At 70.2% G+C, this 43573-nt stretch carries 52 protein-coding genes and 1 pseudogene; 34 read left to right on the top strand and 19 right to left on the bottom strand.

Annotated features, from left to right (window positions below):
• Nucleotides 1-92 precede the first annotated feature (92 nt).
• Complete coding sequence (locus tag WCE37_RS00505) at nt 93-785, bottom strand: hypothetical protein (RefSeq protein ID WP_343277654.1); 693 nt, start codon at nt 783-785, stop codon at nt 93-95.
• Between the two features lie 181 nt (nt 786-966).
• Here WCE37_RS00505 and WCE37_RS00500 point away from each other — a divergent pair, with 181 nt between their 5' ends.
• Both WCE37_RS00500 and WCE37_RS00495 read left to right on the top strand, forming a co-directional pair.
• Nucleotides 967-1689 (top strand): arginyltransferase, encoded by a 723-nt coding sequence (locus WCE37_RS00500; protein WP_343277653.1) that lies wholly within the window; start codon nt 967-969, stop codon nt 1687-1689.
• The gene (locus tag WCE37_RS00495; protein WP_343277652.1) at nt 1686-2918 is read left to right on the top strand and encodes an endonuclease/exonuclease/phosphatase family protein; all 1233 of its coding nucleotides are present in this window, start codon (nt 1686-1688) and stop codon (nt 2916-2918) included. The genes WCE37_RS00500 and WCE37_RS00495 overlap by 4 nt, the downstream gene beginning before the upstream one ends.
• 53 nt (nt 2919-2971) lie before the next feature.
• On the opposite strand, the gene WCE37_RS00490 is transcribed toward WCE37_RS00495, so the two are convergent.
• A complete protein-coding gene (locus WCE37_RS00490) occupies nt 2972-3403 on the bottom strand; it encodes a hypothetical protein (RefSeq protein WP_343277651.1) in 432 nt (143 codons plus the stop codon).
• 138 nt (nt 3404-3541) lie between these two features.
• Here WCE37_RS00490 and WCE37_RS00485 point away from each other — a divergent pair, with 138 nt between their 5' ends.
• From WCE37_RS00485 to rnk, 5 genes are all read left to right on the top strand, one after another.
• A complete protein-coding gene (locus WCE37_RS00485) occupies nt 3542-4408 on the top strand; it encodes an SPFH domain-containing protein (protein WP_343277650.1) in 867 nt (288 codons plus the stop codon).
• Between the two features lie 9 nt (nt 4409-4417).
• Complete coding sequence (locus WCE37_RS00480) at nt 4418-4606, top strand: Arc family DNA binding domain-containing protein (RefSeq protein ID WP_343255656.1); 189 nt, start codon at nt 4418-4420, stop codon at nt 4604-4606.
• The gene (locus tag WCE37_RS00475; protein WP_343277649.1) at nt 4603-5208 is read left to right on the top strand and encodes a PH domain-containing protein; all 606 of its coding nucleotides are present in this window, start codon (nt 4603-4605) and stop codon (nt 5206-5208) included. The genes WCE37_RS00480 and WCE37_RS00475 overlap by 4 nt, the downstream gene beginning before the upstream one ends.
• 10 nt (nt 5209-5218) lie before the next feature.
• Nucleotides 5219-6037 (top strand): M15 family metallopeptidase, encoded by an 819-nt coding sequence (locus tag WCE37_RS00470; RefSeq protein WP_343277648.1) that lies wholly within the window; start codon nt 5219-5221, stop codon nt 6035-6037.
• Nucleotides 6038-6168: 131 nt separating this feature from the next.
• On the top strand, nt 6169-6579 hold the full coding sequence (gene rnk / locus WCE37_RS00465) for a nucleoside diphosphate kinase regulator (RefSeq protein ID WP_343255659.1): 411 nt from the start codon (nt 6169-6171) through the stop codon (nt 6577-6579).
• 58 nt (nt 6580-6637) lie between these two features.
• Here rnk and hda read toward each other — a convergent pair whose 3' ends face one another.
• The 3 genes and pseudogenes from hda to WCE37_RS00450 form a co-directional block, all read right to left on the bottom strand.
• The gene (gene hda, locus WCE37_RS00460; protein WP_343277647.1) at nt 6638-7357 is read right to left on the bottom strand and encodes a DnaA regulatory inactivator Hda; all 720 of its coding nucleotides are present in this window, start codon (nt 7355-7357) and stop codon (nt 6638-6640) included.
• Nucleotides 7358-7524: 167 nt separating this feature from the next.
• Nucleotides 7525-8604: pseudogene (locus WCE37_RS00455) on the bottom strand (AI-2E family transporter); the annotation flags it as partial.
• Between the two features lie 11 nt (nt 8605-8615).
• Nucleotides 8616-9683: a DUF2066 domain-containing protein gene (locus WCE37_RS00450; RefSeq protein ID WP_343277646.1), complete on the bottom strand. Its 1068-nt coding sequence runs from the start codon at nt 9681-9683 to the stop codon at nt 8616-8618.
• Between the two features lie 113 nt (nt 9684-9796).
• On the opposite strand from WCE37_RS00450, the gene purM reads away from it, so the two are divergent.
• From purM to WCE37_RS00430, 4 genes are read left to right on the top strand one after another with little or no spacing between them, the layout of a single operon-like run.
• Entirely contained in the window at nt 9797-10843 is a 1047-nt protein-coding gene (purM, locus tag WCE37_RS00445) for a phosphoribosylformylglycinamidine cyclo-ligase (protein ID WP_343277645.1), read from the top strand.
• Nucleotides 10844-10854: 11 nt separating this feature from the next.
• The gene (gene purN / locus WCE37_RS00440; RefSeq protein ID WP_343277644.1) at nt 10855-11517 is read left to right on the top strand and encodes a phosphoribosylglycinamide formyltransferase; all 663 of its coding nucleotides are present in this window, start codon (nt 10855-10857) and stop codon (nt 11515-11517) included.
• Between the two features lie 10 nt (nt 11518-11527).
• Nucleotides 11528-12319, top strand: coding sequence for a DUF3108 domain-containing protein (locus WCE37_RS00435; protein ID WP_343277643.1), 792 nt, complete (start codon nt 11528-11530; stop codon nt 12317-12319).
• The gene (locus WCE37_RS00430) at nt 12320-13036 is read left to right on the top strand and encodes a DUF3108 domain-containing protein (protein ID WP_343277642.1); all 717 of its coding nucleotides are present in this window, start codon (nt 12320-12322) and stop codon (nt 13034-13036) included.
• A gap of 113 nt (nt 13037-13149) precedes the next feature.
• Here WCE37_RS00430 and murA read toward each other — a convergent pair whose 3' ends face one another.
• Complete coding sequence (gene murA, locus WCE37_RS00425; RefSeq protein WP_343277641.1) at nt 13150-14409, bottom strand: UDP-N-acetylglucosamine 1-carboxyvinyltransferase; 1260 nt, start codon at nt 14407-14409, stop codon at nt 13150-13152.
• Nucleotides 14409-14645, bottom strand: a complete 237-nt coding sequence (locus WCE37_RS00420) for a BolA/IbaG family iron-sulfur metabolism protein (RefSeq protein ID WP_343255667.1) — start codon at nt 14643-14645, stop codon at nt 14409-14411. The genes murA and WCE37_RS00420 overlap by 1 nt, the downstream gene beginning before the upstream one ends.
• A 125-nt stretch (nt 14646-14770) precedes the next feature.
• On the opposite strand from WCE37_RS00420, the gene WCE37_RS00415 reads away from it, so the two are divergent.
• The 15 genes from WCE37_RS00415 to mgtE all read left to right on the top strand — a co-directional run bounded on the left by WCE37_RS00415 (nt 14771) and on the right by mgtE (nt 27239).
• On the top strand, nt 14771-15775 hold the full coding sequence (locus tag WCE37_RS00415; RefSeq protein WP_343277640.1) for a KpsF/GutQ family sugar-phosphate isomerase: 1005 nt from the start codon (nt 14771-14773) through the stop codon (nt 15773-15775).
• Between the two features lie 10 nt (nt 15776-15785).
• Nucleotides 15786-16337 (top strand): HAD family hydrolase, encoded by a 552-nt coding sequence (locus WCE37_RS00410; RefSeq protein WP_343277639.1) that lies wholly within the window; start codon nt 15786-15788, stop codon nt 16335-16337.
• Nucleotides 16334-16897, top strand: a complete 564-nt coding sequence (gene lptC, locus WCE37_RS00405) for an LPS export ABC transporter periplasmic protein LptC (protein ID WP_343255670.1) — start codon at nt 16334-16336, stop codon at nt 16895-16897. Before WCE37_RS00410 ends, lptC begins: the two co-directional genes overlap by 4 nt.
• Nucleotides 16878-17405: a lipopolysaccharide transport periplasmic protein LptA gene (lptA, locus tag WCE37_RS00400; RefSeq protein ID WP_343255671.1), complete on the top strand. Its 528-nt coding sequence runs from the start codon at nt 16878-16880 to the stop codon at nt 17403-17405. Before lptC ends, lptA begins: the two co-directional genes overlap by 20 nt.
• Nucleotides 17405-18124 (top strand): LPS export ABC transporter ATP-binding protein, encoded by a 720-nt coding sequence (gene lptB / locus WCE37_RS00395; RefSeq protein ID WP_343255672.1) that lies wholly within the window; start codon nt 17405-17407, stop codon nt 18122-18124. The genes lptA and lptB overlap by 1 nt, the downstream gene beginning before the upstream one ends.
• Before the next feature lie 35 nt (nt 18125-18159).
• The gene (locus WCE37_RS00390) at nt 18160-19590 is read left to right on the top strand and encodes an RNA polymerase factor sigma-54 (protein ID WP_343277638.1); all 1431 of its coding nucleotides are present in this window, start codon (nt 18160-18162) and stop codon (nt 19588-19590) included.
• 107 nt (nt 19591-19697) lie between these two features.
• Nucleotides 19698-20027: a ribosome-associated translation inhibitor RaiA gene (raiA, locus tag WCE37_RS00385; protein WP_343255674.1), complete on the top strand. Its 330-nt coding sequence runs from the start codon at nt 19698-19700 to the stop codon at nt 20025-20027.
• 18 nt (nt 20028-20045) lie between these two features.
• Nucleotides 20046-20519: a PTS sugar transporter subunit IIA gene (locus tag WCE37_RS00380; RefSeq protein ID WP_343277637.1), complete on the top strand. Its 474-nt coding sequence runs from the start codon at nt 20046-20048 to the stop codon at nt 20517-20519.
• A complete protein-coding gene (hprK, locus tag WCE37_RS00375; protein WP_343277636.1) occupies nt 20516-21475 on the top strand; it encodes an HPr(Ser) kinase/phosphatase in 960 nt (319 codons plus the stop codon). Before WCE37_RS00380 ends, hprK begins: the two co-directional genes overlap by 4 nt.
• Entirely contained in the window at nt 21472-22341 is an 870-nt protein-coding gene (rapZ, locus tag WCE37_RS00370; protein WP_343277635.1) for an RNase adapter RapZ, read from the top strand. The genes hprK and rapZ overlap by 4 nt, the downstream gene beginning before the upstream one ends.
• Before the next feature lie 100 nt (nt 22342-22441).
• Nucleotides 22442-22834: a PTS sugar transporter subunit IIA gene (locus WCE37_RS00365; RefSeq protein ID WP_343255678.1), complete on the top strand. Its 393-nt coding sequence runs from the start codon at nt 22442-22444 to the stop codon at nt 22832-22834.
• Nucleotides 22835-22846: 12 nt separating this feature from the next.
• Complete coding sequence (locus WCE37_RS00360; protein ID WP_343255679.1) at nt 22847-23116, top strand: HPr family phosphocarrier protein; 270 nt, start codon at nt 22847-22849, stop codon at nt 23114-23116.
• Nucleotides 23116-24837, top strand: a complete 1722-nt coding sequence (gene ptsP, locus WCE37_RS00355) for a phosphoenolpyruvate--protein phosphotransferase (protein WP_343277634.1) — start codon at nt 23116-23118, stop codon at nt 24835-24837. Before WCE37_RS00360 ends, ptsP begins: the two co-directional genes overlap by 1 nt.
• On the top strand, nt 24834-25766 hold the full coding sequence (locus tag WCE37_RS00350) for a 2OG-Fe(II) oxygenase (protein ID WP_343277633.1): 933 nt from the start codon (nt 24834-24836) through the stop codon (nt 25764-25766). Before ptsP ends, WCE37_RS00350 begins: the two co-directional genes overlap by 4 nt.
• 111 nt (nt 25767-25877) lie before the next feature.
• On the top strand, nt 25878-27239 hold the full coding sequence (gene mgtE / locus WCE37_RS00345; RefSeq protein WP_343277632.1) for a magnesium transporter: 1362 nt from the start codon (nt 25878-25880) through the stop codon (nt 27237-27239).
• Nucleotides 27240-27290: 51 nt separating this feature from the next.
• Here the strand turns inward: mgtE and WCE37_RS00340 are convergent, their stop codons facing one another.
• From WCE37_RS00340 to WCE37_RS00330, 3 genes are read right to left on the bottom strand one after another with little or no spacing between them, the layout of a single operon-like run.
• Nucleotides 27291-28232: an aspartate carbamoyltransferase catalytic subunit gene (locus WCE37_RS00340; RefSeq protein WP_343277631.1), complete on the bottom strand. Its 942-nt coding sequence runs from the start codon at nt 28230-28232 to the stop codon at nt 27291-27293.
• Complete coding sequence (gene ruvX, locus WCE37_RS00335) at nt 28229-28717, bottom strand: Holliday junction resolvase RuvX (protein ID WP_343277630.1); 489 nt, start codon at nt 28715-28717, stop codon at nt 28229-28231. Before ruvX ends, WCE37_RS00340 begins: the two co-directional genes overlap by 4 nt.
• Nucleotides 28717-29283, bottom strand: coding sequence for a YqgE/AlgH family protein (locus WCE37_RS00330; protein ID WP_343277629.1), 567 nt, complete (start codon nt 29281-29283; stop codon nt 28717-28719). The genes ruvX and WCE37_RS00330 overlap by 1 nt, the downstream gene beginning before the upstream one ends.
• Before the next feature lie 48 nt (nt 29284-29331).
• Here WCE37_RS00330 and WCE37_RS00325 point away from each other — a divergent pair, with 48 nt between their 5' ends.
• Nucleotides 29332-31167, top strand: a complete 1836-nt coding sequence (locus WCE37_RS00325) for a DUF4153 domain-containing protein (RefSeq protein ID WP_343277628.1) — start codon at nt 29332-29334, stop codon at nt 31165-31167.
• Nucleotides 31168-31185: 18 nt separating this feature from the next.
• Here WCE37_RS00325 and WCE37_RS00320 read toward each other — a convergent pair whose 3' ends face one another.
• The 5 genes from WCE37_RS00320 to WCE37_RS00300 form a co-directional block, all read right to left on the bottom strand.
• Nucleotides 31186-31647, bottom strand: coding sequence for a peptidylprolyl isomerase (locus tag WCE37_RS00320; RefSeq protein ID WP_343277627.1), 462 nt, complete (start codon nt 31645-31647; stop codon nt 31186-31188).
• A 184-nt stretch (nt 31648-31831) separates the two neighbouring features.
• A complete protein-coding gene (locus WCE37_RS00315) occupies nt 31832-32458 on the bottom strand; it encodes a superoxide dismutase (protein WP_343277626.1) in 627 nt (208 codons plus the stop codon).
• A gap of 114 nt (nt 32459-32572) precedes the next feature.
• A complete protein-coding gene (locus tag WCE37_RS00310; RefSeq protein ID WP_343277625.1) occupies nt 32573-33193 on the bottom strand; it encodes a YajG family lipoprotein in 621 nt (206 codons plus the stop codon).
• 47 nt (nt 33194-33240) lie between these two features.
• Nucleotides 33241-34371 carry a PilT/PilU family type 4a pilus ATPase gene (locus tag WCE37_RS00305; protein WP_343255690.1) on the bottom strand — a complete coding sequence of 377 codons (1131 nt, stop codon included), beginning with the start codon at nt 34369-34371 and terminating at the stop codon, nt 33241-33243.
• A gap of 12 nt (nt 34372-34383) precedes the next feature.
• Nucleotides 34384-35421, bottom strand: coding sequence for a type IV pilus twitching motility protein PilT (locus tag WCE37_RS00300; protein WP_343275144.1), 1038 nt, complete (start codon nt 35419-35421; stop codon nt 34384-34386).
• A 172-nt stretch (nt 35422-35593) separates the two neighbouring features.
• On the opposite strand from WCE37_RS00300, the gene WCE37_RS00295 reads away from it, so the two are divergent.
• Nucleotides 35594-36271, top strand: coding sequence for a YggS family pyridoxal phosphate-dependent enzyme (locus WCE37_RS00295; protein ID WP_343277655.1), 678 nt, complete (start codon nt 35594-35596; stop codon nt 36269-36271).
• 80 nt (nt 36272-36351) lie between these two features.
• Nucleotides 36352-37206 carry a pyrroline-5-carboxylate reductase gene (gene proC, locus WCE37_RS00290; protein WP_343277624.1) on the top strand — a complete coding sequence of 285 codons (855 nt, stop codon included), beginning with the start codon at nt 36352-36354 and terminating at the stop codon, nt 37204-37206.
• 2 nt (nt 37207-37208) lie between these two features.
• Here proC and WCE37_RS00285 read toward each other — a convergent pair whose 3' ends face one another.
• From WCE37_RS00285 to pdxH, 3 genes are all read right to left on the bottom strand, one after another.
• Nucleotides 37209-37604: a DoxX family protein gene (locus WCE37_RS00285; protein WP_343277623.1), complete on the bottom strand. Its 396-nt coding sequence runs from the start codon at nt 37602-37604 to the stop codon at nt 37209-37211.
• A gap of 135 nt (nt 37605-37739) precedes the next feature.
• Nucleotides 37740-38570, bottom strand: a complete 831-nt coding sequence (locus WCE37_RS00280) for a cobalamin-binding protein (RefSeq protein WP_343277622.1) — start codon at nt 38568-38570, stop codon at nt 37740-37742.
• Entirely contained in the window at nt 38567-39163 is a 597-nt protein-coding gene (gene pdxH, locus WCE37_RS00275) for a pyridoxamine 5'-phosphate oxidase (protein WP_343277621.1), read from the bottom strand. The genes WCE37_RS00280 and pdxH overlap by 4 nt, the downstream gene beginning before the upstream one ends.
• Before the next feature lie 86 nt (nt 39164-39249).
• On the opposite strand from pdxH, the gene WCE37_RS00270 reads away from it, so the two are divergent.
• Nucleotides 39250-39936 carry a kinase gene (locus WCE37_RS00270; RefSeq protein WP_343277620.1) on the top strand — a complete coding sequence of 229 codons (687 nt, stop codon included), beginning with the start codon at nt 39250-39252 and terminating at the stop codon, nt 39934-39936.
• On the opposite strand, the gene WCE37_RS00265 is transcribed toward WCE37_RS00270, so the two are convergent.
• Nucleotides 39917-40120, bottom strand: coding sequence for a dodecin family protein (locus tag WCE37_RS00265; protein ID WP_343255698.1), 204 nt, complete (start codon nt 40118-40120; stop codon nt 39917-39919). The genes WCE37_RS00270 and WCE37_RS00265 overlap by 20 nt on opposite strands.
• A gap of 133 nt (nt 40121-40253) precedes the next feature.
• Here WCE37_RS00265 and WCE37_RS00260 point away from each other — a divergent pair, with 133 nt between their 5' ends.
• The 4 genes from WCE37_RS00260 to hemE all read left to right on the top strand — a co-directional run bounded on the left by WCE37_RS00260 (nt 40254) and on the right by hemE (nt 43354).
• Complete coding sequence (locus tag WCE37_RS00260) at nt 40254-40826, top strand: shikimate kinase (RefSeq protein ID WP_343277619.1); 573 nt, start codon at nt 40254-40256, stop codon at nt 40824-40826.
• Complete coding sequence (gene aroB / locus WCE37_RS00255) at nt 40823-41914, top strand: 3-dehydroquinate synthase (RefSeq protein ID WP_343277618.1); 1092 nt, start codon at nt 40823-40825, stop codon at nt 41912-41914. Before WCE37_RS00260 ends, aroB begins: the two co-directional genes overlap by 4 nt.
• A 73-nt stretch (nt 41915-41987) precedes the next feature.
• Entirely contained in the window at nt 41988-42245 is a 258-nt protein-coding gene (locus WCE37_RS00250; protein WP_343275152.1) for a WGR domain-containing protein, read from the top strand.
• A gap of 35 nt (nt 42246-42280) precedes the next feature.
• Complete coding sequence (gene hemE / locus WCE37_RS00245) at nt 42281-43354, top strand: uroporphyrinogen decarboxylase (protein ID WP_343277617.1); 1074 nt, start codon at nt 42281-42283, stop codon at nt 43352-43354.
• Nucleotides 43355-43573 lie beyond the last annotated feature (219 nt).

Here is a 43573-nt window from a genome sequence, read left to right as displayed (position 1 = left end):
TTGGGGAAAAAACAAAAAAAAAAAGTCCCGCGCCGTGAGCTCTGTCCCGGCACCGGTCGAACCGGTGCCACCCCATCAGTGGAACGCCCGGCTCAACGGCGCTTGCCGGCTTCCAGTTCCGCACGGCTCAGGAAGCCGTCGCGGTTGTCGTCCGTCCATGCGAAGCGCTTCGACAGCCGCGGCATCTTCTCGTCGACCTCGACGCGGCTGAGCTTGCCGTCCTTGTTCAGGTCGGCGGCGGCAAATGCTTCGGCGAAGCGTTCCGCGTGCTTCGCGCGCATCTGCTGCTGCATGTGGTCGCGGTGGGCCGCCACCTCGCTGCGGACGATGTAGCCGTCCTTGTTGGTATCCATGGCATCGAAGTCGAAGCCCATGCGCGGGCCGCGTTCCATGCCGTCGCGGGCGGGATGCTCGGCCCGGGCACCGCGCGGGGATTCGCCGGCACCTGCCTTCTCGCGCTGTGCAATGCGGGCGGCGCGCGCCTGTTCGCGAGCAGCCTTGGCGGCGTCGAACTCGGCGCGGCTGATGCGGCCGTCCTCGTCCGTGTCCATGCGCTCGATGCCGCCGCGCATGGAATGGCCGCCGCGGTGGCCGGAATGGCCCTTGCCGTGGCGCATCGGGCGCTCGCCCTTTGCGGCGCGCGGAGCATCGGTGCGGGCGTCATCTGTGGCGGTGGTGGCCTTGGTGGCACTGGTGGCCGGCGCGGACTGCGCGGCTGCCAGGCCTGCGGCACCAAGGGAAGCCACGGCCAGGGCGGTGGCGAAAAACAGGGCATGACGCTTCATGCGTGTCTCCTTTGCTCGCAGCGGCAGTGCTGCATGTGCATCGATCAACGCGTGGCGCCGGACGTGGTTGACGGTCGGCCGTGGGCGTTCAGCTGGCAGCCGGTTCGCAGCCGCTGCGACGCCGCGCAGTATCCTGCCTGCATGCTTCGCGCCGTCCATGCATCTCCGCGCCGGGTTCGCCATGGCTGAGCCAGCGCCGCTGCGCCTGTTCCACACCGCCGAACACCCCTGCGGCTACTGGCCCGAACGCCCGGCCCGCGACCTGGTGCTTGATCCCGGCGATCCGCGCCTGGCCGAGTCCTATGCCCGCGCGCTGGCCTGGGGCTTCCGCCGCTCCGGCGACCTGGTCTATCGCCCGCACTGCCATGGCTGCCGTGCCTGCGTGCCGGTGCGCATCCCCGTGGCCGACTTCGTACCCAACCGCAGCCAGCGCCGCTGCCTGGTGCGCAATGCCGACGTGCAGGCGCGGATCCTGCCCGCGGACGAGAACGCGGAGCGCTTCGAGCTCTACCGCCGCTATCTCCTCGGCCGCCATCCGGGCGGCGGCATGGACGATCATGGCAAGGCGGAGTTCGCGCAGTTCCTGGTCGGCAGCTGGTCGCAGGGGCGCTTCCTCGAACTGCGCGCGGGCGGACGTCTGCTGGCGGTGGCTGTCACCGACCTGGTGGAGGATGCGCTGTCGGCGGTCTATACCTTCTACGACCCGGACGAGGCCGCGCGCGGCCTGGGCACGCTGGCGGTCCTGCAGCAGATCGCCTGGGCCCGGCGCGACGGCTATCGCCACCTTTACCTTGGCTACTGGATTCAGGGACACACAAAAATGGACTACAAGCGCAACTTCCAGACCCTCGAACACTTTGATGGCCGCAGTTGGCAAACCCTCCCGCGCGGGAGCAACGCATGAGCGCGCGCCTGGCCGCGCTGCTGTGCTGCGCGCTGCTTGCCGGCTGCGTGCGCGTCAACGTCCACGGAGACCCCGGACAGTCCATGACCCCGCCCCAGACCCTCCGCGTTGCCAGCTACAACGCATCGCTCTATTCCGATGACGCCGGCGGCCTGCTGCGGCGACTCGAATCCGACGACGCCGATGCGCGCAAGGTCGCCGCGGTGCTGCAGCGGGTCCGCCCCGACGTGGTGCTGGTCAACGAATTCGACTACGACGCCAGCGGCCGCGCGGCGGATGCCTTCCAGCGCGACTATCTGGATGTTCCGCAGCCCGGCGGCGGCGACCCGCTGCGCTACCCCTACCGCTACATCGCACCGGTCAACACCGGCGTGCCCAGCGGCCTGGACCTCGACCGCAGCGGACACGTCGGTGCCGACGCCGCGACCCCCGGCGAAGACGGGGCCGCCGCCCGCGGGCGCGGCAACGACGCCTGGGGCTATGGCCTGCACCCCGGGCAATACGGGATGCTGCTGCTGTCCATGCACCCGATTGATGCCGATGCGGCACGGACCTTCCAGCAGCTGCGCTGGAGCACGATGCCCGGCGCCGCGCGGCCGGTGGATCCAGGGACCGCTGCGCCCTGGTACGACGACGCCACCTGGGAGCAGCTGCGGCTGTCGTCGAAGTCGCACTGGGACGTGCCGGTACGCACGCCGCTGGGAACCGTGCACGTGCTGGCCTCGCACCCCACGCCGCCCGTATTCGACGGCCCCGAGGATCGCAACGGCGCGCGCAACCACGACGAGATCCGGCTGTGGCGCGAGTACATCGGCAGCGACGACGCACCCTGGCTGTGTGACGACGCCGGCCACTGCGGAGGACTCGCCCGGGAAGCGCGCTTCGTGATCCTCGGCGACCTCAACAACGATCCCGTCGACGGCGACGGTCGCCACGAGGCCATCATCGAACTGCTCGAACACCCGCGCGTGCTGCGCATGGCGACCCCGCGCAGCGAGGGCGCGGCGCACGCCGCCGGGGCCGACCGTCCGGATCGCCGCGGCAGCGTGGCCCATGCCACCGGCGACTTCGGCCCGCGCACCGGCCCGCTGCGCCTGGACTATGCGCTGCCTTCCGCCGGCTTCCGGGCGCTGGATTCAGGCGTGTACTGGCCGGCCCCGGGCGAGGACGGCGCCGCCATCGTCGACGGCAGCGACCACCGCCTGGTCTGGATCGACCTCACCAACTGAGCCAGGGCGCTTCGCAGCCGGGACCGCCGCGGGAGCGCCCCAACCACCTGACCTCAGGGCGCGGGCTTGGCGGCCGCATCACCTTCGGCGGGGGCGGTCACCGCGGGCGAGGCGGTGTCGGCGCTTGCCGGCACCGCTTCGGCCGGTGCCTCCGCGGCCGGCGCCGAGGCGCCAATGACCGGCAGCGCCGCCTGGGCGGCGGCCTCGTAGCTGCGCGGCCCGAAGCCGAACATGCCGCCGCTTTGCCGCGACACGATCATCCGCACCATCGACGTCGGCAACATCAGCTCCAGGGCGACGTCATCACCCGTGGGCATGCGGCCTTTCATGGTCAGCTCGATCAATGCGCCGCCGGTGTCGACTTCGTCGCAGGGCACGTGCGGGCCAACCACCGGGCTGTCCTGGATGTAGGGCTTGATGGCGTCCCCCAGGGCTTCGATCGCCTGCGGGAAAAAGAACACGGCATAGCCGTCGCGGCCTTTCATCGGTGGCTGACTCCCTCGGATTCCAAGGTCGCCATCATCGCAGGTCGGCCGCGGATGCCCGCGACCAGCTTGACAGATAGATATCATTTAGATATCAATAATGTCGGCTCGCCCAACCACGGCCCCCCGGAGAACGCCATGAAGGAAAACCCGATCCGCTCCCTGCCCGGCATTCCGATGCTGCTGCTCCTGCTCGTGGTCGCACTCGCCTGCGGCTGGCTCTTCTTCCAGGCGCTGGTCAACGGCGGCGCCGTGCTGCAGCTGGTTGCGGCGATCGCCATCGGCGGCATCGCGCTGTTCTGCCTTGCCGGCCTGTACATGGTCGAGCCCAACCAGTCGGCGGTGCTGAGCCTGTTCGGCAAGTACGTCGGCACCGTCCACGAGAACGGCCTGCGCTGGAACAATCCCTTCCTCACCAAGCGCAAGGTCTCGCTGCGCATCCGCAACTTCGAAAGCGGCAAGCTCAAGGTCAACGAGCTCGAGGGCAGCCCGATCGAGATCGCGGCGGTGATCGTGTGGAAGGTGGTGGATTCGGCCGAAGCGGTGTTCAACGTCGACGACTACGAAAGCTTTGTCCACATCCAATCCGAGGCGGCGCTTCGCGCCATGGCCACCACCCACCCCTACGACCAGCACGAGGACGGCCAGATGTCGCTGCGCAGCCATCCGGTCGAAATCTCCAACGAGCTCAAGCAGCATCTGGACGAACGCCTGGGCTCGGCCGGCGTCGAAGTCCTGGAGGCGCGCATCAGCCACCTCGCCTACGCGCCCGAGATCGCGCAGGCCATGCTGCAGCGGCAGCAGGCCAACGCGGTGGTCGCGGCACGCACGCGCATCGTGGCCGGTGCCTGCGGCATGGTCGAACTGGCGCTGGCCGAGCTGGAGAAGAGCGGCGTGGTGACGCTGGACGAAGAACGCAAGGCCGCGATGGTCAGCAACCTGCTGGTGGTGCTGTGCAGCGACCGTGGCGCGCAGCCGGTGGTCAACTCCGGCTCGCTGTACTGATGGCGCGCCGTGGCTGAGAAAAAGGCCTATCCACTGCGCATCAATGCCGCGATCCTCGCGGCCGTGCAGCAGTGGGCGGACGACGACCTGCGCAGCGCCAATGCACAGATCGAATACCTGCTGCGCGAGGCGCTGCGCAAGGCCGGCCGGCTGCCCGAACGGGCCGCCGCCAGCGCCGCAAAAACGGAGGGAAAATGACAGTGTCCGATGACAGCAGCCGCCACGGCGCGGTTCACGACAACGATCCGGCCACGGCGCTGGTGCCGGCATCACCGCGCGCGCAGGCCTGGCTGTTCGCGCTGGTGGTGATCCTGCCGCTGGTGCTGGTCGGCCTCACCGAGCTGTCCGGCAGCGGCAGCGGCGAAGGCCAGGAAGCGCTCGCGGTCCGCGCCTTCGCGAGCGTCGCCGCGCTCTGCCTGGTGCTTTGGGGCGCGCTGGCCGCGCTGGTGCGCCGCCATCGCCTGCGGCTGGACGCGGGCGGGCTGGAGGTCGCCACGACCTTCTATCGCCGCCGCTTCGATCCCGATGCGCTGGATCTCGCACGCGCACGCGTGGTCGACATCGACGAGCGTCCCGAATTCCGCGCGATGCTCAGGACCAATGGCGTCTCCATTCCCGGCTTCCGCAGCGGCTGGTTCCGCCTGCGCAGCGGGCAACGGGCGCTGGTGGCTGCCAGTGGCGGAAAGCGCCTGCTGTGGATTCCCACCGCCGCCGGGCATGACCTGCTGCTGCAGCCCGAAAATCCGCAGGCGCTGCTCGACAGGCTGCGCGCAATGGCGGGCAGCGGCGGCAGGCGCTAGCCTTCCCGCCATGCGCGGCCACGACGCCATCCTCGCCAACACCCCGGACATCGAACTCTGGCCGGGCGGCGTGCTGCGCGCACGCGGCAACCGCGACGCCCGTGCCCTGGCCCGCGCTTGCACCGTACTGCGGCGCAAGCGCGACGGCACGCTGCTTGCCGCCGACCTGCCGGAAGGCCTGCTGCCGCTGGTGCCGCGCCTGGCGCGCGAACCCGGGATCGATGCCGCCCTCGACGTCCTCGAGCATCCGCCGCTTCGGGGCCTGCGCACCGGGATCGACGTGGTGCCGACCCTGCCGCCGACGCGCCTGGCCACGCGCCTGGAGGCCTTGGGCATCGACGGTGATGCCTATGCCGCGCGCACTGGACTCGCGCTGGAGCCCGAACCCGCGTGGCTGGACCTGGCCGGCCATGACCGCTACCGGCGCGCGCTGTGGCTGCGCGTGGACGCCGCCCGCGGCTGGCGGACCCTGGTGGCGGCGGCGGCCCGCGACGGCATCGCGCTGGAAGCCGTGTCAGGCTACCGCAGCCACGACTACCAGGCCGGCATCATCGAGCGAAAGCTCGCGCGCGGGATCGCCATCGACGAGATCCTCGCCGTCAACGCGGCCCCCGGCTGGTCCGAACACCATTCCGGGCGCGCCATCGACATCAGCACGCCCGGCGAGCCGGCGGCCGAGGAATCCTTCGAGCAGACCGGGGCGTTCGCGTGGCTCCGCTCCCATGCCGCGGCGTTTGGCTTCACCATGAGCTATCCGCGCGACAACCCGCACGGCATCGTCCACGAGCCCTGGCACTGGCGCTACGATGGGGCCGCGCGAATCGATTGAGATCGCGGCCGGCTGCAGCTACATTGACGGCAACGAACACCATAGCCGCCAGCCCACCCGCGCCCCGGCCGACGCGAGACGTCGCCCGGGGCGCGTTGCTGGCGGCAAGCGCATTGTCAGGAGACGCACGCGTGAACACCCGACCCAAGATCACCATCTCGACGCTGGATTCCGAGCGCCTTGAGAGCCTGCTCGAATCCCTTCCCGACGGCGCCTTTCCCGGCCGCGACGCGCTCGAGGCCGAACTGCTTCGCGCCGACGTGGTCGCGCCCAAGGACGTCCCGGCCACCACGGTGACCATGAACTCCACCGTCCGCTTCCGCGTGGGCCCGGACGAGAGCTTCCTGCTCACCCTGGTCTATCCGCGTGACGCCAACGGCAGCGCCGACCGCATCTCGGTGCTGGCGCCGGTGGGCAGCGCCCTGCTCGGGCTCTCCCAGGGCGACGAAATGGAATGGCCCAAGCCCGGCGGCGGCGCCATCAAGGTGCTGATCGAGGAAGTGACCTACCAGCCCGAGCGCGCGGGCGAGTACCACCGCTGAACACCGGTCGGCGCATCGGAGCCATGGTCGCCGCCAGGCATCCTCGCCACCGGAGTGCTCAAGGGGCCTGAAGCGGCCCGGGGCCGACATTCGGCCCGAGCACTTCGCGCAGAAACGGCACCGTCACCCGCCGCTGCGCCGCCAGCGATGCCCGGTCCAGCGCATCAAGCTGGGTCGTCAGACCGGCCAGGTCACGTCCGGCACGCCTGAGCAACCAGCCGATCGCGGCCTCGTCGAACTGCAGGCCGCGCCTTCGCGCCCGCAGTCGCAGCACCTGGGCGCGGCCGGCGTCGTCCAGCGGCTGCAAGGGGATGCGTACGCACTGCGCCAACCGTGAGCGAAGGTCGGGCAGCCCGGGAGGCAGCGCCGCCGGGGCCGCGGACGCGGCGTAGAGCACGCTGCCTCCCGCGGCGCGGGCGCGGTTGTGGAACTCGAACAGTGCGACCTCGTCGCCACCCCGGCCGGCGATCGCCTCGAGCCCGTCCAAAGCGACCAGTCCGGGGCCATCGCCCAGCGATTCCAGCGCTTCATGCAGGCGTCCGGCGGCCAGTGCCAGCGGAAGATAGGTTGCACGGCGTCCCATGGCATCGGCTTCCGCACATGCCGCCAGCGCCAGATGCGTCTTGCCGGTGCCCGCCGCGCCGTCGAGGTACAGCCAGTCGCCGCTGCCGGCGGCCAGCATGCGCAGCTGCCCGATCGCAGCAGCCGGCGCATCCACGAAGGTGTCGAAACGCTGGTCCGGGGGATAGCGCAGCGCGAGCGGCAGCTGCCGGTTCACGCGCCGTCGCGGCCGGGTCCCGGCCCGGCGTTCCTCGCCGGCACATCGGCGGGATCCGCCGGCGCCCCGGCCGTGGCCGTGGCCGGCACCAGCAGCTGCGCCGGCAGCCCACCGGCCACGCCAACGCTGGTGTCCACCACCACCTCCAGGTCGGCCCCGGCGGCGCGGCCGGCATAGAGCCTGCTGGCGGTGTAGCGCTCATGTGCGAAACGCAGCATGACGTTGACCACCGCCGCCCCCGGCAGCGCGATCAGCATGCCCACGAAGCCGAACAGCACGCCACCGGCCATCACCGCGAAGATCACCGCCACCGGATGCAGTCCGATGCGGTCGCCGACCAGCTTCGGCGTCAGCCAGTAGCTTTCGATCAGCTGGCCCAGGCCGAACACCACGGACACGCCCAGCAGGTGCTGCCAGTCGCCGTACTCGATCAGCGCCGCGATGATGCCCAGGACGATGCCGGTGGCCGGGCCGATGTAGGGAATGAAAGTGAACAGTCCGGCGATCAGGCCGATGAGCAGGCCCAGCTCCAGGCCCACGAGCCACAGGCCGAGGCCGTACATCACGCCCAGGATCACCATCACCAGGAACTGCCCGCGCAGGAAGCCGCCCAGCACGTCGCTGGACTCGCGCGCCAGCCGGCTGGCCGTGTCCACATGGTCACGGGGGATCACCGAGGCCACGCGCTCCACCATGAGGTCCCAGTCGCGCAGGAAAAAGAAGGTGATGACCGGGATCAGCACGATGTTGACCGCCCAGGTCACCATCGCCATGCCCGAACGCGAGACCACGCCCAGGGCGGTCGCGGCGATGCCGCCGGCGCGCTCGGAGTGTTCGCGGAAGAAGTCCAGGATCCGCGCCGGATCCATCCAGGCGTCGATGTCGACTCCCGTGCGCGCCTCCAGCCACGGCAGCGCGGTCTGCAACAGCCAGTCGCGATAGTCCGGCAGGGCTTCGCCCAGGATACTGATCTGGCGCGCGATCATCGGCACCAGGATCACCAGCGCAAGCACCAGGAACAGCACCATCACGGTGAACACCATGACCACCGCGACGTTGCGCGAGCGCCCCGACTCCTCGAGCCGGTCGACCAGCGGATCGCCCATCCACGCCAGCAGAGCCGCGAACACGAACGGCGTCAGCACCGGGCCCAGCCGCCATACCAGCCAGCCGATGACGCAGAGCAGCAGTGCCCACTGCAGGCGGATGAGGAAGCGCGAAACCACCACGTTGGCGTGCTCGTCCATGATCCGGGGCCTCAGCGCAGGTAGAACTCGGGCGGCACGCCTTCGATATTGCCGCCCGACTCGACCAGCACCGTTTCATCCAGCACCCGACGGAAGCCCGCGAGGCCGGTCAGCAGGTCGAGTTCGAGTTCGAGGCTGTTGGGGGTCGCGCGCAGCGGCCGGATGCCGCGCACCACCGAGGTGGACTGCAGCCAGGAGGACAGGCGCACGAAGTCGTTGGCGCTGTTGATGCCGGTCACCACCACGCGTTCGACACCGGGCTCGCCCACGGGGCTGGCCTTGGCATAGCGGCGCACCAGCGCATTGGCCGCACCATCCGCGCCCGAGGCGATGGCGCGGCGCGCCTGCCCGTCTTCTTCGGACCAGGTCGCGAGCACGCGGCCGTCGTCGATGAACGTCCAATCGGCCTTCCAGCCGCCACCGGCGCGATAGAGCTTGCCGACCAGCTGCATCGGCGGGCTGTAGCGCGCGGAAATGCGCGAGATCGCCGCGGTGTCGCCACGCCAGATCGCGCCCACTGCGGCCTTCTCGGCGGCCGTGCCGTTGGGCAGGCCGAGGCGGTAGCCACGCTCGATCGCCCGGTCCAGCACCGGCCGCGCCACGTTGTTCTGACCCAGCGCAACCAGGCGCGGGCCGCTGCCATCGTCGATCGCCAGCCACAGCACGGGCTTCGGCCGCGGCTCCGGCCACAGCGGCAGGCCGAGCGCGCCGGCAATGGCGTTGACCTCGTCCTCGCGGAAACGCACCACCAGCACCGTGCTGTAGGTCGGCGAACCGGCGGCCGAGCGGCCTTCGTCCTGGCGGTAGTCGTAGCCTTCGACGAAATCACCCGCGCGACGCAGTTCGCGCGAAACCCCCGGACGCCTGGCGACGCCGGCATCGCCCGAAAGCTTGCCCAGGACCTGGGCCAGCGCGCGCGAGAAACCGGACTGCCGCGCCGCCTCCGTCTGGCTGCCAACCGTGACTTCGGCCTGGTAGAGGCCGCTGGCCCCGGCGCGATCGCCCTCCACGCGCTGGGCATGGGCCCAGCCCGGGAGCAGAAGTGCGAGGAGCAGCGCGAGCAGCAACGCCTTGGGCATCGTCGTTCCCTGGACCAGTGTCAGGCAGGGATGGTGCCGCAGCCGCGCCGCCGCGTCCATGAAGTTGGCCCGGAGGCTGCTAAAATTCCCGTTTTCCCGCGCGGCGAGCCATCGTGACCAGCCCCACTCCGCTGACCTACCGTGACGCCGGCGTCGACATCGACGCAGGCAATGAAGTCGTCGAACGCATCAAGCCGCTGGTGAAGCGGACCTTCCGTCCCGAGGTGATGGGTGGGCTGGGCGGCTTCGGCGCGCTGTTCGACCTGTCGGGCAAGTACCGCGAGCCGGTGCTCGTTTCGGGCACCGACGGCGTCGGCACCAAGCTCAAGCTGGCGCAGCAGCTCGGCCGCCACGACACCATCGGCATCGACCTGGTCGGCATGTGCGTCAACGACGTGCTGGTGCAGGGCGCCGAGCCGCTGTTCTTCCTCGACTACTTCGCCACCGGCAAGCTCGACATCGACGCCACGGTGGCGGTGGTCGGCGGCATCGCGAAGGGCTGCGAGCTGGCCGGCTGCGCGCTGATCGGCGGCGAGACCGCGGAAATGCCCGACATGTACGCCCCGGGCGAGTACGACCTGGCCGGTTTCACCGTGGGTGCGGTCGAGAAGTCCGAGCTGCGCGACGGTAGCCGCGTGGCCACCGGCGACGTGCTCATCGGCATCGCCTCAAGCGGCCCGCATTCCAACGGCTATTCGCTGATCCGCCGCATCTACGACCGCGCCGGCCGCCCCGGCGACACCGACCTTGGCGGCGTGCGCCTGGAAGACGCGCTGATGGCGCCCACCGCGCTGTACGTGAAGCCGGTGCTGGAGCTGCTGCGCGGCGCCGAGGGCGCGTCCATCCACGCCATGGCACACATCACCGGCGGCGGCCTGACCGAGAACATCGTGCGCGTGGTGCCGGAGGGGCTGGGCGTCGACATCGATGCCGGCGCCTGGGCGATGCCCGCGGTGTTCGAATGGCTGCAGCGCGAGGGCGCCGTGGCTCCCGAGGAGATGTGGCGCACGTTCAACTGCGGCATCGGCTTCGTGCTGGTGGTGGACCCGGCGCGTGCGTCTGCGGTTTCGGCCGCGCTCGACGCGCTGTCGCTCGCGCACTGGACGATCGGGGCGGTGCTGCCGGCGGATGCCGGCGCCCCCCGCCTGCGCATCGGCTGAGCGCGCTGTCCGTGGCCGCAATCCCGCGCCTGGCGGTGCTGGCCTCGGGCCGCGGCAGCAACCTGCAGGCGATTCTCGATGCGGTCGCCGAAGGTCGCCTGCATGCGCGGGTGGCCGGGGTCTTCGGTGACCGCCACAAGGCGTTTGCGCTGGAGCGCGCGCGCGACGCGGGCATCCCGGCGCAGGCATTGCGGCCCCGCGACTTCGCCAGCCGCAGCGAGTTCGACGCTGCACTGTTCGCGGCGGTTGCAGCCGTGGAGCCGGACTTCATCGTCTGTGCCGGATACATGCGCCTGCTCGGGGCCGAGGCGATCGCGCCCTGGGAGGGACGGATCGTCAACATCCACCCATCGCTGCTGCCGGCGTTCAAGGGCCTGGACACGCATGCACGGGCGCTGGAGGCGGGAATGGCGGAACACGGCGCCAGCCTGCACTTCGTCAGCGCCGACCTCGACGGCGGCCCGGTGATTGCGCAGGCGCGGGTGCCGGTGCTGCCCGGAGACGATGCGGATGCCCTCGCGCAACGCGTTCTCGCGGTCGAGCATCCGCTCATGATCTCGGCGCTGGAGCTGTTGTGCACCGGCCGCATCCGCCTTCGGGGCGCCGCGGTCGAGTTCGACGGCCAGGTCCTGCAGGCACCGCTTCAGCTGGCAGCCAACCGCCTGCGGGCATGATCCGCCGGTCATGAACACCTTCTTCCATATCGGGCTGGCGGCCCTGTTTGCCGTCTGCACGCCAGCGCCCGCGGCGGCCAGCCAGGTCGCCGTCCCCGGCGCGTCGGCGCCTTCAACGGACGCGGACGCCCCCGATGACGATGGCCCACCCGCGCTGCAGCCCTTTATCGCGACCTACGACGCCTGGAACCAGGGCAAGCCCGCCGGCACCGCCAGCATGCGGCTCGCGCGCCTGGATGGCGGGCACTGGCAGGTCGACCTCGACGTGACCGGAAACCGCGGCCTTGCCCGCTGGGTGCGGCTGGATATCGACCAGGACACCGTGTTCGACGTGGTCGATGATCGCTATCGCCCACTCCGACAGAGCACCCGGCGCAAGGCGCTGTTCATGGGCCGCGAGGTCGAGGGCGTGTACGACTGGGATGCGGGCTTCGCCAGGTGGAGCGGTGACATCAAGCAGACACGGCGGGAGCCGGTGGCGCTGCAGCAAGGCGACATGAGTGGCCTGCTGATCAACCTCGCGATCGTCCGCGATGCCGAGCCCGGGCGAAGCCTTGGCTACCGGTTCGTGGACGGTGGCCGCGTGCGTGACCACCGGTACTCGGTGGCCGAGGTCGCCGAACACGTCGAAGTCGACGGCCTGTCTTACCGGGCCATGCGGGTTTCACGCACCAACGGCGGCAATGATGAAACGATCTTCTGGGTGGCGCGCGGCGTTCCCACGCCGATCCGCATCCTGCAGAGGGAAAACGGCGAAGACGCCATCGACCTGCGGCTGGTCGAATACCAAGGAGTCCAATAGATGCAGTACATCAAGTCCCTGCGCGGCCGTGCCGCGATGATCGGTGCCGGCCTGTCGCTCGCACTGGCATTCACGCCCGCGCTCGCGATCGAAGCATTCAGCGCCGATTACCAGGCCAATTACATAGGCATGGAAGCGACCGCGAAGATGACCCTCGCCAGCGTTGGCAAGGATCGTTGGGAATACCGCATCGACATCGGCGGCATGGGCGCCGAGCTGGAACAGAGCACCACGTTCGAAGTCGACGGCAAGCAATGGCGCCCGATCAAGAGTGTCGACAGCCAGCGCGGCACCAGCGGCCTCGCGGCGATGCTGGTCAAGCGCAAGACAGTGACCGCCGATTACGACTGGGACCGCGGCGAAGCGCGCTGGACCGGCGACATCAAGGACGATCGCGCGGGGCCGGTGAAACTGCGCGCCGGCGATCTCGACGGCATGCTGATGAACCTGGTCCTGGTGCGCGACGTGGCCGCGGGCAAGCCACTCGACTACCGCCTGGTCGAGGACGGCCGGGTCAAGCACCAGACCTTCCAGGTCGCCGGCGAAGAAGCCATCCAGGTCGGCGGCAAATCGCACCAGGCCACGCGCGTGGTGCGCAGGGACGGCAAGCGCGAAATCATCGCCTGGGTCGTGGATGGCCTGCCGGTGCCGGCGCGGGTGCTGCAGCGCCGGGATGGCAAGGACCACATCGACCTGAAGCTGACCGCCGTCAACTGAGCCGCACCCCGGACCGAAACCCGCGGCACGCATATGACCAGGGCCCTGCATCGCGGGGCCCTTTTTGTATGGTTCTCTCCGATTCCCGATTGCCTGGGGCTTGGGTGTCCGCCTCAGTCGATGCGGCGGATCCGCGCGCCCAGGCCCGACAGCTTGCGTTCGATGTGCTCGTAGCCGCGGTCCAGGTGGTAGACGCGATCAATCACCGTCTCGCCCTCGGCCACCAGCCCGGCCAGCACCAGCGACGCCGAGGCACGCAGGTCGGTGGCCATCACCGGCGCGCCGCTCAGGCGCTCGACGCCGGTAACCGTGGCCCGGTTGCCGTCGACGTGAATCTCCGCGCCCAGGCGCATGAGCTCGTTCACGTGCATGAAGCGGTTCTCGAAGATCGTCTCGTCAATCGTCGCCACACCTTCGGCGATGCAGTCCATGGCCATGAACTGCGCCTGCATGTCGGTCGGGAACCCCGGGTGCGGCGCGGTTGTGATGTCGACCGCGCGCGGACGGCGGCCGCGCATGTCGGCGGTGATGCGGTCACCGTCGATGCTGATGTCGGCGCCGGCGGCGGCCAGCCGTTCCAACACCGCATCCATGGTGTCCGGACGCGCATGGGTGACCGTGACCCGGCCGCCGGTGATGGCCGCCGCCACGAGGAACGTGCCCGCTTCGATGCGATCGGCGACCACGTCATGGCGCGCGCCGTGCAGGCGGTCGACGCCGCGAACGATGATGCGCGAATCGCCCGCGCCTTCGATATCGGCGCCCATCGCCAGCAGGCAGTTTGCGAGGTCGACGATTTCCGGCTCGCGCGCTGCGTTGTCGATCACCGTCGTGCCCTGCGCGAGCGTCGCCGCCATCAGCAGGTTTTCGGTCGCGCCCACGCTCACCGTGTCGAACACCACGTGCCCGCCCTGCAGGCGGCCGGCACGCGCGTTGATGAAGCCGTGTTCGACCGTGATCCGCGCGCCCAGCGCTTCCAGCGCGCGGATGTGCAGGTCGACCGGACGCGAGCCGATGGCGCAACCGCCGGGGAGTGCGACCTCGGCGGCGCCGTGGCGGGCGACCAGTGGCCCCAGCACCAGCACCGACGCGCGCATGGTGCGCACCAGTTCGTAGGGGGCGATGTGGCTGTCGACGCTGCGCGGGTCGACCACCATGTGGCTGCCGTCGGCATCGTGGGTGACGCCGGCACCCAGTCCGTCAAGCACGCGCGCGGTCGTGACCACGTCGTGCAGGTGAGGCACGTTGCCGATCTCCACCGGCTCGTCGGCAAGCAGCGTCGCGCACAGGATGGGCAGCACGGCGTTCTTAGCGCCGGACACGCGGACCTCGCCCTCCAGGGCCACGCCGCCTTCAACAACGATCTTCTGCATCAGGCCGGCCGCGGCTCGTCCGGCGTCACCGTGCGCAGCGCCAGGGCGTGGATCTCGTTGCCCATCAGTGCGCCCAGGGTGGCGTAGACCATGCGGTGGCGCGCCAGCGGCAGGCGACCGGCGAAGTCCGGGTGCACCACCAGCGCTTCGAAATGCACGCCGTCATCGCCGCGCACCTCGACCTCCGCGCCGGGCAGGCCCTGTTCGATGAGATTGCGGATGGTGTCTGCGTTCAAGGCGTGGTCCCGGTCATGAAGGGCGTGTAAGCGGCCTGTCCGCGCCGGCACTGCAGGCCGCAGGCCGAGGGACAAATCCGCGTAAGATGAACGGGTTAGCATAACCAATAAGGGCCCGGCCCGTAATGTCCGGCACCAGCAAACAGTCCGAGAACGCCGCGCCCGCGCATGATTTCGCGGCAAGTGGCCGCCGCGTGTTCGACATCGAGGCCCGCGGCCTCGCGGCCGTGGCCGCGCGCATCGATGGCGATTTCACGCGCGCCTGCAGCCTGCTCCTGGCCTGTCGCGGCCGCGTGGTCTGCACGGGAATGGGCAAGTCCGGCCACGTGGCACGCAAGATCGCCGCCACCCTGGCCTCCACCGGCACGCCCGCATTCTATGTCCACCCCGGCGAAGCCGGCCACGGCGACCTCGGCATGGTCACCGATGCCGACATCGTGCTGGCGCTCTCGTACTCGGGCGAATCCGACGAACTGCTGCAGCTGCTGCCGGTGCTCAAGCGCCAGGGCAACGCATTGGTGGCGATGACCGGGCGCACCGGCTCCACGCTCGCCCGGGCGGCGGCCGTCCACCTCGACGTCAGCGTGCCCGAGGAGGCCTGCCCGCTGCACCTGGCGCCGACCTCCAGCACCACCGCCTCGCTGGCGATGGGCGATGCGCTCGCGGTGGCGCTGCTGGAGGCGCGCGGCTTCACCGCTGACGACTTCGCCCGCTCGCACCCCGCCGGCGCGCTCGGGCGCCGCCTGTTGCTGCACATTGCCGACGTCATGCACACCGGCGACGCCGTGCCCCGCGTCCTCGCCGACGCCACCGTGAGCGAAGCGCTGGCCGAGATCAGCCGCAAGATGCTGGGCATGACCGCCGTGGTGGATGGCGACGGCCGCCTGCTCGGCCTGTACACCGACGGCGACCTGCGCCGCAGCCTGGACGCCGGCATCGACGTGCGCAGCACCGCGATCGCGGACGTGATGACCCGCGACCCGCGGACCATCGGCGCCGATGCGCTTGCCGTCGAGGCCGCACAGCTGATGGAAGCGCACAAGATCGGTGCCCTGGTGGTGGTGGACGGCGCTGGTCGCGCGGTCGGCGCGCTGAACATTCACGACCTGTTGCGCGCGCGCGTGGTGTGATCGCGCGTCCATGTCGACCTCGCCTCCCGCCTCCCCCTCCCCCGGGCTGCTCGCGCGCGCCGCGCGCATCCGGCTTGTCTGTTTCGACGTCGACGGCACCCTGACCGACGGCCGCCTGTACATCGCCAGCGATGGCACCGAGACCAAGGCCTTCCATGTCCATGACGGCCTGGGCATCTCGCTGCTGCGCCGCGCCGGCATCGCGGTCGCCTTCGTCACCGCGCGCACCAGCCCGGCGGCGGAAGTCCGCGCCCGCGACCTCGGCGTCGAGGCCTACACCGGCATCAAGGACAAGCAGGCCTGCGTGGACGGACTGTGCCGGCGCCTGGGGCTGGCCGCCGACGAGGTGGCGTTCATGGGCGACGACCTGACCGACCTCGCCGTGCTCTCCAGCGCCGGCCTGGCGGCGGCGCCGGCCGACGCCCATCCCGCGATCCTGGGCAGCGTGCACTGGCAGGCGTCGGCGGGCGGTGGCCGCGGTGCGGCGCGCGAATTCTGCGACCTGCTGCTGGCCGCGCGCGACGATGATGCCGGCGATGACGCCGGGACGGCGCGCCAATGAACTGGCGCGCCGCGATGATCCTCGTGTTGCTGGTTGCCGCGATCGCCAGCGGCTGGTCGGCATGGCGGCAGCGCGCCGACATCGCCGACGCGACCGCGACCAGCAACCGCTCCGACTACGTGCTCGAGGACTTCCAGCTGGTGTCGCTCGACAGCGATGGCCGGGAAGCCTTCACCCTCCGCGCCCCGCACCTGCATCGCAACCCCGCGGACGAGACCATGTCGCTGCGCGAGCCGGTCTTCCTGCTGCCCGAAGAAGACAGCGGGTTGTACTGGGACCTGCGCGCAGCCACCGGCTGGATCAGCGCCGACAGCGAGGAGATGCGCCTGCGCGGCGAGGTGGTGGTGGTATCCGACCCCGCCGGCAGCCGCGAAATGCGCATGGACACCGAGGCCCTGGACGTGTTCCCGGGCCAGCGCCGGGCCCGCAGCGACGCCTCCGTGACCATCACCCAGCCCGGCACTACAATGCGCGGCATTGGCATGGAAGCCGACCTGGCCGACAAACGCTTCAAGCTCAACTCCAAGGTCCAGACCCGCTATGTCCCCACGCGCCGCTAGCCTCGCCACGCTCATCGCCATCGCCGCGGCCCTGGCTGCCGCTCCCGCGTGGGCGAAATCCAGCGACCGCACCCGGCCGATGGACCTGACCTCCAACAGCCAGGACTGTTCGCTGGCCGACGACGGCAGCCCCTGCGTCTTCATCGGCAACGTGCGCATCGTGCAGGGCACGCTCGACGTGCGCGCAGCCAAGGCCGACGTCCGTCGCGGCGGCGGCGACATCCAGAAGGTGATCCTGACGGGATCGCCCGTGCGCCTGCAGCAGGAGCTCGACGACGGCGGCGCGATCGATGCCACCGCCGGCAACGTCGACTACAACCTGCAGACCGAAACCGTGGTCTTCACCGGCAACGTCGAGATCAACCAGCCCGGTCGCGGCACCATGGCCGGCGGTCGCATCGTCTACAACATGGCCACCGGCCGCGTGCAGGGTGGCGGCCAGGACGGCCAGCAGATCCGCACCCGGATCCTGCCCAAGGGAGCGAAGGCGACCGGGGACGGCGGCTGATGCTGGTCGCCGAGGGCCTGCGCAAGCGTTATGGCCAGCGCGAAGTCGTGCGCGAATTCGGACTGACCCTGGAAGCGGGCGAAGTCGTCGGCCTGCTCGGCCCCAACGGCGCCGGCAAGACCACCTGTTTCTACATGATCGTCGGCCTGGTGCCGGCGGACGCGGGACGCATCGTGCTCGACGGCCGCGACATCACCGGTGAACCGATGCACCGGCGCGCGCGCCTCGGCGTCGGCTACCTGCCGCAGGAACCTTCGGTGTTCCGCAAGCTCAGCGTGGCCGACAACATCATGCTGGTGCTCGAGCTGCGCGAGGACCTCGACCGCAAGGGCCGCGAGGCCGAGCTGGCTTCGCTGATGGACGAACTGCAGGTCGGCCACGTGGCCGGCCAGCATGGCGCAAGCCTTTCCGGCGGCGAGCGGCGGCGCGTCGAGATCGCCCGGGCGCTGGCAGCCCGCCCACGCCTGATCCTGCTCGACGAACCCTTCGCCGGCGTCGACCCGATCTCGGTCGGCGAGATCCAGCGCATCGTCCGTCATCTGAAGAATCGCGGCATCGGCGTGCTCATTACCGACCACAACGTGCGCGAGACCTTGGGCATTTGCGACCGCGCGTATATCCTCAGCGATGGTGGCGTGCTCGCACAGGGGGCTCCGGACGCGCTGCTGGCCGACCCGGACGTGCGCCGGGTCTACCTCGGGGAGTCCTTCCGGCTGTAAAGCGGGAGGTGCGTCCTCGCCTGATCGGGAACGCCGTGAAGCCTCGCCTGCAGACATCGCTGGGACAGCACCTGGTACTGACGCCGCAGCTGCGTCAGGCGCTGCATCTGTTGCAACTCCCGATCCCCGAACTCGAAGCCGAGATCACCGCGGCCGTCGAGAGCAATCCGCTGCTGGAGTGGGACGAATCCTCGCCGCTGTCCGCGTCGGCCGAAGACGGTCCCGGCAGCGACGAACAGCGCGCCGACAGCGACGCCGAACGCACGGCGGACGACCACGACTGGGACGACCAGCGCGACGTCGCGTGGGCCGAGAGCGGGGGCGGCGGCGGCCGCGACGGCGACCCGGACGGCGACGCGTCCGAGCGCATCGCCCAGTCGGAAACCCTGCGCGGCCACCTGTCCTGGCAGCTCAACCTCAGCCACCTGTCGCCGCGCGAGCTGGCGATCGGCGAGGCCCTGGTCGACGCCATCGACGACGATGGCTACCTGCGCGAGCCACTTTCCGCCATCGCCGAAGCGATGGCCCCCGAGCTGCGGTGCGACGAAGCCGAGATCAACGCCGTGCTGCAGCGGGTGCAGCGACTGGACCCGACCGGCGTCGGCGCGCGCGACCTCGGCGAGTGCCTGCTGCTGCAGCTGGAGGTCTTGCCGACCGACACGCCCGGCCATGCGGTGGCGAAACACGCGGTGGCCACCCTGATCGAACGCATCGCCAAGCTCGGCGCCCCGGGCCTGGCCGACGCCCTGCACTGCAGCGAGGACGAAGCCAACGCGGCGCTGCAGCTGATCCGCAGCCTCGACCCGCGCCCCGGCTCCAGCATCGGAGGCATGCCGCACGACACCTATGTGGTGCCGGACTGCAGCATCTCGCGCCACAACGGCATCTGGAAAGTGTCGCTGGCCGGCGGCCGCCACGCCAGCCTGACCATCCATCGCGGCTACGAACAGATGCTGCAGCACACCGTCGGCGCCGACGCCGGCTACCTGCGCGGGCGCCTGCAGGAAGCGCGCTGGCTGCTAAAGAACCTCGCCGCCCGCGGCGAAACGCTGCTCAAGGTCGTGCACTGCCTGGTGCGCGAACAGTCGGGCTTCCTCGAGTTCGGCGCCCAGGCGCTGCGGCCGCTGACCCTGCGCGAAGTCGCGGCGCAGATCGGCATGCACGAGTCCACCGTGTCGCGCGCGGTCGCCCGCAAGCACGTGCACACGCCGCGCGGCACCATCCCGCTGCGCGCATTCTTCGCATCGGGAATCGACACCGGCGGCGGCGGCGAAGCCTCCAGCATCGCGATCCAGGACATGATCCGGCGCCTGGTGGACGCCGAGGATCCACGCAAGCCGCTCTCCGACGCACGCCTGGCCGAACGCCTGAAGGACAGCGGCGTACCGGTGGCCAGGCGCACCGTGGCCAAGTACCGCGAGGCGCTGAACATCCCGTCCTCGCACGAGCGCGTGCGCATCGCCTGAACGCCACGTCGCCGCTTCCCGCCCTCCGGGGGCTGGGTTAACCTGTCCATGACACCCACTGCGCCGCGATGCGCGATGCTGTGGCTCCCACCGAGAAGGAGGTTGCGATGCTCATCGAGACCCACGGCCAGCAGATGGACGTCACCCCGGCGCTGCGCGATTACGTCGAGACCAAGCTTGGCCGCCTGTCGCGGCTGTACGACCCGCCGCTGCAGGTCCGCACCCAGCTCAGCATCGACAAGCCCGACCACCGCGCCGAAGCCACCGTCAGCGTGGCCGGCAAGACGCTCCACGCCGACGCCCGCGCCGCCGACATGTACGCGGCCATCGACCTGCTCGCCGACAAGCTCGACCGGATGCTGGTGAAGGAGAAGAAGAAAATGATCGACCACCATCGCCGCGGCGGCAATCCCGTGCGCGACGGCGAGTTCGGCTGAGGCACAGAAGGCCCGGGGATGCCATACACCGACCTGCTCTCCGCCAGCCGCATCGTGCAGGTGGTGTCGCCCGGCAGCCGTGACCAGGTCCTGGATGTCGCCGCCCGCCTGCTGGGCGGCAACTCTCCGGAATGGACCGGGCTGATCGCCAATGGCCTTCGCGACCGCGAAGCCGTCGGCAGCACCGCGATTGGCCACGGCGTCGCCATTCCCCACTGCCGCAGCGACTCCTGCAGCGAGCCGCTTGCCGCCTTCCTGCGGCTGGCGAACCCGATAGATTTCAACGCGCGCGACGGCGAACCGGTAGACCTCGTCTTTGCCATGGCGGTCCCCGGCGATCGCACCCAGCAACACCTCGATACCCTTTCCGAGCTGGCAGGGCGTTTCGCCGATGCCGACTTCCGACAGACCGTGCGACACGCACCGGACATCAACGCGCTGCGTGCGCTGCTCCTGCGCTCGGGCGGCTCGCCCGCGGCGCGATCGGCATGAAGGCGGTGATCACCGCGCAGGCGCTGTTCGACCAGCTCCGCGAACGACTTGAGCTGAAGTGGCTCGCCGGCCGGGCCGGCGCCACGCGCCAGCTCGAGTCGGTCGACACCGTGTCGCGCCGGCCGTCGCTGGCCGGTTACCTCAACATCATCTATCCCAACAAGGTGCAGATCCTCGGCAGCGAGGAACTGGCCTGGCTCGACGGCCTGGAGCCCAGGCAGCGCTGGGAAACACTGGAGAAGATCCTGCAGTTCGGGCCGCTGGCGCTGGTGGTCAACAAGGGCCAGCCCTGCCCGGAGGACCTGGTGGAGATGGCCGAAGAGTCGGGCATCGCGCTGTGGTCGTCGCAGCGCCGCGGCCACGAGCTCTACAACGTGCTGCAGTACCACCTGGCCGGTGCGCTGGCGCCCAGGGTCACGCTGCACGGGGTGTTCATGGAGATCTATTCCATCGGCGTGCTGATCACCGGCGAGTCCGGGACCGGCAAAAGCGAGCTCGCGCTGGAGCTGGTGACGCGCGGCCATCGCCTGGTCGCCGACGACGCCCCGGAATTCGCGCAGATCGCCCCCGACGTCCTCGACGGCACCTGTCCCGAACTGCTGCAGGACCTGCTCGAGCTGCGCGGGCTTGGCGTGCTCAACATCCGCGAGATGTTTGGCGATACCGCGGTGAAGCGGAACAAGTACCTGCGCCTGATCGTCCATCTCGCACGGCCCGAGGACGGCCGCGAGGCGCGCGACCCCAGCGGCATGGTGCGCCTGACCGGCGACCTCGGCGCCCGCCGCGTGCTGGACCTGGACGTGCCGATGATCACCCTGCCGGTGATGCCCGGCCGCAACCTCGCGGTGCTCACCGAAGCCGCCACCCGCGTGCACGTGCTGCGCGCAAAGGGCGTGGACCCGGCGTCCGCCTTCCTCGCGCGCCACTCCCATTTCCTCGAGCGGGGCATGTCATGAACACCGCCAACAACTCGCTGATCATCGTCAGCGGCATGTCCGGAAGCGGCAAATCCGTGGCCCTCAACACGCTCGAAGACCTCGACTTCTACTGCGTCGACAACCTGCCGGCGGAGCTGCTGCCCGACTTCGTGCGCAGCGCCACCCATCCCGAGCGCGCCTCGCAGAAGCTCGCGGTCGGGGTCGACGTGCGCAGCCGCGGCGACCTTGCCAGCATGCCCGAGTGGCTGTCTGCGGTCGGGGCGATGGGCTTCGACCCGAAGCTGGTGTTCTTCGACACCATCGACGACGTCCTGCTCAAGCGCTACGCCGACACCCGCCGCCGGCACCCGCTGACCCGGCTTGGACTGGCGCTGTCGGACGCCATCGCGCTGGAACGCCAGGTGCTGCGCCCGCTGGTCTCGCTGGCCGACGTCATCATCGACACCAGCGAATTGAACGTGCACCAGCTGCGCCGCCGGGTCCTGACCGATCTCGGCCTGAGCATGGACTCATCGCTGTCGCTGCTGTTCGAATCCTTCGCCTACCGCCGCGGCGTGCCTCCGGACGCGGACTTCGTGTTCGACGCCCGGGCCCTGCCCAACCCGCACTGGGATGCCCGACTGCGGCCGCTGTCGGGTCGCGACGGTCCGGTGCGCGAGTTCTTCGCGGCACAGCCGGAGGTCGTCGAGTACCTGCAGCACGTCAACGGCTTCCTCGACGCCTGGCTGCCGCGCATGCATTCGTCCACGCGCAGCTACGTCACCGTCGCCTTCGGCTGTACCGGCGGCCGCCACCGTTCGGTCTACCTGGCAGAAGCCGCGGCGGAACACGCGCGCGCGCAAGGCTGGAAGGAAGTCGCCACCCACCATCGCGGGCTGGATTGATCGCCCGACCCGGCGCGGGCCGGCCGCGGCCAGCGCTGGAATCTGCGGATCCAGCACGCGCCGCTTCCTGAGGGTCACGCGGCTCTGCTAATTTGTATCGATGGCCGTCGGCATCCTGCTCATCACCCACGTTGGCATCGGCACCGCGTTCAAGGCGGTGGCGGGCCGGCTTCTGGGTACGCTGCCCCTCGCGATCGAAGTCTTCGAGATGTCCTATGACGCCGATCCGGACGCCATGCTGCCAGCCGCCAGCGCCGCCCTGCGTCGCGCCGACAGCGGCGACGGCGTGCTGCTGCTGACCGATGTCTATGGCGCCACCCCCGCCAACCTGGCCGCGCGCCTGGCCCACTTGGGCACGCCGGTGCGTCGCGTCTCGGCGCTGAGCCTGCCAATGCTGCTGCGGGTATTGAACTATCCCGAACTGCCGCTGGACCAACTGCCCGCGGTGGCCGCCGCTGGCGCACGCAATGGAGTGGTGCACGATGACGCTTGAGGCGGGACTGCCATGATCGAACGCGAACTCACCGTGTCCAACCGGCTGGGGCTGCACGCGCGCGCCACCGCGCGCCTGGTGCAGCTGCTGTCGGACTACGACGTCAACGCGACCCTCACCGCCAAGGGTCGCGAGGTCAATGCCAAGAGCATCATGGGAGTGATGCTGCTTGCAGCCGGCACCGGCACCGCCGTCAGGCTGTGTGTCGACGGGCCGGACGAAGTGGCCGCCGCCGACGCCGTGTGCGGGCTGTTCGAGCGGCGATTCGACGAGGACAGCTGATGCGCCAGCTGCTGCCCGGCCACGGCGCATCCCGGGGCAACGCCCTGGGCCGCGCCCGGGTGCGGCATCCGCACGCGCTGGAGGTCGCCGAGGAGCGCATCACCCGCGCCGCGGCACCCGGCGAGGTGGCGCGCCTGCACGAGGCCATCGACATGGTGCGGGCCGACCTGCGCGACCTGCGCTCGCGCCTGCACGGCGCGCTCGCCAAGGAGGTCGGCGAATTCCTCGACCTGCATGCCCTGCTGCTTGACGACCCCGAGCTGCTGCAGGGCCTGGACGATCTCATCACCCGCGATCTCTACGGCGCCGACTACGCGCTGCGCATGCAGCGCAACCGCCTGGCCGCGGTGTTCGAGAGCATGGACGACCCCTATTTCCGCAGCCGCATCGAGGACATCGACCACGTCATCGGCCGCATCCATGCCGCACTGCACCGGCACGACGCCAGGCCGACGGGCGTGGCCGGCGAAATCCTGGTGGCCGACGCCCTGGGACCGTCGGAAATCGCGCGGCTGCATGCGCGCGGCGTGATCGGCATCGTGACCGCGGGTGGCAGCCTGCTGTCGCACAGCGCCATCCTCGCACGCAGCCTGCACATCCCGCTGGTGGTGGGCGCGCCGCAGGCACTGGCCCAGGTCAACGACGGCGACGTGCTGATGATCGACGGCACGACGGGGCTAGTGATCGTCGATCCCTGCGCCGACGACCTGCTTGCGCACCGCGAACGCGTGCGCGAAGGCAAGCGCGAGCGGCGCCAGCTGCACCGCCTGCGCCGCGAGCCCTCGCGCACCCTCGACGGCATCGACATCCGCCTGTATGCGAACGCCGAGACCCGCGAGGACGTGGCCGAGGCACACGCCCTCGGTGCGGCCGGGATCGGGCTCTACCGCACCGAATACCTGTTCCTGCAGCGCAACGAGCTGCCGTCGGAGGACGAACAGTTCGTTGCCTACCGCGACCTCGTCCTCGGCATGACCGGGCGCATCGCGACCATCCGCACCCTCGACGTTGGCGCCGACAAGGCCGACGACAGCGGACTCGTGCTGCCCGGCGAGCCCAACCCGGCGCTGGGCGTACGCGGCGTGCGCCTGGCGCTGAGCCGGCGCGAAGTGTTCACCACCCAGCTGCGCGCGATCCTGCGTGCGTCCGGCTATGGTCCGCTGCGGATCCTGCTGCCGATGGTGGCGCGGCGCGAAGAGCTGGTCGCCGCGCGCCGGCTCGTGCGCCAGGTCGGCGCGCGCCTGCGTCGCGACGGGCATGCGGTGTCCGACACCATTCCGCTGGGGGCGATGATCGAAGTGCCGGCGGCAGCCATCGCGCTGCCGGCGCTGATCGACATGGTCGACTTCATCTCGATCGGCACCAACGACCTGGTGCAGTACCTGCTCGCGGCCGACCGTGGCAACGACGCCCTGCAGGAGCTCCACAGTCCGCTGCACCCCGCGGTGATCCAGCTGCTGCACCAGGTGCTGGCCACCGCGCGGGCGCATGGCCGCCCGGCGGCGATCTGCGGCGAGATGGCCGGCGATCCCCTGTTCACCCCGCTGCTGCTGGCGCTCGGGCTGGAGGAATTCAGCCTGCACCCGGCGACCCTGCTCGAAGTGCGGCGCGAAGTGCGCGCGCTCGACCTTGCCGCGCTCAAGCAGCGCCTTCCGACGCTGCTGCGCGCCCGCGACCAGGCCGGCATCGCGCGCTGGCTGGCGGCGGCCACCGCGACATGAGCGGTGATGACGCCCTCGCCGGCATCATCGCACCCGCGGTGATCGAGGATGCAGGAGCAACGCGGGCCGGTTTCCTCTCGGCCACGCCCTTTCGCCACTGCGTCATGGAAGGCTTCTTCGTCCCCGCGTTCGCCGACGCACTGCTGGCGCAGTTCCCGGCCTTCGAACGGGGCAACGCGCTCAACGAGGATGGCATCGCGAGCGGCAAGTCCACGGTCGAGCGCATTCGCGGACTGGGCGAGGCGTATGCCCGGCTGGATGCCTGCATCCGGTCGCCCGGGTTCCTCGGCCTGGTCGAACGGATGACCGGCATCGACGGCCTGCTCTACGACGTCGACTATTTCGGCGGCGGCACCCACGAGAACCGCGACGGCCAGAGCCTCGACAACCACATCGACTTCAACCACCACCCCGCCACCGGCTGGCACCGGCGCCTGAACCTGATCGTGTACCTCAACCCGGAGTGGGACCCGGACTGGGGTGGCGCGCTCGAGCTCCATCGCGACCCGCATGATCCCGACGCCGATGAAGTGGTCGCGGTCGTCCCTGGGTACAACCGCTGCGTGATCTTCGAGACCACCGAGCACAGCTGGCACGGCTTCCCCCCGATCCGCCTGCCGCCGGAACGGGCCGGGCTCACCCGGCGATCGATCGCGCTGTACTTCTATACGCGCGAGCGGCCGAGCGACGAAGCCGCATCGCCGCACTCCACCGTATACGTGGACCGCCCGCTGCCTGCCCGCATCGCGCCTGGCCGCGTGCTGACCGCGCGCGACATCGAGGAGCTGCGCGAGCTGCTCGCACGCCGCGATGCGCACAGCCGGCGCCTGTATGGCGAGATGCGCCTGCTCCAGGCGGAGCTGGGCCGGAGTTTCGCAAGCCGACTGTTCGCGGCCGCGCGGCGAATCCTTGCACGCTTCAGGCGCTGAGCCCTGGCCGCGGGGTGGGCAGCGAGATCGGCGCGGGCGATAATGCAGACATGAACGCCTGACCCCTGTCGCGCATCACTGTCGCGCGACGCGCCCCCTCGGAAGCATTCCATGGCCGAAGCCGTCCGCCACGACAAGACCGCGCGCCAGCTGCGCCTGCTGTCCGATGCGCTCGACAGCGGCCGCCTGGGCCCGGTGCGGCGGCTGGTCAACACGCTGGCGCCGGCCGAGATCGGCAACCTGCTCGAGTCGCTGCCGCCCGACCGCCGCATGGTGGTGTGGGGCCTGGTCAATGCCGAGGACGACGGCGAGGTCCTGGTCCACGTCGGCGACGAGGTGCGCGAAAGCCTGCTCGCGGACATGGATCCCGACGAGATCGTCGCCGCCGTCGAAGACCTCGACATCGACGACCTCGCCGACCTGGTCGAGGACCTGCCGGACACGGTGATCGACGAAGTCCTGAAGTCGATGGACCGGGAGAACCGCGAGCGCCTGGAGCAGGCCCTGTCCTACGCCGAGGACACCGCCGGCCGACTGATGAACCCGGACGTGGTCACGGTGCGCGCAGACACCACGGTCGACGTGGTGCTGCGCTTCCTGCGCCTGCGCGGCGAGCTGCCCGAGCACACCGACCATCTGTACGTGGTCAACCGCCGCCACCAGCTGCTGGGCTGGGTGGCGCTGCAGGACCTGGTGACGCGCGACCCGGGCAGCCCGGTCAACAAGCTGATCGACGACGAACTCACCGCGATCCACGTTGGCGAGTCGGCGGAATCGGTGGCGCGCCAGTTCTCCGACCATGACTGGGTCTCCGCGCCTGTGGTCGACGAGGGCAACGTGCTGCTCGGCCGCATCACCATCGACGACGTCGTCGACATCATCCGCGAGCAGGCCGAGCACCAGGCGCTGGGCGCCGCTGGCCTGGACGAGGACGAGGACCTGTTCTCGCCGGTGCGGCGCGCGGTGCGCGGGCGCATCGTGTGGCTGGGCGTGAACCTCGCCACGGCCTTCATGGCCGCCGCGGTGATCGGGCGCTTCGAGGCCACCATCGAACAGATCGTGGCGCTGGCGGTGCTGATGCCGATCGTCGCCGGCATCGGCGGCAACGCCGGCATGCAGGTGTTGACGCTGATGGTGCGCGGCCTTGCGCTGGGCCAGGTGGGGGCGAGCAATGCCAGCGTGCTGCTGTGGAAGGAGCTGCGGGTGGCGCTGATCAACGGCCTGCTGATCGGCGGCTTCGTCGGCCTGGTGGCCTTCGCCTGGTTCCAGGACTGGATGCTGGGCATGGTGATCACGGCCGCGCTGGTCATCAACTTCGCCTCGGCCGCACTGGCCGGGGTTCTGGTGCCGCTGGCGATGAAGCGCGCCGACATCGACCCGGCGGTCGCCGGTGGCGTGGTGGTCACCGCGGTGACCGACGTGGTGGGATTCTTCAGCTTCCTGGGGCTGGCGACAGTCGTCCTGCTGCGCTGACAGAAGCCCTCTCCGCAGCTTGCCGCGTCAGGCAGGGATCCCGACGCCAGCTCAGGCCAGCAGCGCTTCCAGCACGGCCATCCTCACCGCCACGCCGTTCGCCACCTGCTGCAGGACCATCGACTGCGGGCCGTCGGCCACCTCGTCGCTGATCTCCACGCCGCGGTTCATCGGCCCGGGATGCAGGACCACGGCGCCGGGCGCAGCGCGACGCAGGCGTTCGCGGGTCAGGCCATAGTCGCGGTGATACTCCTCCAGCGACTGGACCAGGCCTTCGACCATGCGCTCGCGCTGCAGGCGCAGCATGAACACCGCATCCACGCCCTCGAGCGCGGCATCGAGGTCGCTGCCGACGCTGCAGCCGGCCAGCGTCGCGTCGTCGGGCAGCAGCGCCTGCGGCCCGCAGGCGCGGATGTCGCCGACGCCCAGCACGCGCAACGCATGCAGCTCCGAGCGTGCGACGCGCGAATGGCGGATGTCGCCGATGATCGCCACCTTCAAGCCGCTGAAGTCCGCGCCCTTGGCCTGGCGCAGGGTCAGCACGTCCAGCAGGCCCTGGGTCGGATGCGCGCTGCGGCCGTCACCGGCGTTGACCACCGCGGTGCCCGGCCGGGCGGCCGTGGCAAGCATTGCCGCGGCGCCGTCTTCGCGATGGCGGACCACGAAGCCACGCACGCCCATGGCTTCGATGTTGCGCAGGGTGTCGAGCGCGGTCTCGCCCTTGCTGGTGGATGACGTGGACGCATCGAAGCCGAGCACGTCCGCACCCAGGCGCTGCGCCGCGCGCTGGAACGACAGCCGCGTGCGCGTGGAGGGTTCGAAGAACAGCGTGCACACCGCGGTGCCGGCCAGGGCCGTGCGCGGATCGGCGCCGCCGCCGTGGTCGATGAAGGCCTGGGCGCGGTCGAGCAGCCCGACCAGGGTCGACCGCGGCATGCCCTCCAGGGTCAGCAGGTGGCGAAGGCGGCCGTCGGCGGTGGACTGCAGGGTCATGCGCTCGCGTCCGGTTGTGCGGCGTCGGGATCGACCACGGCGGCGTCGCCGGGCGCGGCCAGCCAGCGCTCGACGATGACCGCGGCGGCCACCGCGTCCAGCGCGGCGGCGTCGCGGCGGCGGCGGCGCCCTTCGGCGCGGTCCACGGCGAAGCGCTGCGCGGCTTCGATCGAACTCGACCGCTCGTCGACCATCACCACCGGGATCGAATAGCGACGCGCGAGTTCGTGCGCGAACGCGCGCGCGCGCAGCCGGATCGGCTGGTCGCCGCCGTCCAGGGTCATCGGGTCGCCGACCACGCAGCCATCGGGGCGCCACTCCTTCTGCAGCCTGTCGATCGCGGACCAGTCGACCTTGTCCGCATGCACGTCGACCACTTCCAGCGCGCGCGCGCCGTGGCCGAAGGCGCTGCCCACGGCGACGCCGATGCGGCGCGCGCCGACGTCGAAGCCGAGCACCGTCCCGTCTTGGCGGATGCCGGCCATCAGGCGTGCCCGGCGTAATCGGGCATATGCGCCAGGTCGACGCCGATGCGGCCCGCCGCGGCCTGCCAGCGCGCGTCCAGCGGCAGGTCGAACAGGAGTTCATCGTCCGAAGGCACGGTCAGCCAGCTGTTCTCGGCCAGTTCCGCATCCAGCTGCCCGGGACTCCAGCCGGCGCAGCCAAGCGCCAGCACGGCCTTGTCCGGACCCTCGCCCCGCGCCATCGCCTCAAGCACGTCGCGCGAGGTGGTGACGCGCAGGCCGTCGGCGATGGTGAGGCTGGAATCCCAGTCGCGATCGCCATCGTGGATCACGAAGCCGCGCTCGGGGTGCACGGGACCACCGGCAAGGACCACCCTCGCGCACAGCGCGTCGTCGCTGCAGGCGATGCCCATCTGCGAAAAAATCTCGCCCAGCGTGTAGTCCGAGCGCCGGTTGACCACCACGCCCATGGCGCCGCCGGCATCGTGCTGGCACAGCAGCGACACGGTGCGCGCGAAATTGCCGTCGGCCAGCGAGGGAAGCGCGACCAGCAGCTGGTTGGCGAGTGGCGTGGACTGGACGGACATGGCGTCATTCTATCCAGTGGCGGCGCCACGCGCCCGCTGCCGGCTACCATGGTGCCTTCACCCGCCGCGGAAACCGCCATGTCCGTAGACGCCACCCTGCCGCGCAACGAGCGCGCCTTCATCGTATTGCTGGCGGTGCTCCAGGGCGGCCTGATGTACCTGGCGCAGAAGGGCCACGACGCGGGCTGGTGGCCGTTCGCCGAGCTGGCCGGCCGGGTCTGCTGGTACACCCTGGTGCTGGCCGTGCCGACGATGATGGCGCTGAGCGTGGTGCGCCTGCGCGACGCGCGCTTCTGGCAGCACGCGATCGGGGCGACCGTGGTGTTCGCCGTGCTGGCCGCCTGGGCATCGTGGAACGCCACCGGCGGCCCCGGGATCAAGGCCGGCAGCGTGCTGGGGCCATTCGGTGCGTCGCTGGCCGTCGGCCTGTTCGTCGCCCTGCCCTGGCTGCAGTGCAGGCTGGCCCACGGCCACTGGCGCGCGCCCTACCCCTGCCTGTTCGAACACGCCTGGCAAAACACGCTGACGCTGGCGCTGGCGGCGCTGTTCACCGGCATCTGCTGGCTGGTGCTGTGGCTCTGGGGGGCGCTGTTCGCACTGGTGAAGATCGACTTCTTCCGCGAGCTGTTCCGCGAAGACGCCTTCATCTACCTCGCCACCGGCGCCATGGCCGGCCTGGGCGTGCTGATCGGCCGCACCCAGCACCGCGCGGTGCAGGTGGCGCGGCAGATCCTGTTCGCGATCTTCACCGGCCTGCTGCCGCTGCTGGCGTTCATCGCCGTGCTCTTCGTGGCCAGCCTGCCGTTCACCGGCCTGGCGCCGCTGTGGGAAATGCGCTCGGCCGCGTCCACGCTGGTTGCCGTGGTCGCGCTGCTGGTGGCGTTCACCAACTCGGTGCTGCAGGACGGCCAGGGCGAACGGCCCTATCCGGGCTGGCTGCGGCGCCTGGTCGACGCCGGCCTGGTGCTGCTGCCGGTGTACGCGCTGCTGGCGCTGTATGCGCTGTGGCTGCGCATCCACCAGTACGGCTGGACCACTGAGCGGTTCTGGGCCGTGCTGCTCGCGGTGGTGGTATGTGGCTACGCCTTTGGCTATGCCTGGGCGACGCTGCGCAACCGCTCCGGCTGGCTGGGCGCGATCCGGCCGGTGAACCGGGTGATGTCGCTGGTCGTGGTGGCGCTGGCGATCCTCGCCAACACGCCGCTTCTGGACGCGCAGCGGATCGCGGTGGCGAGCCAGCTGCAGCGCTTGGCGGACGGACGTATCGATGCCGAAGACTTCGACCTCGCCTGGCTGCGTCACGACAGCGGGCGCCGCGGCTACGAAGCCACGCTTGCACTGCGCGACCACGCCGCTTGGGCAGGCAACGCGGAACGGCTCGGGGAGCTCGAGCGAGTGATTGCGCGAACCAACCGCTGGGGCGCGCCGCGGAACGACGATGCCGCACGATCGGTGCGCGATGTGGCGCAGCTGCGTGCGCAGGTCCAGCTGGCCGATGGCGCAATCGCGCCCGGTGAGGACTGGTGGGAGGCGCTGGCCACGGAACGCCCGGGCAGGAACGAGTGTGCCGGGGCGGCCGACGACTGCATCCTGCTGACGCCCGACCTCGACGGCGATGGCGCCGCCGACCCCCTGCTGTGTACGCTCGGAGACGGCTATGGCGCGCGGTGCGCCCTGTTCGCCCGGGATGATGCTGGCGAGTGGGGCATCACGGCCCACCTGCAGATGTGGCCACCGGGGACACCGGAGCAGGCCTGGCGCCGCGCGCTGCGCCGCGACCTGCTGGCTGGCCGGGTGCAGGCGGTTCCGCAACGCTGGCCGGACCTGCGGATCGGCGATGACCAGCCGCGGCAGTTCGACAGCGCCGGCCCCGCTGGTCCCTGAGCCGGCAGCGGTGGCGCTTCAGCCGAGGCCGAACTGCACCTCGTCCGGCGTCGGCACCCGCACTGCGACCACTTCGACCTCGGCACGGACGCGGCGCCCGGCCAGCGGATGATTGCCGTCGACGGTGAGGGTGTCGGCATCCACCGCCGTGACCACCACCTCCAGCGGCCCATTGGCGGTGGTGGTCTCCAGCCGGTCGCCGACGTTCGGCTCCGACGGCGCGCGCCACATCGTTCGCGGCAGCGTCTGCAGCAGCGCCTCGTGGCGAGGGCCGAAGCCGTCTTCCGGAGCAACGACGACCTCGAACCGGTCGCCGGCCTTTCGTCCTTCCAGCGCATTCTCCAGGCCGCGGACGATGCCGCCGCTGCCGTGCATGTAGGTCAAGGGCGCGTGCCCACGCGTGCTGGTGATCTGCTCGCCGCTGTCAGCGTCGGTGAGCGTGAAGTGCACGGTGGCGATGCGGCTGTCAGCGATGTCCATCCTGGCGCGATCCTCGTCGGGTACCGCAGCATCGTCGCCAGCGCCACGCGGCCGCGCAAGCCCGGATTCGCATCGGCGTGACCGGCTCCATGAAAAACCCCGCAGGATTGCGGGGTTCTTCTATTGCGGGTACTTCCCCGCTTTGCGGGAAAGAGACCACGCGTCCGCGCGGTCTTCTGGGCGATCAGCCGGCGACGGCTTCCTGGTAGCGGCGCTCGACCTCGTTCCAGTCGACGACGTTGTAGAACGCGCCGATGTAGTCCGGGCGGCGGTTCTGGTACTTCAGGTAATACGCGTGCTCCCACACGTCCAGGCCCAGGATCGGGGTGTTGCCCGAGCCGATGCCCTTCATGAGCGGGTTGTCCTGGTTGGCGCTGCTCTCGACCTTGAGCTTGCCGGACGTGTCCACGCTCAGCCACGCCCAGCCGCTGCCGAAGCGGGTCAGCGCGGCCTTGGTGAAGGCTTCCTTGAAGGCGTCGAAGCCGCCGAGGTCGCTGTCGATGCGCTTGGCCACGTCACCGGTCGGATTGCCGCCGCCCTTGGGCGACATCACCGTCCAGAACAGCGAATGGTTGGCGTGGCCACCGGCGTTGTTGCGCAGCGGCCCGCGCTTGTCTTCGGGCAGCGCGTCGAGGTTGGCAATGATCTCCTCGGCGCTCTTGTCGGCCCACTCGGTGCCCTCGAGCGCGGCGTTGGCGTTGTTGATATAGGTCTGGTGGTGCTTGGTGTGGTGGATTTCCATCGTCTGCGCGTCGATATGCGGCTCGAGCGCGTCATAGGCGTAGGGAAGCTTGGGCAGGGTGAAGGCCATGGGGATCTCCGTAAAAATGGGTTGCAGCACATTGTCCTACGGAACCGGTAAAGATTCGGACAAGACAATGAGGATGCTCCGTTCCGGTCGCACCGGCGGCTCCCGGGGCAGCGACTACTCCGATCCGGGCGTCTGGTACATCGGCGGCGGCTGCCCGTCAGCGGCTCCACCCGCCTTGGCCAGTGCGGCATGGAAATCACCCCGTGCCATCAGCGCCGCAACCGCGTTCTGCAGCGCGCGTTCGAGCGCTGGAGCGGCGTTCTTGCCCGAAGCGAGCTGGATCCCCTCCTCCTGTCCGTCACCGGTGATCATCTCGGTATAAATGATGTTGCCTTCCGAACTTCGGATCTTGACGTTGAAGCGGACGTTGCCGACCGCAGTCCCCGACCAGAAGCCGCTCCGGAATTCGTTGTTGAAGTCGACGATGTCGCAGACCAGCTGGATCCCGCTACCGTCCAGGCTGTATCCCCGGGCGCCAAGCTCGGCCTCCAGCGCGTCCTTGACCAGTTCCGTCAGGTCCTGGTTCAGCGAGATCGCCCCCATCTTCTGCCCGTAGCCATTGGTCTTGGAGCTGACGCGATCGCGCTCGGTCCTGACGTCATTGACTTGCAGGGCGACCTGCACGTTTCCGGCGCCTTCGATCGGCGCCACGCCCGATGCGGGCTGATAGCCGACATCGATCTTCTCCGCCGTCAACGCGCATCCGCCCAAGGCCAGGAATGCTGCAACCAGCACGCAACGCATCAAACGACCCATAACTCCCCCTGTCACACGTTAATGAATCAATTCGCTTCCGCCACCTCGACCCCATCCAGCCCCTGCGACAGCGTGCGCGCATCGCCGCCCTGGGCGAGCTTGATGCGCAGGCGCACTTCGTTGGCGGAGTCGGCGTAGCGCAGTGCGTCTTCGTAGGAAATTTCGCCGGCCTGGTACAGCTCGAACAGGCTCTGGTCGAAGGTCTTCATGCCGAGGTTGGTCGACTCCTTCATGACCTCCTTCAGCTTGTGGATCTCGCCGTCGCGGATGTAGTCCTGCACCAGCGGCGTGCCGAGCAGGATCTCCATCGCCACGCGGCGCCCCTTGCCGTCCGGGGTCGGCAGCAGCTGCTGCGCGACCACGCCCTTGAGGTTGAGGGAGAGATCCATCAGCAGCTGGCCGCGACGGTCTTCGGGGAAGAAGTTGATGATGCGGTCCATCGCCTGGTTGGCGTTGTTGGCATGCAGGGTGCACAGCACCAGGTGGCCGGTTTCGGCGAAGGCGATGGCGTGGTCCATGCCCTCGCGGGTGCGCACCTCGCCGATCATGATCACGTCGGGCGCCTGGCGCAGGGTGTTCTTGAGCGCGTTCTCCCAGTTGTCGGTGTCGATGCCGACCTCGCGCTGGGTGATGATGCAGCCCTGGTGCTTGTGCACGAACTCGATCGGGTCTTCGATGGTGATGATGTGCCCGGTGGAGTTCTGGTTGCGGTAGCCGATCATCGACGCCAGCGAGGTCGATTTACCGGTACCCGTGGCGCCGACGAAGATGATCAGGCCGCGCTTGGTCATGGCCAGGGTCTTGATGATCGGCGGCAGGTTGAGCTCCTCGATCGACGGGATCCGGGTCTCGATCCGGCGCAGCACCATGCCCACCTGGTTGCGCTGGTAGAAGCACGACACGCGGAAGCGGCCGACGCCGGACACGCCGATGGCGAAGTTGCACTCGTGGGTGCGTTCGAACTCCTCGCGCTGCGGCGGCGTCATCACGTTCAGCACCAGGTCGCGCGCCTGCTGCGGCGTCAGCGCGTTCTGGGTGATCGGCGAGATCTTGCCGTGGACCTTCATCGACGGCGGCATGCCGGCGGTGATGAACAGGTCCGAGGCCTTCTGGTGGGCCATCAGCTTGAGGTAGGAAGTGAAGTCGATGGCGCTCATGGAATGCTCCGGTTACTCGAACAGCCGCTTGTCCTTGGCATAGTCGCGCGCCTGCTGGCGCGTGACCATGGCGCGCTTGACCAGGTCCTGCAGGTGCTGGTCCAGGGTCATCATGCCGTGCTGCTGGCCGGTCTGGATCGAGGAATACATCTGCGCGACCTTGTCTTCGCGGATCAGGTTGCGGATGGCCGGGATGCCGACCATGATTTCCCAGGCCGCGGTACGCCCGCCGCCGACCTTCTTCAAAAGCGCCTGCGAGATCACCGCGCGCAGCGACTCCGACAGCATCGAGCGCACCATCGGCTTCTCACCGGCGGGGAACACGTCGATGATGCGGTCGATGGTCTTGGCCGCCGACGAGGTATGCAGGGTGCCGAACACCAGATGCCCGGTTTCCGCGGCGGTCAGCGCCAGGCGGATGGTTTCAAGATCGCGCAGTTCGCCGACCAGGATGTAGTCGGGATCCTCGCGCAGCGCCGAGCGCAGCGCTTCGTTGAAACCGTGGGTATCGCGGTGCACTTCGCGCTGGTTGATCAGGCACTTCTGCGCGGTGTGCACGAACTCGATCGGGTCCTCGATGGTGAGGATGTGCCCGTACTCGGTCTTGTTGACGTGGTCGACCATCGCCGCAAGCGTGGTCGACTTGCCGGAACCGGTCGGGCCGGTGACCAGGATCAGGCCCTGCGGCTGGTCGATCAGCTCCTTGAAGATCCGCGGCGTGCCGAGGTCCTCGAGCGTCAGCACCTCGGACGGGATGGTGCGGAACACCGCGCCCGCGCCGCGGTTCTGGTTGAAGGCGTTGACGCGGAAGCGCGCAAGGCCGGCGATCTCGAACGAGAAGTCGACCTCGAGGAATTCCTCGTAGTCGCGCCGCTGCTTGTCCGACATGATGTCGTAGACCAGCGCGTGGACCTGCTTGTGGTCGAGCGCCGGAATGTTGATCCGGCGGACGTCGCCGTCGACGCGGATCATGGGCGGCAGGCCTGCAGACAGGTGCAGGTCCGAGGCCTTGTTCTTGACCGAGAACGCCAGAAGTTCGGCGATATCCATGCATGCTCCCCAGCGGCAGTGCACAAGTTGATTGCGGGACGCCAGGCCGCGTCGCGACTGGCGCCAGAGTACTCCCCGGCGGCAGTATAGCCCCGTAAACGCGTCACAGAACCAGCGGTGCTGGAGGAGCAGGCAGATGCCGGATCGACCCCTCGCGCGCGTCCTTCAAGCAATGGACGCCGCCTGCAAAGAAAACGCGATCCGCGGCGGCCCGCGGCCAATGCCGCGCCTTGTCGCCGTGGGCAAGACCCGCGAGGCCGGCGAGATCGCGGCCCTGGCCGGGGAGTGGGCGACCCTGCGCCCCGGTGCCACGCTCGCGTTCGGCGAGAACTACGTGCAGGAAGCGTCGGCCAAGGTTGCCGCCCTGGACGGTACCGGAATCGAATGGCATCTGATCGGCCATCTGCAGTCGAACAAGGCGGCGCAGGCCGCGGCCCTGTTCGACTGGGTGCAGTCGATCGACCGCCCGAAGCTGGTGGCGGCGCTGGCCGCGGCACGTGATCCGCAGCGGCCGCCGCTGAACGTGCTCATCCAGGTCAACGTCGACGGCGAGGCCGGCAAGCACGGTTGCGCACCCGCCGACGTGCCTGCGCTGGCGGAATCGATCGCGGCCCGGCCCACGCTGGCGCTGCGCGGGCTGATGGCGATCCCCGAGCCGCACCCCGACCTCGAACACCGCCGCGCCGCGTTCGCGACCATGCGCACGCTGCATGACGCACTGCTGGCCGGGTACCCGGGCGCGGACATGCTGTCGATGGGGATGAGCGAGGACTTCGAACTCGCGATCAGCGAGGGCGCGACCATGGTCCGCATCGGCAGCGCGCTGTTCGGACCGCGGCCACCGGCCTGAGCGGGGTGCAGCCTGCGCAGGTCGCGGCGGCGGTGGGCCTCAGCGACAATGGCCGGCCACGTCCATGCAGGATCCACGCCATGACTGAGTCCCGGACCGGTTCCCGATCCACCACCAGCCCGCAGGCGACCGCGTTCATCGGCGGCGGCAACATGGCCCGCAGCCTGATCGGCGGCATGGTCGCGCGCGGCGCCGATTCGGCCGGCATCCACGTGGCTGAACCGGTCGACGCGCTTCGCGAGGCGCTGGCGCGGGAGTTCGGCGTGCAGGTCCACGCCAATGCCGCCGATGCCGTGGCCGCCGCCGACGCCTGGGTGTTCGCGGTCAAGCCGCAGGTGATGCGCGAAGTCTGCGAAGACCTGGCCGACCGCGCCCGTGCTGCACGCCCTCTTGCGATCTCGATCGCCGCCGGCATCACCGCCGGCCAGCTCGCATCCTGGCTCGGCGGCGATGCTGCCGTGGTCCGCGCCATGCCCAACACCCCCGCCCTGCTCGGCGCCGGGGTGACCGGACTGCACGCCAACGCCGCCGTGGACGCTGCCGGCCGCGAGCGCGCCCAGGCGCTGCTGGCGACCACCGGAAAGACGGTGTGGATTGAGGACGAGGCGCTGATGGACGCCGTCACCGCGGTGTCCGGCAGCGGCCCGGCCTATGTGTTCCTGCTTGCCGAAGCGATGGAGGACGCGGCCCGCGCCCAGGGCCTGCCGGCGGATGCCGCGCGCACCCTGGTGCAGGAAACCCTGCTCGGCGCCGCCCGCATGCTCACCGGCTCCGACGAAGCGCCGGCGGAACTGCGCCGCCGCGTCACCTCGCCCGGCGGCACCACCCAGGCGGCGATCGAAACGTTCGAAGCCGGCGGCCTGCGCACGCTGGTGGCATCGGCGATCAATGCCGCCGCCGTCCGCGGCCGCGAACTGTCGGCCGCGAACGACTGAGCTCAGCGCTGGTTGATGCCGTAGCGCCCGGGGCCGAGCAGCGCGATGGCGATGGCCGTGCCCAGGAACATGCCCTGCAGCTCCAGCGCCCAGCCGCCGCTGGCATTCAACCGGCCCAGCTCGCCCATGTGCGCCAGCGCGATCGCGAACAGCATGTTGATCGCGACCAGCACCGCGCCGATACGGGCGTGGAAGCCGGCCAGCAGCATCAGCGGCGCCAGCACCTCGCCGACCAGGACACCGTAGGCGAGGATGCCGGGCAGGCCCTGCGCCTCGACCATGCCCTCGATGCCGGACATGCCCCCGCGCAGCTTGGTGATGCCGTGCAGCAGGATGAGCACGCCGAGGGTGAAGCGCAGCAGCAGCCGCCCGATGTCCTGCATCGCAGCCTGGTTCATGACCGTGTCCCGTTGTCTGGAGTCGCGGATCATGGCAGACACCCGCAGCCGCCGTCAGCTTCGTGCGCAGCCCGCCAATCCGCCCGCCGTTGCGGACGGCGGCGCCGGCTTTTCAGCCGCCTTCCGGCCGTGCTTCTATCGGGCGCGTCCCCGCTGTCGCTCTGCCCAGCCATGCACGATGTCGGCCAGCGCAAGCAGGCCGTCGGTCAGCGCAGCAGGGCCTGGCTGCAGGATCAGCGGCGACTTCACTTCGTGCAGCTCGCCGTCGCGGACCGCCGGGATCGCGTCCCAGCCGGGCCGCGCCGCGAGCCTGTCGGGGCGGAACTTCTTGCCGCACCAGGAGCCGACGATGATGTCCGGCGCGCGACGCACCACCTCGGTCGCATCGGCCAGGATGCGCTGCTTCGCCAGCGGCTCGGCCGCAAGCTCCGGGAACACGTCATCGCCGCCGGCGATGCGCATCAGCTCGGCCACCCAGCGGATGCCGGTGATCGGCGGATCGTCCCACTCTTCGAAATACATGCGCGGGCGCCGCGACAGCGCTGCCGCACGGGCCTCGACTTCATCGACGCCGCGCAGCAGGGCGTCGGCGTAGTCGTTGGCGCGCCCGGGCACGCCGACCAGGGCACCCAGGCGGCGCACGTAGTCGACGATGCCTTCGACGCTGCGATGGTTGCTGATCCAGACCTCGACGCCACGGCGCACGAGTTCGGCGGCGATGTCGGCCTGGATGTCGGAGAAGCCGATCGCAAGGTCGGGCTCGAGCGCCATGATCGCGTCGATCTTCGCGCTGGTGAACGCGCTGACCTTGGGCTTCTCGCGGCGCGCACGCGGCGGACGCACGGTGAAGCCGCTGATGCCGACGATCCGGTCCTGCTCGCCCAGTGCATACAGCGTTTCAGTGGGTTCTTCGGTCAGGCAGACGATGCGCCTGGGGCCACGCAGGGCCGCGGCGGCGCTGCTCACGGGTAGAGCATCCGCTTGCTGCAGCCGCCGGCGAGGTCGCGCTCGTACAGCCAGCGCTCGTGCCAGCGATATTCGGCGGCGTACCAGAACTCGATGCGTTCGGGATCCACGCGCAGGCCGGTCCAGCGCGGCGGCCGCGGCACGTCACGGCCTTCGAACTCGCGCTCGCAGTCGGCCAGGCGGCGATCGAACTCCTCGCGCGACTCCAGCGTTTCGGACTGCAGCGACGCCCAGGCGCCGAGCTGGCTGCCGCGCGGACGGCTGGCGAAATAGGCATCGGCTTCGCCCTCGTCCACGATCGCCACGCCGCCCTCGATGCGCACCTGGACCCCCAGCCGGACGCGCGGCCAGTGGAACAGCAGGGCCGCCCGCGGGTTGGACTTGAGCTCGCGGCCCTTGCGGCCCTCAAGGTGGGTGTAGAAGACAAAGCCGCGGGCGTCGTGCGCCTTCAACAGCACGGTGCGCAGCGAGGGGCGGCCGTCGGCGGTGGCGGTGGCCAGCTGCATGGCGGTGCGATCGGGTTCGCCGGCAGCCAGCGCCTCGTCAAACAGCGCGTCGAAGGTGTGCAGGGCTTCGGCGTAAAGGTCGGTCATAAGCTGGGCGGCTCCGCGGTTCTGCTGTCGTCGGCGTGCGCGGGACGCATGCGCACCTGCGCTATCGTGCCCGGATGGCGACGCCGATGCACAGGTCCACCCCGGGCTTCGACAGCCGCATCGTGTCCACGACGCTGGACGACGCGCTTCGCCAGGGTGCGCGCATCCTGGGAATCAGCGGCCTGCAGGGCAGCGGCAAGTCGACCTTCGCCGCACAGCTGGCCGCGCACGCACGGAGCCGCGGCCTGCAGTGCGCCGTGCTGTCCATCGACGATGTCTACCTGGGCCACGCGGACCGGCAGCGGCTGGCCGGCGAGGTCCATCCGCTGCTGGCCACGCGCGGACCGCCGGGCACGCACGAGGTCACGCTGGCGATCGACGTGCTCGACGCCCTGCGCGCGGGTCGCGGCGCCGCCCTGCCACGCTTCGACAAGCTTGCCGACGGCCGCTGGCGGCGCTGGTGCAACCACGCGCTGGAACGCGACTATCCCGCGCTGTGGCAGCTGATCGATCGCCTGCTCCTGCTCCTGCCGCCCTCGTTCGGGATCGTGCCGGAATGGCGATGGCAGGCGGAACAGGGCCTGCGCGACGCCAGCGGCGACGCCAGCGCCGGCATGGACCGTGCCGGCGTCGAACGCTTCGTCCAACACTACGAACGAACCAGCCGCCAGGCCTTGCGCACCCTGCCCGGCATTGCCGACCACGTGATCACGCTGGACGCGCGGCGGCGACCGACCGCTGCGGCGACCGCGCTCAGTCGACCACGAAGCTGATGCGCAGGTTCACGCGCCACTCGGTGATGGTGCCGTCGCCGTCGGTGACGACCTTGGTTTCGTTGATCCAGGCACCCCTGATGCCCTTCACCGATTCCGCGCACTTGGCCAGCCCCTTGCGCACGGCGTCCTCGACGCTGGTGGGCGAGGACGCATTGATCTCGATGACCTTGGCAACCGACATGGTGTTCTCCTTCCGTATTGGCCACCGGACCGGTGGCGAAGCGCCATCCTCGGTGCGTGGCCGTTAAGGCCATGCCTTCCCCGGCGGCCGGCTGCTAGCATCGGCACACTCCGGACACCGCACGCCAACGCCCATGAATCCCGCCCGCCACCTCGTGCTCGTCGGCCCCATGGGCGCCGGCAAGACCTCGGTCGGGCGCTGCCTGGCGCGCCATTTCGAGCTCGCCTTCGTCGACAGCGACCAGGAAATCGAACGGCGCACCGGTGCCACCGTCGCGACGATCTTCGACTGCGAGGGCGAAGCCGGCTTCCGAACGCGCGAACGCGACGTGCTCGCCGACCTGCTGGCCGGGCCGGATGCGGTGATCTCCACCGGCGGCGGCGCGGTGCTGGATGCAGGCACCCGGCGCAATCTGGCCCGCGGCGGCTTCGTGGTCCACCTGCATGCGGACGTGCCCGCGCAGCTGCAGCGCCTGGCGCGCGACCGCAGCCGGCCGCTGCTGGCGCGCGGCGACCGCGCCCCGATCCTGGCGCGCCTGGCCACCGAGCGCGATCCGCTCTATGCGGAGATGGCGGACCTCGTCTTCGAACCCGCCCCGGCGCCGGCCCAGGACGCCGCGCAGCGGCTGGCGACCCTGCTGGAGTCCACGTGGCGCCGCGGCACGCTGGCCGCGGCGACGCGGGCCACGCAGGAGCCGGCGGCGTGAGCGCGCGCCAACGCATCGACGTCGGCGGCCCGGCGCCCTACGCCATCACCATCGGGCCGGGCCTGCTGGCGGACGGCGCTGCCCTGGCCGCGCCGCTGCGCGGACGCCAGGCGCTGGTGGCCAGCGACAGCCACGTCGGTCCGCTGTACGCGCGCCAGGTCTGCGCCGCCCTGCGCGGCGCACGCCCGGACGCGCGCGTGGATACCTTCGTACTTGCCGCCGGCGAGGCCAGCAAGACGCTGGAGGGCTTCGGCGCCGCGATCGACGCGCTGGCCGCCCTCGGCGCCACCCGCGATGCCTGCGTCTACGCCCTCGGAGGCGGCGTGGTCGGCGACCTGGCCGGCTTCGCCGCCGCCTGCTGGATGCGCGGCATCGACTGCGTGCAGCTGCCGACCAGCCTGCTCGCGATGGTGGATTCCTCGGTGGGCGGCAAGACCGCCGTCGACCTTGCCGCGGGCAAGAACCTCGTCGGCGCCTTCCATCCGCCGCGAGCCGTGTTCGCCGACACCGGCGTGCTGCGCACCCTGCCCGACCGCGAGTTGCGCGCCGGGCTGGCGGAAGTGGTCAAGTACGGCGCCATCGTCGATGAGGGCTTCCTGCACTGGCTGTGCGCCCACGCCGGCGCGCTGCTGGAGCGCGAAGACGCCGCGCTGGCGACGGCCATCGCCCGCAGCTGCGCGCACAAGGCGGCGATCGTCGAGCGCGATCCGTTCGAGCACGGCGAGCGCGCGCTGCTGAATTTCGGCCACACCTTCGCCCATGCGATCGAGGCCGAACAGGGCTACGACGGCTTCAACCACGGCGAAGCGGTGGCCGTGGGCATGGTGCTGGCGGCCCGGCTGTCGGCCGGGCTGGGACTCGCGGACGCGTCCGATGCCGACGCGCTGTGCGGCGTCCTCGAACGCTTCGGGCTGCCGGTGGCGCTTCCCCGCGGCCTCGACCCGGCCGCGCTGCTGGCACGGATGCGCCTGGACAAGAAGGCCCAGGCCGACGGCCTGCGCTTCGTGCTGTGGGACGGGCCCGGCCGGGCGCGGGTGGTGGCCGGGGTTCCCGAGGCGCGGGTGCTGGACGTGCTCCGGGCAGGCTGAACCGCCGCCGGGGGCACGCGCCTGGCCGGGGCCCGGGCGGCGTCCGCAACCCGCGCCCGGCTACAATCACCGGATGCGCCTGCTCCTCCAACAGCGACCCGGCGGCCCCGAGGCCCCGCGTTTCGTGCAGCTCATGCTCCAGCCCGACCTCCTGGGCGGCTGGATGCTGGTGCGCGAAAGCGGGCAGATCGGCGGCCGCAGCACGGTGCGCCGTGAGCAGTTCCTCGACCAGGCCAGCGCGACACACGCGCTGGAACAGGCGCGCGACCAGCAGCTCAAGCGCGGGTTCCAGGTGACGTTCGCGCAGGGCGCGGACGTTCCCCGGCCCTAGAGCAGCCCCGCGCGCCGGCACTACAGGATCCCGACGTGACCCCAGCACTGAAGAACGACCGCTTCCTTCGCGCACTGCGCCGCGCGCCCGTGGACCATACCCCCGTCTGGCTGATGCGCCAGGCCGGCCGCTACCTGCCCGAATACCGCGCCAGCCGGGCCAGGGCCGGCAGTTTCCTGGCCATGGCCAAGAACCCCGAGCTCGCCTGCGAGGTCACCCTGCAGCCGCTGGAGCGCTTCGAACTCGACGCCGCGATCCTGTTCTCCGACATCCTCACCATTCCCGACGCGATGGGCCTGGGCCTGTATTTCGTCGACGGCGAAGGCCCGAAATTCGAGCGCCCGCTGCGCGACGCCGCCTCCATCGCGAAGCTCGGCGTGCCGGACATGGAAGGCGAGCTCGGCTACGTGATGGACGCGGTGCGCGTGATCCGCCGCGAGCTCGACGGACGGGTGCCGCTGATCGGCTTTTCCGGCAGCCCCTGGACCCTGGCCTGCTACATGGTCGAAGGCGGCGGCAGCAAGGACTTCGCCCGCATCAAGGCCATGGCGCACACCGATCCGAAAGCGCTGCACGCCCTGCTCGAGGTCAACACCCGGGCGGTGATCGCCTATCTCGCCGCGCAGCGCGCGGCCGGCGCCCAGGCGCTGCAGGTATTCGACACCTGGGGCGGCGTGCTGTCACCGGCGATGTACCGCGAATTCTCGCTGCCCTACCTCAACCGCATCGCGCGCGAGCTCGAGCGTGGCGAAGGCGCGGACCGCACGCCGCTGATCATGTTCGGCAAGGGCAATGCCGCCTATCTCGGCGAGCTGGCCGACTCGGGCGCGGAAGGCCTCGGCGTCGACTGGCTGATCGAGCTGGGCGACGCTGCGCGCGCCACCGGCGGCAAGGTCGCGCTGCAGGGCAACCTCGACCCGACCACCCTGTACGGGACGCCGGACGCCATCCGCCGCGAAGTGCGCCGCGCGCTCGACAGCTACCGCGACGGCAACGGCGGCTCGCGCGAGGGCCACGTGTTCAACCTCGGCCACGGCATGTCGCCGGGCATGGACCCGGAGCACGTGCGCGTGCTGGTGGACGAGGTCCACGCCTACAGCCGGCGCTGACCCGCCGCAGCGCCTGCTCAACCGATGCCGGCGCCGGACGGCGCCAGGCGGCGGCCGTCGTGCGGCGCTGACCGCCGCAGCGTCTGCTCAACCGATGCCGGCGCCGGACGGCGCCAGGCGGCGGCCGTCGTGCCTGCGCGTATCGGTGGGCGCGCGGTATTCGAAGCGGATCTCGGGGTGGCCCTCGGGAAACGGAGGGGGGTGGGGGTTGGGGTCGAA

Origin of the sequence: Luteimonas sp. MJ250, assembly GCF_039548455.1 — a bacterium.
Classification (GTDB): domain Bacteria; phylum Pseudomonadota; class Gammaproteobacteria; order Xanthomonadales; family Xanthomonadaceae; genus Luteimonas.
Note: the sequence above shows the minus strand (reverse complement) of the source record. Positions and strands in the feature narration are given on the sequence as shown.

Bases quoted from the DNA above. Each gene is read 5' to 3' on its own strand.
- WCE37_RS00505 (WP_343277654.1), bottom strand. From the start codon at position 785: ATGAAGCGTCATGCCCTGTTTTTCGCCACCGCCCTGGCCGTGGCTTCC.
- WCE37_RS00500 (WP_343277653.1), top strand. From the start codon at position 967: ATGGCTGAGCCAGCGCCGCTGCGCCTGTTCCACACCGCCGAACACCCC.
- WCE37_RS00495 (WP_343277652.1), top strand. From the start codon at position 1,686: ATGAGCGCGCGCCTGGCCGCGCTGCTGTGCTGCGCGCTGCTTGCCGGC.
- WCE37_RS00490 (WP_343277651.1), bottom strand. From the start codon at position 3,403: ATGAAAGGCCGCGACGGCTATGCCGTGTTCTTTTTCCCGCAGGCGATC.
- WCE37_RS00485 (WP_343277650.1), top strand. From the start codon at position 3,542: ATGAAGGAAAACCCGATCCGCTCCCTGCCCGGCATTCCGATGCTGCTG.
- WCE37_RS00475 (WP_343277649.1), top strand. From the start codon at position 4,603: ATGACAGTGTCCGATGACAGCAGCCGCCACGGCGCGGTTCACGACAAC.
- WCE37_RS00470 (WP_343277648.1), top strand. From the start codon at position 5,219: ATGCGCGGCCACGACGCCATCCTCGCCAACACCCCGGACATCGAACTC.
- WCE37_RS00450 (WP_343277646.1), bottom strand. From the start codon at position 9,683: ATGCCCAAGGCGTTGCTGCTCGCGCTGCTCCTCGCACTTCTGCTCCCG.
- WCE37_RS00435 (WP_343277643.1), top strand. From the start codon at position 11,528: ATGAACACCTTCTTCCATATCGGGCTGGCGGCCCTGTTTGCCGTCTGC.
- WCE37_RS00430 (WP_343277642.1), top strand. From the start codon at position 12,320: ATGCAGTACATCAAGTCCCTGCGCGGCCGTGCCGCGATGATCGGTGCC.
- murA (WP_343277641.1), bottom strand. From the start codon at position 14,409: ATGCAGAAGATCGTTGTTGAAGGCGGCGTGGCCCTGGAGGGCGAGGTC.
- WCE37_RS00415 (WP_343277640.1), top strand. From the start codon at position 14,771: ATGTCCGGCACCAGCAAACAGTCCGAGAACGCCGCGCCCGCGCATGAT.
- WCE37_RS00410 (WP_343277639.1), top strand. From the start codon at position 15,786: ATGTCGACCTCGCCTCCCGCCTCCCCCTCCCCCGGGCTGCTCGCGCGC.
- lptC (WP_343255670.1), top strand. From the start codon at position 16,334: ATGAACTGGCGCGCCGCGATGATCCTCGTGTTGCTGGTTGCCGCGATC.
- lptA (WP_343255671.1), top strand. From the start codon at position 16,878: ATGTCCCCACGCGCCGCTAGCCTCGCCACGCTCATCGCCATCGCCGCG.
- lptB (WP_343255672.1), top strand. From the start codon at position 17,405: ATGCTGGTCGCCGAGGGCCTGCGCAAGCGTTATGGCCAGCGCGAAGTC.
- raiA (WP_343255674.1), top strand. From the start codon at position 19,698: ATGCTCATCGAGACCCACGGCCAGCAGATGGACGTCACCCCGGCGCTG.
- WCE37_RS00380 (WP_343277637.1), top strand. From the start codon at position 20,046: ATGCCATACACCGACCTGCTCTCCGCCAGCCGCATCGTGCAGGTGGTG.
- hprK (WP_343277636.1), top strand. From the start codon at position 20,516: ATGAAGGCGGTGATCACCGCGCAGGCGCTGTTCGACCAGCTCCGCGAA.
- rapZ (WP_343277635.1), top strand. From the start codon at position 21,472: ATGAACACCGCCAACAACTCGCTGATCATCGTCAGCGGCATGTCCGGA.
- WCE37_RS00365 (WP_343255678.1), top strand. From the start codon at position 22,442: ATGGCCGTCGGCATCCTGCTCATCACCCACGTTGGCATCGGCACCGCG.
- WCE37_RS00360 (WP_343255679.1), top strand. From the start codon at position 22,847: ATGATCGAACGCGAACTCACCGTGTCCAACCGGCTGGGGCTGCACGCG.
- ptsP (WP_343277634.1), top strand. From the start codon at position 23,116: ATGCGCCAGCTGCTGCCCGGCCACGGCGCATCCCGGGGCAACGCCCTG.
- WCE37_RS00350 (WP_343277633.1), top strand. From the start codon at position 24,834: ATGAGCGGTGATGACGCCCTCGCCGGCATCATCGCACCCGCGGTGATC.
- mgtE (WP_343277632.1), top strand. From the start codon at position 25,878: ATGGCCGAAGCCGTCCGCCACGACAAGACCGCGCGCCAGCTGCGCCTG.
- WCE37_RS00340 (WP_343277631.1), bottom strand. From the start codon at position 28,232: ATGACCCTGCAGTCCACCGCCGACGGCCGCCTTCGCCACCTGCTGACC.
- ruvX (WP_343277630.1), bottom strand. From the start codon at position 28,717: ATGGCCGGCATCCGCCAAGACGGGACGGTGCTCGGCTTCGACGTCGGC.
- WCE37_RS00330 (WP_343277629.1), bottom strand. From the start codon at position 29,283: ATGTCCGTCCAGTCCACGCCACTCGCCAACCAGCTGCTGGTCGCGCTT.
- WCE37_RS00325 (WP_343277628.1), top strand. From the start codon at position 29,332: ATGGTGCCTTCACCCGCCGCGGAAACCGCCATGTCCGTAGACGCCACC.
- WCE37_RS00320 (WP_343277627.1), bottom strand. From the start codon at position 31,647: ATGGACATCGCTGACAGCCGCATCGCCACCGTGCACTTCACGCTCACC.
- WCE37_RS00315 (WP_343277626.1), bottom strand. From the start codon at position 32,458: ATGGCCTTCACCCTGCCCAAGCTTCCCTACGCCTATGACGCGCTCGAG.
- WCE37_RS00305 (WP_343255690.1), bottom strand. From the start codon at position 34,371: ATGAGCGCCATCGACTTCACTTCCTACCTCAAGCTGATGGCCCACCAG.
- WCE37_RS00300 (WP_343275144.1), bottom strand. From the start codon at position 35,421: ATGGATATCGCCGAACTTCTGGCGTTCTCGGTCAAGAACAAGGCCTCG.
- WCE37_RS00295 (WP_343277655.1), top strand. From the start codon at position 35,594: ATGGACGCCGCCTGCAAAGAAAACGCGATCCGCGGCGGCCCGCGGCCA.
- proC (WP_343277624.1), top strand. From the start codon at position 36,352: ATGACTGAGTCCCGGACCGGTTCCCGATCCACCACCAGCCCGCAGGCG.
- WCE37_RS00285 (WP_343277623.1), bottom strand. From the start codon at position 37,604: ATGAACCAGGCTGCGATGCAGGACATCGGGCGGCTGCTGCTGCGCTTC.
- pdxH (WP_343277621.1), bottom strand. From the start codon at position 39,163: ATGACCGACCTTTACGCCGAAGCCCTGCACACCTTCGACGCGCTGTTT.
- WCE37_RS00270 (WP_343277620.1), top strand. From the start codon at position 39,250: ATGCACAGGTCCACCCCGGGCTTCGACAGCCGCATCGTGTCCACGACG.
- WCE37_RS00265 (WP_343255698.1), bottom strand. From the start codon at position 40,120: ATGTCGGTTGCCAAGGTCATCGAGATCAATGCGTCCTCGCCCACCAGC.
- WCE37_RS00260 (WP_343277619.1), top strand. From the start codon at position 40,254: ATGAATCCCGCCCGCCACCTCGTGCTCGTCGGCCCCATGGGCGCCGGC.
- WCE37_RS00250 (WP_343275152.1), top strand. From the start codon at position 41,988: ATGCGCCTGCTCCTCCAACAGCGACCCGGCGGCCCCGAGGCCCCGCGT.